General features: G+C 64.2%; 52 protein-coding genes (2 of these 52 only partly in view). 32 read left to right on the forward strand and 20 right to left on the reverse strand.

Going from position 1 to position 57671, the window contains the following annotated elements:
- The 6 genes from flgK to RX329_RS15250 all read left to right on the forward strand — a co-directional run.
- Window positions 1–835, forward strand: the 3' portion of a protein-coding gene (gene flgK / locus RX329_RS15225) for a flagellar hook-associated protein FlgK (RefSeq protein WP_085348254.1). It extends 1049 nt beyond the left edge of the window; 835 of the gene's 1884 nt are visible here — the last part of the coding sequence; its start codon lies beyond the left edge, outside the window; it ends in the stop codon at window positions 833–835.
- 21 nt (window positions 836–856) lie between these two features.
- Window positions 857–3259, forward strand: a complete 2403-nt coding sequence (locus RX329_RS15230) for a flagellar hook associated protein (protein WP_085348253.1) — start codon at window positions 857–859, stop codon at window positions 3257–3259.
- Between the two features lie 71 nt (window positions 3260–3330).
- On the forward strand, window positions 3331–4113 hold the full coding sequence (locus tag RX329_RS15235) for a hypothetical protein (RefSeq protein ID WP_085348252.1): 783 nt from the start codon (window positions 3331–3333) through the stop codon (window positions 4111–4113).
- Window positions 4103–5752 (forward strand): hypothetical protein, encoded by a 1650-nt coding sequence (locus tag RX329_RS15240; RefSeq protein WP_166517474.1) that lies wholly within the window; start codon window positions 4103–4105, stop codon window positions 5750–5752. Before RX329_RS15235 ends, RX329_RS15240 begins: the two co-directional genes overlap by 11 nt.
- 1 nt (window position 5753) lies before the next feature.
- The gene (locus RX329_RS15245; protein ID WP_166517473.1) at window positions 5754–7007 is read left to right on the forward strand and encodes a RimK family alpha-L-glutamate ligase; all 1254 of its coding nucleotides are present in this window, start codon (window positions 5754–5756) and stop codon (window positions 7005–7007) included.
- A complete protein-coding gene (locus RX329_RS15250) occupies window positions 7004–8503 on the forward strand; it encodes a pyridoxal phosphate-dependent decarboxylase family protein (RefSeq protein WP_085348250.1) in 1500 nt (499 codons plus the stop codon). The genes RX329_RS15245 and RX329_RS15250 overlap by 4 nt, the downstream gene beginning before the upstream one ends.
- Before the next feature lie 87 nt (window positions 8504–8590).
- On the opposite strand, the gene flbT is transcribed toward RX329_RS15250, so the two are convergent.
- A complete protein-coding gene (flbT, locus tag RX329_RS15255; RefSeq protein ID WP_085348249.1) occupies window positions 8591–9031 on the reverse strand; it encodes a flagellar biosynthesis repressor FlbT in 441 nt (146 codons plus the stop codon).
- 319 nt (window positions 9032–9350) lie between these two features.
- Between flbT and RX329_RS15260 the strand changes: the two genes are divergently transcribed.
- From RX329_RS15260 to flaF, 5 genes are all read left to right on the forward strand, one after another.
- Complete coding sequence (locus RX329_RS15260; RefSeq protein ID WP_317246104.1) at window positions 9351–11612, forward strand: DUF1522 domain-containing protein; 2262 nt, start codon at window positions 9351–9353, stop codon at window positions 11610–11612.
- Between the two features lie 358 nt (window positions 11613–11970).
- The gene (locus tag RX329_RS15265; RefSeq protein ID WP_317246105.1) at window positions 11971–14232 is read left to right on the forward strand and encodes a DUF1522 domain-containing protein; all 2262 of its coding nucleotides are present in this window, start codon (window positions 11971–11973) and stop codon (window positions 14230–14232) included.
- A gap of 326 nt (window positions 14233–14558) precedes the next feature.
- Complete coding sequence (locus RX329_RS15270; protein WP_085349423.1) at window positions 14559–16820, forward strand: DUF1522 domain-containing protein; 2262 nt, start codon at window positions 14559–14561, stop codon at window positions 16818–16820.
- A gap of 232 nt (window positions 16821–17052) precedes the next feature.
- Entirely contained in the window at window positions 17053–19335 is a 2283-nt protein-coding gene (locus RX329_RS15275) for a DUF1522 domain-containing protein (RefSeq protein WP_085358971.1), read from the forward strand.
- 281 nt (window positions 19336–19616) lie between these two features.
- Window positions 19617–19985: a flagellar biosynthesis regulator FlaF gene (gene flaF / locus RX329_RS15280; RefSeq protein WP_007612319.1), complete on the forward strand. Its 369-nt coding sequence runs from the start codon at window positions 19617–19619 to the stop codon at window positions 19983–19985.
- Between the two features lie 141 nt (window positions 19986–20126).
- Here the strand turns inward: flaF and RX329_RS15285 are convergent, their stop codons facing one another.
- The 4 genes from RX329_RS15285 to RX329_RS15300 all read right to left on the reverse strand — a co-directional run bounded on the left by RX329_RS15285 (window position 20127) and on the right by RX329_RS15300 (window position 22644).
- Window positions 20127–20486, reverse strand: coding sequence for a hypothetical protein (locus tag RX329_RS15285; RefSeq protein WP_085349421.1), 360 nt, complete (start codon window positions 20484–20486; stop codon window positions 20127–20129).
- 159 nt (window positions 20487–20645) lie between these two features.
- Window positions 20646–21143 carry a hypothetical protein gene (locus RX329_RS15290; RefSeq protein WP_085358967.1) on the reverse strand — a complete coding sequence of 166 codons (498 nt, stop codon included), beginning with the start codon at window positions 21141–21143 and terminating at the stop codon, window positions 20646–20648.
- An 11-nt stretch (window positions 21144–21154) separates the two neighbouring features.
- A complete protein-coding gene (gene flgJ / locus RX329_RS15295; protein ID WP_085384327.1) occupies window positions 21155–21520 on the reverse strand; it encodes a flagellar assembly peptidoglycan hydrolase FlgJ in 366 nt (121 codons plus the stop codon).
- Window positions 21520–22644, reverse strand: a complete 1125-nt coding sequence (locus RX329_RS15300; protein ID WP_026233176.1) for a flagellar basal body P-ring protein FlgI — start codon at window positions 22642–22644, stop codon at window positions 21520–21522. The genes flgJ and RX329_RS15300 overlap by 1 nt, the downstream gene beginning before the upstream one ends.
- A gap of 270 nt (window positions 22645–22914) precedes the next feature.
- Between RX329_RS15300 and RX329_RS15305 the strand changes: the two genes are divergently transcribed.
- Window positions 22915–23328, forward strand: a complete 414-nt coding sequence (locus RX329_RS15305) for a flagellar assembly protein FliX (RefSeq protein WP_085349418.1) — start codon at window positions 22915–22917, stop codon at window positions 23326–23328.
- A gap of 4 nt (window positions 23329–23332) precedes the next feature.
- Here RX329_RS15305 and RX329_RS15310 read toward each other — a convergent pair whose 3' ends face one another.
- Window positions 23333–23704 (reverse strand): winged helix-turn-helix transcriptional regulator, encoded by a 372-nt coding sequence (locus tag RX329_RS15310; RefSeq protein ID WP_026233175.1) that lies wholly within the window; start codon window positions 23702–23704, stop codon window positions 23333–23335.
- 149 nt (window positions 23705–23853) lie between these two features.
- Here RX329_RS15310 and RX329_RS15315 point away from each other — a divergent pair, with 149 nt between their 5' ends.
- From RX329_RS15315 to RX329_RS15325, 3 genes are all read left to right on the forward strand, one after another.
- Window positions 23854–24465 (forward strand): NAD(P)-dependent oxidoreductase, encoded by a 612-nt coding sequence (locus RX329_RS15315; protein WP_085349417.1) that lies wholly within the window; start codon window positions 23854–23856, stop codon window positions 24463–24465.
- Window positions 24466–24680: 215 nt separating this feature from the next.
- A complete protein-coding gene (gene dksA / locus RX329_RS15320) occupies window positions 24681–25046 on the forward strand; it encodes an RNA polymerase-binding protein DksA (protein ID WP_008554760.1) in 366 nt (121 codons plus the stop codon).
- A 519-nt stretch (window positions 25047–25565) separates the two neighbouring features.
- Window positions 25566–26345 carry a 2-keto-4-pentenoate hydratase gene (locus tag RX329_RS15325; protein ID WP_085349416.1) on the forward strand — a complete coding sequence of 260 codons (780 nt, stop codon included), beginning with the start codon at window positions 25566–25568 and terminating at the stop codon, window positions 26343–26345.
- A gap of 292 nt (window positions 26346–26637) precedes the next feature.
- Here the strand turns inward: RX329_RS15325 and flgH are convergent, their stop codons facing one another.
- Genes flgH through flgF form a run of 4 tightly spaced genes read right to left on the reverse strand, consistent with a single transcriptional unit; the run spans window position 26638 to window position 30125 of the window.
- Window positions 26638–27405, reverse strand: a complete 768-nt coding sequence (gene flgH / locus RX329_RS15330) for a flagellar basal body L-ring protein FlgH (protein ID WP_018456424.1) — start codon at window positions 27403–27405, stop codon at window positions 26638–26640.
- A gap of 3 nt (window positions 27406–27408) precedes the next feature.
- Entirely contained in the window at window positions 27409–28548 is a 1140-nt protein-coding gene (flgA, locus tag RX329_RS15335) for a flagellar basal body P-ring formation chaperone FlgA (RefSeq protein ID WP_317246106.1), read from the reverse strand.
- A 10-nt stretch (window positions 28549–28558) separates the two neighbouring features.
- Window positions 28559–29347, reverse strand: coding sequence for a flagellar basal-body rod protein FlgG (gene flgG / locus RX329_RS15340; protein ID WP_007602131.1), 789 nt, complete (start codon window positions 29345–29347; stop codon window positions 28559–28561).
- A 16-nt stretch (window positions 29348–29363) separates the two neighbouring features.
- Window positions 29364–30125, reverse strand: a complete 762-nt coding sequence (gene flgF, locus RX329_RS15345; RefSeq protein ID WP_317246107.1) for a flagellar basal-body rod protein FlgF — start codon at window positions 30123–30125, stop codon at window positions 29364–29366.
- Window positions 30126–30504: 379 nt separating this feature from the next.
- Between flgF and fliL the strand changes: the two genes are divergently transcribed.
- The 5 genes from fliL to RX329_RS15370 all read left to right on the forward strand — a co-directional run bounded on the left by fliL (window position 30505) and on the right by RX329_RS15370 (window position 37287).
- Window positions 30505–31005: a flagellar basal body-associated protein FliL gene (fliL, locus tag RX329_RS15350; protein WP_018456421.1), complete on the forward strand. Its 501-nt coding sequence runs from the start codon at window positions 30505–30507 to the stop codon at window positions 31003–31005.
- Window positions 31006–31024: 19 nt separating this feature from the next.
- Window positions 31025–32227, forward strand: coding sequence for a flagellar motor switch protein FliM (gene fliM, locus RX329_RS15355; RefSeq protein WP_018456420.1), 1203 nt, complete (start codon window positions 31025–31027; stop codon window positions 32225–32227).
- The gene (locus tag RX329_RS15360) at window positions 32224–32670 is read left to right on the forward strand and encodes a DUF6468 domain-containing protein (protein ID WP_026233172.1); all 447 of its coding nucleotides are present in this window, start codon (window positions 32224–32226) and stop codon (window positions 32668–32670) included. The genes fliM and RX329_RS15360 overlap by 4 nt, the downstream gene beginning before the upstream one ends.
- A gap of 9 nt (window positions 32671–32679) precedes the next feature.
- Complete coding sequence (locus tag RX329_RS15365) at window positions 32680–33438, forward strand: MotE family protein (RefSeq protein WP_085349413.1); 759 nt, start codon at window positions 32680–32682, stop codon at window positions 33436–33438.
- Window positions 33439–33540: 102 nt separating this feature from the next.
- Window positions 33541–37287 (forward strand): tetratricopeptide repeat protein, encoded by a 3747-nt coding sequence (locus tag RX329_RS15370; RefSeq protein WP_166517481.1) that lies wholly within the window; start codon window positions 33541–33543, stop codon window positions 37285–37287.
- Between the two features lie 276 nt (window positions 37288–37563).
- Here the strand turns inward: RX329_RS15370 and RX329_RS15375 are convergent, their stop codons facing one another.
- The 3 genes from RX329_RS15375 to RX329_RS15385 form a co-directional block, all read right to left on the reverse strand.
- Entirely contained in the window at window positions 37564–38769 is a 1206-nt protein-coding gene (locus tag RX329_RS15375; RefSeq protein WP_085349411.1) for a multidrug effflux MFS transporter, read from the reverse strand.
- A 197-nt stretch (window positions 38770–38966) separates the two neighbouring features.
- The gene (gene fliP, locus RX329_RS15380; protein ID WP_035994574.1) at window positions 38967–39728 is read right to left on the reverse strand and encodes a flagellar type III secretion system pore protein FliP; all 762 of its coding nucleotides are present in this window, start codon (window positions 39726–39728) and stop codon (window positions 38967–38969) included.
- Window positions 39725–40696: a flagellar biosynthetic protein FliO gene (locus RX329_RS15385; RefSeq protein ID WP_085349410.1), complete on the reverse strand. Its 972-nt coding sequence runs from the start codon at window positions 40694–40696 to the stop codon at window positions 39725–39727. The genes fliP and RX329_RS15385 overlap by 4 nt, the downstream gene beginning before the upstream one ends.
- A gap of 348 nt (window positions 40697–41044) precedes the next feature.
- On the opposite strand from RX329_RS15385, the gene flgB reads away from it, so the two are divergent.
- From flgB to atzF, 9 genes are all read left to right on the forward strand, one after another.
- On the forward strand, window positions 41045–41449 hold the full coding sequence (flgB, locus tag RX329_RS15390) for a flagellar basal body rod protein FlgB (RefSeq protein WP_085349409.1): 405 nt from the start codon (window positions 41045–41047) through the stop codon (window positions 41447–41449).
- A 15-nt stretch (window positions 41450–41464) separates the two neighbouring features.
- Window positions 41465–41890 (forward strand): flagellar basal body rod protein FlgC, encoded by a 426-nt coding sequence (gene flgC, locus RX329_RS15395; RefSeq protein ID WP_007602149.1) that lies wholly within the window; start codon window positions 41465–41467, stop codon window positions 41888–41890.
- Window positions 41891–41906: 16 nt separating this feature from the next.
- Window positions 41907–42215, forward strand: a complete 309-nt coding sequence (gene fliE, locus RX329_RS15400) for a flagellar hook-basal body complex protein FliE (protein WP_007612285.1) — start codon at window positions 41907–41909, stop codon at window positions 42213–42215.
- A gap of 63 nt (window positions 42216–42278) precedes the next feature.
- Window positions 42279–42542 carry a flagellar biosynthesis protein FliQ gene (gene fliQ / locus RX329_RS15405; RefSeq protein WP_007612284.1) on the forward strand — a complete coding sequence of 88 codons (264 nt, stop codon included), beginning with the start codon at window positions 42279–42281 and terminating at the stop codon, window positions 42540–42542.
- Between the two features lie 17 nt (window positions 42543–42559).
- Window positions 42560–43330 (forward strand): flagellar biosynthetic protein FliR, encoded by a 771-nt coding sequence (fliR, locus tag RX329_RS15410; protein WP_007612283.1) that lies wholly within the window; start codon window positions 42560–42562, stop codon window positions 43328–43330.
- Window positions 43331–43341: 11 nt separating this feature from the next.
- The gene (gene flhB / locus RX329_RS15415) at window positions 43342–44421 is read left to right on the forward strand and encodes a flagellar biosynthesis protein FlhB (protein WP_085349408.1); all 1080 of its coding nucleotides are present in this window, start codon (window positions 43342–43344) and stop codon (window positions 44419–44421) included.
- Window positions 44422–44576: 155 nt separating this feature from the next.
- Window positions 44577–47159 (forward strand): cell cycle histidine kinase CckA, encoded by a 2583-nt coding sequence (gene cckA / locus RX329_RS15420; RefSeq protein WP_085349407.1) that lies wholly within the window; start codon window positions 44577–44579, stop codon window positions 47157–47159.
- Window positions 47160–47450: 291 nt separating this feature from the next.
- Window positions 47451–48443: a Tim44 domain-containing protein gene (locus RX329_RS15425; protein WP_085349406.1), complete on the forward strand. Its 993-nt coding sequence runs from the start codon at window positions 47451–47453 to the stop codon at window positions 48441–48443.
- Window positions 48444–48610: 167 nt separating this feature from the next.
- Complete coding sequence (gene atzF / locus RX329_RS15430) at window positions 48611–49996, forward strand: allophanate hydrolase (RefSeq protein WP_085349433.1); 1386 nt, start codon at window positions 48611–48613, stop codon at window positions 49994–49996.
- Between the two features lie 10 nt (window positions 49997–50006).
- Here atzF and RX329_RS15435 read toward each other — a convergent pair whose 3' ends face one another.
- From RX329_RS15435 to RX329_RS15450, 4 genes are all read right to left on the reverse strand, one after another.
- Window positions 50007–50732, reverse strand: coding sequence for a Crp/Fnr family transcriptional regulator (locus RX329_RS15435; RefSeq protein WP_085349405.1), 726 nt, complete (start codon window positions 50730–50732; stop codon window positions 50007–50009).
- Window positions 50733–50819: 87 nt separating this feature from the next.
- Window positions 50820–51659: an ABC transporter ATP-binding protein gene (locus tag RX329_RS15440; RefSeq protein ID WP_162496421.1), complete on the reverse strand. Its 840-nt coding sequence runs from the start codon at window positions 51657–51659 to the stop codon at window positions 50820–50822.
- A 20-nt stretch (window positions 51660–51679) separates the two neighbouring features.
- On the reverse strand, window positions 51680–52501 hold the full coding sequence (locus RX329_RS15445; RefSeq protein WP_244559812.1) for an ABC transporter permease: 822 nt from the start codon (window positions 52499–52501) through the stop codon (window positions 51680–51682).
- Window positions 52502–52515: 14 nt separating this feature from the next.
- Complete coding sequence (locus RX329_RS15450) at window positions 52516–53433, reverse strand: NrtA/SsuA/CpmA family ABC transporter substrate-binding protein (RefSeq protein ID WP_317246108.1); 918 nt, start codon at window positions 53431–53433, stop codon at window positions 52516–52518.
- 461 nt (window positions 53434–53894) lie between these two features.
- On the opposite strand from RX329_RS15450, the gene RX329_RS15455 reads away from it, so the two are divergent.
- Together RX329_RS15455 and RX329_RS15460 are read left to right on the forward strand one after the other, a co-directional pair.
- Window positions 53895–54572, forward strand: coding sequence for a lectin (locus RX329_RS15455; protein WP_085349432.1), 678 nt, complete (start codon window positions 53895–53897; stop codon window positions 54570–54572).
- A gap of 185 nt (window positions 54573–54757) precedes the next feature.
- A complete protein-coding gene (locus RX329_RS15460; RefSeq protein ID WP_085349401.1) occupies window positions 54758–55465 on the forward strand; it encodes a glutathione S-transferase in 708 nt (235 codons plus the stop codon).
- Window positions 55466–55543: 78 nt separating this feature from the next.
- Here the strand turns inward: RX329_RS15460 and RX329_RS15465 are convergent, their stop codons facing one another.
- From RX329_RS15465 to RX329_RS15475, 3 genes are all read right to left on the reverse strand, one after another.
- Window positions 55544–56218, reverse strand: a complete 675-nt coding sequence (locus RX329_RS15465; RefSeq protein WP_026233169.1) for a methyltransferase family protein — start codon at window positions 56216–56218, stop codon at window positions 55544–55546.
- A 114-nt stretch (window positions 56219–56332) separates the two neighbouring features.
- The gene (locus tag RX329_RS15470; RefSeq protein WP_166517615.1) at window positions 56333–56506 is read right to left on the reverse strand and encodes a hypothetical protein; all 174 of its coding nucleotides are present in this window, start codon (window positions 56504–56506) and stop codon (window positions 56333–56335) included.
- Window positions 56507–56788: 282 nt separating this feature from the next.
- Window positions 56789–57262: a hypothetical protein gene (locus RX329_RS15475; RefSeq protein ID WP_026233168.1), complete on the reverse strand. Its 474-nt coding sequence runs from the start codon at window positions 57260–57262 to the stop codon at window positions 56789–56791.
- Window positions 57263–57509: 247 nt separating this feature from the next.
- Here RX329_RS15475 and RX329_RS15480 point away from each other — a divergent pair, with 247 nt between their 5' ends.
- Window positions 57510–57671: the 5' end (the start) of a fumarate hydratase gene (locus tag RX329_RS15480; RefSeq protein ID WP_085349400.1), read on the forward strand. The gene runs 1494 nt beyond the window's last position; the window shows 162 of its 1656 coding nt (coding positions 1–162); it begins with the start codon at window positions 57510–57512; the stop codon falls past the right edge of the window.

The following is a 57671-nucleotide window of genomic DNA, read 5'->3' on the forward strand; positions in this document are numbered from 1 at the left end:
CTTCACCTACACCGACACGACCACCAATACCAAGCGGCAGGTCACGCTGGTCAACGTGACCGATCCGGCGGCGCTGCCGCTCCAGAACCCCACCAACGCCAATCCGATGCAGATCGGGGTGAACTTCTCCGGCGGCATGGGCGCGATCGCCTCGGCGCTCAACACCGCGCTTAACGGCTCGCATCTGTCGTTCGCCGCCGCCCCGTCGCCGGCAACGGCGACCACATTGCGGGTTACCGACGACAACAGCGGCCTCGCCAAGGTCAATTCGGCCTCGATCACCAAGACGATCTCGTCGCTGACCTCGGGCAATCCGCAACTGCCGCTGTTCACCGATGGCGGGCAGGCGCTCTACACCGGTGCGATCACGGCATCGGGCTCGCAGATGACCGGCCTTGCCGGACGCATCGCCGTGAACACGCAGCTCACCACCGACTCGACCAGGCTGTCGGTCTACAACACCTCGCCGGTGACGCCCACCGGCGACACCACGCGCTCGGACTATCTCTATTCGCAGCTCACCTCGGCGGTGTTCTCCTATTCGCCGCAATCCGGTCTGGGCTCGGCGAGCCAGCCCTTCACCGGCAGCGTCTCGAACTACCTCCAGCAGTTCCTGAGCGTTCAGGGCAATGCCGCGACCCAGGCGACCCAGCTCCAGCAGGGCCAGAGCGTCGTGGTCTCGACTCTGCAGGCCAAGTTCAACTCGACCGCCAGCGTCAACCTGGACTCGGAGATGTCGAACCTGATCCAGCTCCAGAATGCCTATGCCGCCAACGCCCATGTCATGTCGGTGGTGCAGAGCATGATGAATACGTTGCTCCAGGCTCAAGTGTAACAAGTAACAGGGCTCTGAAACATGTCGATCAGCAGCATCAACTACTCCTCGTCGGTTCTCGGCTCGCAGATCCGCAACATCAACCAGCAGCTCACCGACCTGTCGACGCAGCTCTCGACCGGCAAGCTGTCGCAGAACTATTCCGGGATGGGCACCAACGAGGGCTTTGCGATCGCCGGGCGCGCGCAGCTCTCCAACATTGCCGCCTATACCGACACGATGACCAACGTCAACGTCAGCATCAACCTCGCCAATACCGCGTTGCAGTCGCTGACCACGATCCGCAACACGGTGCAGACGGGCTCGGCCAACACCGCGCAGGATCTCAACGTCAACGGCCAGACGGTTGCGCAGAACACTGCGGCTGCGCAATTCGGCTCGATGGTCGGCGTTCTCAACACGCAGTCTGGCAACCGCTATCTGTTCTCCGGAACCGCCTTCAACACGCCGTCGGTCGCGAATGCCGGCGACATCATCAACGGCACCACGACGCAGGCGGGCTTCAAGACCGTCATGGCGGAGCGTCAGGCCGCCGACCTCGGCGCCAACGGCATGGGCCGGCTGGTGCTGACGACGCCACAGCCGACGCCGAGCTCGGTGAAGGTGTCCGAGGACTTCGCGGCATCGCCATTCGGCCTGAAGATCGCCGCGGTCTCCTCGACGCTGACCGGCGCGACGGTCACCGGCCCGAGCGGCTCGCCGGTGTCGTTCTCGGTCGACCTCAACGGCGTCAATCCGAAAAATGGCGACAAGCTCAGCGTGCAGTTCACGCTGCCCGATGGCTCGACCGAGCAGATCGACCTGACGGCGTCCACCGCGACGCCGACACCTGTCGGCAGCTTTGCGATCGACCCCGGTAATCCCAATGTCGTTCCGGTCGTTCCTCCGGACCCGAACATCACGGCGACGAACCTCAACACTGCGCTGAATACCGCGATCAAGAAGCTCGCCGGCACCTCGCTGGTGGCGGCGTCCGCTATCACGGCCGGTGACAATTTCTTCAATACGGCGGGATCCGCCACCGCGAATGTGGCGGCCACCGGCAATCTGCGCTCCTATACCTCCACGACCGGGACAGGCTCGGTCGCGTTGCAGGACAGCGCATTGGCGATTGCGTCTACGACCACGTCGCTCGATTCGTCGGCGACACCCCATCTCAACGGGACCATTCTCAACGCGCTCGCCAACGCTCCGACCGGTACCACACTGACCATCACCGGCGCGAGCGGCGCCCACACGATTACCTTCGACCCTACCGTCACTACCGTCACCACAACGGCCAGCGGCAATACCACTATCGGACTGGCTTCGGGCAGCGCCGCGAAGGTGTCTGATATCTTGAATGCGATCGCGACGGCCGCCGGCATCCCCGCCGCCAACGTAACTCTGAGCGCCGGCGGCAATATCCAGATCGCGACCGGCACCGGCACGGACGTGGCGGTCACCGGCGGCGCGGCGGCCACGGCCCTCGGTCTCAGCAGCGTGACGCGCGGCAGCGTGGCGTCGACGCCTCAGATCACCGGTTCAACTGTGCTGAGCGGCATTGCGACTACGGGCGGCCCGGAAGTCCTCTCAGCGGCGTTCCAGGCGGGGTCGGCGGGTCCGCCTGCCGTTAATCCCGATACGATCACGGTGAACGGTCAGACGCTGACTTTTGTCGCCTCGGGCGCCAGCGGCCCAAACCAGATCAACATCACCGACAACATCACAACTCTGCTTGGCAAAATCGATCAGATCACCGGCACCACGAAGCCGTCGACGATCCATGGCGGCGTGATCACGATCAACACGGACGATCCCGGGAGCCTCAATATCACGAGCTCGAACAGCACGGCGTTCGCGGCGCTCGGCTTCACGACCTCCCCGGTCACGGCGGCAAAGGCTCCGCTGCGCGTCGGCTCGTCGCCCCTCGGCTCGGCGACGACGCTGGTGAACGGCTCGGCCACCACCGTGCAATGGTACCTGGGCAATGACGGCCCCGGCTCGCCGCGCTCCACCGCGATGGCCCGGGTCGACGATTCCGTCACGGTGCAGTATGGCGCGCAGGCGAACGAGGACGCGATCCGCAAGGAGCTGCAGGCGGTCGCCGTGTTCGGGACGTTCTCGACCTCACCGACCGGGCAGTATTCGGGCGGGCAGGTCGCCGCGCTGAGTCTGCGGGTGACACAGGCCCTGACGAAGCAGCCAGGCGAGCAGCGCATCGAGGACATCCAGACCGACATCGCGATGGCCCAGAACACCATGAAGGACGCAGGCACGCGTCAGACCCAGGCCAAGGCGCAGCTCCAGACCATCATCGACCAGGCGGAATCAGCCTCGCCGGACCAGGTCGCGAGCGAGATCCTGTCGCTCCAGAATGCGCTCCAGGCGTCCTACCAGGTGACCTCGAACCTCGCGCAGCTCTCGCTCGTCAAGTTCCTGTAAGCGGGCGTTAAGGCGCCGTTAACCATGCCTCTTTACCTCTTGGTGAGGATTGCAGCGGGGCGGAGCTGACGATGTCGGAGAAGATGAAACTGGTGGTGGCCACGCCATGTTTCGGCGGGCAGGTGACGAGCATCTATGCGAGCTCGATCTTCGCGCTCCAGCGCGCCGTGCACGGCATGGCCAATCTCGAGCTCAAGGTGCTGCTGCGCGACGGCGATGCGCTGATCACGCGCGCGCGGGCCAATCTGGCCGCGATGTTCCTGGACGATCCCGAAGCGACGCACTTCCTCTTCATCGATGCCGACATCGGATTCAAGCCGGAGCAGGTGTTCCGGCTGATCGAGTGCGGCGCGGACGTCGTCGCCGGCTGTTATCCAATCAAGCGGATCAACTGGGACAAGGCCGCGCGGGCGATCCAGTCCGGCCGCGCCGACGTGCCGGCCGCATCGCTCGACTACGTGCTCGAGATCGAGGACCCCGACCGCATCGTGGTAGTGAACGGCTTCACCCGCGTGCGCTACGCCGGCACCGGCTTCCTGATGATCCGGCGCTCTGTGCTGGAGGCGATGTGCCGCCATCCGGACTACGCGGCCCTGCAATTCTTCCACGAGCATTCGCACGATACGCTGGCGGCGAGCCACAACCGGTTTGCCTTGTTCGAATGCATGATCGATGCGGCGACCGGCACCTATCTGTCCGAGGACTTCGCCTTCTGCAAGCGCTGGACTGATATCGGCGGTGAGATCTGGGCCGACATCGAGAGCTCGCTCGATCACGTCGGACCGTCGGTGTTCCACGGCGACATCACCTCGCAATTCGCACCGGCGCCCGCGGCGGCGGCCGATGCGGCGTGAGCCTTTCGGGATGAGCGCCGGCGCATCCCGTCTGTCAGCCAGCGAGCGCGCGTCCGACGGCGGCTCGCGCTATCGCCTGCGCGATCTCTTCACACCACTGGATACGCTGCTCGCCTCCGGCGGAGATCCGCGGCTGGCGCTCGATCCGAACGACCGTGTCAACGCCTACGGCTGCGCGGCTTCGCCGGAGCCGGAGCTCTGGAATTTCGCCTCCGCGACCGCATCGACGATCTCGCAGATGGCCTACGACCGCGCCGCGCTGGCGCGCGAAGAGCTGATGCACAAGTGCCTGTTCGACGAGGTCGAAATCGCCTTCGACGCCCGCTGCGAGGACATGCGCGAGGAGCTGCGCGGCCACCTTGCGCTCTCGTCGCGCATCGGCGTCGTGTTCTCGCCGTCCGGCACGGACTCCCAGCTTCACGCCCTGTTCGTGGCCCGCGCGGTGCTCGGCGCGGCGCCGGTGACGATCGTGGTCGGCGCCGACCAGACCGGAAGCGGGACGCCGCATACCGCACGCGGCCACCATTTCAGCACGATGACGGCAGGCGGCATGGCCGTGCGCAAGGACGGCGCGGTGACGGGGCTGGCCGGCGACAGCATCGCGGTGCCGCTGATCGACATGGCGGCCGGCATTGCGATGCGCACCGATGCCGATGCCGCGGTGCTGCATGCGGTCGAGACCAGCCTCGCGCAAGGCCGGCGCGTTTTGTTGCAGATCATGGATTCGTCAAAACTCGGTTGGCGTGCCCCAAGCGAGGCGTGTCTCGACGAGATCGCGCGGCGCTGGCCGCGCAAGGTTCAAATTGTCGTCGATGCCTGTCAGGCGCGGCTCGGTCGCCGGCGGCTGCGCGCCTATCTCGACCGTGGTTACATGGTGCTGATCACCGGCTCGAAATTTTTCGGCGGACCGGCCTTCAGCGGTGCGCTGCTGCTGCCGAAAGGCCTGTCGCGGTCGATCGACCGGATGGGCGGGATCGCGCCTGGCATCTTCGATTATGCCGGCCGCTGCGACTGGCCGGTGGCGTGGACGATGCTGCGCTCGCGGTTCGAGCGCCGGCCGAATTTCGGTCAATGGCTGCGCTGGGAGGCCGCGCTGGCCGAGATCGGCAGCTACTACGCCGTGCCCGGGGCTTTCCGCGCCAGGATGCTGGCCGAGCTTGCAGCCGGCACCGACAGCATGATCGCGTTGTCGCCGTCGCTTCGTGCCGTTCCCACCGCGATCGAGAAGTCCGGCGCGGACGACGAGGAGTTCGTGCAAGCCACGATCTTTCCGTTCACGCTGCTGCGCGGCGGCAAGCCGGTCTCGCTCGCCGAGACCAGCGCCGTGCATCGGGCGCTGGCGTGCGACATGGCCGAGGAGATCAGCGGCAGCGCGGCGGACCGGCAAGTGGCCGCCCAGCGCTGTCTCGTCGGCCAGCCGGTCCGACTGGAGCGGCAGGACGGTGCGCCGCAGGCCGTGTTGCGCCTCTGCGTCGGCGCACGATTGGTGACCGAGGCATGGTCGCCGAATACAATGCAGGCGCAACGCAATGTGCAGCACGTTCTCGATCGCATCGCCCATGTGCTGGTGAAGATCGAGCTGCTGCTTGACCGTGGCGCGGTTGCGGCCGTGCCGGCAAAGTCCGCGTTCGAGGTGTGAGATGCAACATCCAGTTTCCGCGCCGGGCGGCGTGACCGCGCCGACCCATGCCGACCGCATCGGCTTTGCGCAGTTGACGCGCCGCGCCTTCGAGGGCGGCGACCTGCATCCGTTGCGCGAGCGGCTGCTGGCGCGGATCGAGGAGGGAACGGCGGAGGCCGGCGAAGGCCTCGATCTCTCGCTGATTGCCCAGCTTCTCGGCGAGAAGGAGGCCGGGCTGGTGATCCAGACCGAGGTGCTCTCCTTCCACCAATTGTTTCGTACGCCTTGCGCGGCTCCAAAACCCCGCCTGCGCGTGCTCGCGCTCGCCGCCGATATCGACATGGGCGGCAACACGCCGATCGACTTCCTGCTTGAAGATTCCGACATCGAGCTGTTGACGCTCTACGTTGTCAAGGGCATCGGCCTGCCGGAGACTCTGCCCGAGCACGACGTCGCCATCGTGATCGCATCCGATTCCGAGGAGTGCCGGGAGGCGCTCGCGCTGATCGAGAAGGCCGCGCCGCACTGGCCGAAGCCGCTGCTCAATCGTCCGGATCTCATTGGCAATCTCGATCGCGACAAGCTGTATCGTCTGCTGACGGGCGTGCCCGGCCTCGACATTCCCGTGACCGCCCCCACGACGCGTGCGCAATTGTCGGAGCTTTCGCGAGGCAGGATCGTTTGCGAGGAGATCACGGGCGAACTGCGCTTTCCAATGATCGTGCGGCCGCGCGGTACGCATGCCGGCGTCGGTCTCGCCAAACTCGACGATGCTGGAGCGCTCGCGGCCTATCTCGCCGAGCGACAAGAGCAGGACTTCTTCGTCGCACGTTTCGTCGATTATGCGAGTCCGGACGGGCTCTACCGCAAATATCGTCTCGCGATGGTCGACGGCAAAGCCTATGCGTGCCACATGGCAATCGCCGATCGCTGGGACATCTGGTATCTCAACGCCTTCATGGCGTTCAGCGAGGAGAAGCGGGCCGAGGAAGCCGTCTTCATGCTCGACTTCGACCATGCTTTCGCCGCGCGCCACAAAATCGCGCTCGACGAGATGAGCAGGCGCGTCGGCCTCGATTACTTCATCGTCGATTGCGCCGAGAACCAGAACCGCGAGCTGCTGGTCTTCGAAGCCGACAATACCGCCGTTGTGCACAACATGGATCCGCCGGCCGTATTTCCGTACAAGCCGCCGCAGATGCGCAAGATCTTTGTGGCATTCACGGCGATGCTGTCGCGGCATGCAAGAGCGGGTGAGGAGAGTGCAGCATGAACGAGATCATCCGCAACACGCAAAGCTCCGTCACGCACACTTCGCTCGATCCGCAGGACTGGAGCGAGTTTCGCGCGCTCGCTCATCGCATGCTTGACGAGACGATCGACGGCATCGCCAACGTTCGCGCGCGTCCGGTGTGGCAGCCGATCCCCGACGGCGTTCGTGCGGCGTTCAACGCCGATGTGCCGCGCGAGGCGAACGACCTCGCCGACGTCTATCGCGACTTCTCCGAACATGTCGCGCCCTATGCGACCGGCAACGTCCATCCCGGTTTCATGGGCTGGGTGCATGGCGGCGGTACCGCGGTCGGCATGGTCGCGGAAATGCTCGCGGCGGGCCTCAACGCCAATCTCGGCGGCCGCGACCACATGCCGATCGAGGTGGAGCGCCAGGTCGTCGACTGGATGCGACGCCTGTTCGCCTTCCCGGAAAGCGCGAGCGGCATCTTCGTCACCGGCACGTCGATGGCCAATCTGATGGCGGTGCTGGTGGCGCGCACCAGCGCGCTCGGCACGCTGGCGCGGCAGTACGGCATCGGCAATGACGGTGCGCTGCTCACGGCTTACACATCGCGGGCCGCCCATGGCTGCGTCTCGCGGGCGATGGACATCGCTGGGCTCGGCAGCGATGCGCTGCGCAAGATCGGCGTCGATACCGATCATCGCATGGACGTTGCCGCGCTACGTGCGCAGATCGCGATCGATCGTGAGGTCGGTTTCAGGCCGTTCCTGGTCGTCGCATCCGCCGGTACCGTCGATATCGGCGCGGTCGACGATCTCAAGGCGATCGCGGAGTTGTGTCGCGAGGAAGGAATCTGGTTTCACGTCGACGGCGCCTTCGGTGCGCTCGCGATTCTGTCGCCCGAGCTTGCGCCGCTGCTCGGCGGCATCGAGCTTGCGGACTCCATTGCGCTCGACTTCCACAAATGGGGACAGGTGCCTTATGACGCCGGCTTCCTGCTGGTGCGCGACGGCGAGCAGCATCGACAGGCCTTTACGCAGCCCGCGGCCTATCTGCGTCGCGAGGCGAGGGGGCTTGCGGCCGGCGCAATCTGGCCCTGCGATCTCGGCCCCGATCTGTCGCGCGGCTTCCGTGCGTTGAAGACGTGGTTCACGTTGAAGACGTTCGGCACAAATCGGCTCGGTGCGGTGATCGCGCGCAGCTGTGCGCTGGCGAAATATCTGGAGACGCGCGTTCTCGCCGAGCCGCGGCTGGAATTGCTGGCGCCGGTCAATCTCAACATCGTCTGCTTTCGTTACCGCGCTGCCGACGAGGTCAACCGCGAGATCGTTGCCGACATCCAGGAGTCCGGTATCGCGGCGCCCTCAAGCACGACGCTCGACGGCAGGTTTGCGATCCGCGCCGCTATCGTCAATCACCGTACCGACGAGAGCGACATCGACGCGCTGGTCGCGGCCGTGCTGGAATTCGGCGGGCGTCGCAGCCGAGACGCTGTGATCGAGGTCGATGCGCCGCCGCTCGCGGCACACTAGCTCGATGCAGGTCTGGAACGACAACGGCCCCGGAGACGATCCGGGGCCGTTGTCGGTCGTGTTGGCTGGTCGCGCGAACGCGTAGGATCAGGCGGCGGTGCTGACGTCGTCCTGGCTCGCTTCGGCCTTGGGATGGGTGGCCTCGAACTGGCCGCGCAACTTCTCTTCATAGGCGATCAACTTGCGGGCATCCTTCAGGGCGCGATAGAGGTCGCCGTTGAGGATGTTGTTGTTGATGCCTTCGATGATCGGCCAGGAGCTCGGCACCGCGGTGACGATGTCTCGCACCAGGTTGAAATAGGTGCCGTGCTGGGTCTGAGGATCCGGCGAGATGTACATGAGCTGGACCGCCAGATAGACGAGCTTGGCGGGCGAGTCGGCGGTCTCCGGTGTGAGGATGTCGCGCTCGCGCAGGATCGGCACGTTGTCGCCGTCGATCAGAAGGCGGGCGCGCTGGTCGGTGTTGGTTATCACGCAGTTACCGACGATGATGCGTTCGTGCGGTCTGAGCTCGACCTTGAGGGCCATGCCTGTTCTCCATCAACGCTTTCGTAACCGAGCGTGTGTTGCGGCGGATCAGGGCGCAATACTCCATCAAGACTAGTTAACGAGTTGTAAATCCCGGCCGATGCCGTGCAAAAGCTCAATCATATCAAGGCTGAAATCGGCCGGCGGCGTGGCGTTGCCAGTGTGCAAATGGGCCGAATCGCGCGCCGACTCAGCAAAAGCGCCGATTTCATTTCATGTTTCGTTAGAGGACTCCGCCCCACGGTCCGCCGGTCGCTGGATCACTCGATCCATGCAGACGCGTAACAGTAAGCGTCGTTTACCAGAAAGGTAACACCCAATGTCCGGTATCGTTCTCTCCTCCTCGGTTCGTCAGAACCTCCTCTCCCTCCAGTCCACCGCTGATCTTCTCGCCACCACGCAGAACCGTCTGTCGACCGGCAAGAGCGTCAATTCGGCCCTGGACAATCCCACCAACTTCTTCACGGCACAGTCGCTCGACAACCGCGCCAGCGACATCAACAACCTGCTCGACGGCATCGCCAACGGCGTGCAGGTGCTGCAGGCTGCCAACACCGGCATCACCTCGCTGCAGAAGCTGATCGACAGCGCAAAGTCGATCGCCAACCAGGCGCTGCAGACCACTGTCGGCTATTCCTCGAAGTCCAACGTCTCCACCACGATCGCCGGCGCGACCGCGTCCGATCTGCGTGGCACGACGACCTATGCCAGCTCGACCGCGAGCAGCAACGTGCTGTACTCCGGCGCTGCCGGCGGTACGACCGCTGCGGCTTCGACCACGAAGCTCGGCGGTGTCTCGGGTGTCCTCACCGGCGCCGTGACGCAGGACAACGCCGGTACCCCCGCCAACATCTCCGGCACCACGCTGATCTACGGTGCGAGCGGCGCGCTGACCACGCAGGCCACCACCAAGTTCGCTGACGGCGACACCTTCAGCGTCAACGGCAAGACCGTCACTGTGAAGGCGGCGACCGCCCCGACGGCAGCCAGCCTGATCGGCGGCACCACCGGCGTGCTCGGCAACGTCGTCACCGATACCTCGGGCAACTCGACGGTCTACCTCAACGCCACCACGACGGTCGGCGACTTCGTCAACGCCTTCGATCTCGCCAGCGGCACGCAAACGGCGACGATCACCTCCACCGCGGGTACGGCGGCCTTCGCTCAGACTGCGGGCCAGACCGCATCGAGCATCACGGGCGGTCAGATCTCGCTGCAGAGCACGACCGGCGCCGATCTGGTGCTGACCGGCAAGGCTGACGCCCTGAAGGCGCTGGGCCTCACCGCATCGGTCGGTTCGGGCACCGCGACGGTGCAGGCGAACCGCACCACCGGCACGGGTACGCTGTCCTCGCTGCTCCAGACCAACTCGACGCTGAACGTCAACGGCCATGTCATCAGCTTCAAGGATGGCAATGCGCCCGCGGCGGCCAACGTTCCGGCCGGCTCCGGCGTTGCCGGCAACCTCGTCACCGATGGCAGCGGCAACTCGACCGTCTATCTCGGCGGCGCCACCGCGGCCGACCTCCTGAAGGCGATCGACCTTGCCACCGGCGTGCAGTCTGCGTCCAACGCCAGCGGCACCGCGACGGTGACGACGACGACCGGCCAGATCGCCTCGTCGATCAACTCGAGCGGCCAGCTCAAGATCTCGACCGGCGTTAACGCCGACCTCGCGATCACCGGCACCGGCAACGCGCTGTCGGCGTTCGGCCTGGCCGGCAACACCGGCACGGCCTCGGCCTTCACCGCGGCACGTAGCGCCGGCACGGGTGGCATCAACGGCAAGAGCTTGACCTTCAGCTCCTTCAACGGCGGCACGGCGGTCAACGTCACCTTCGGCGATGGCACCAACGGCACGGTCAAGACGCTCGATCAGCTCAACACGCAGCTCCAGGCCAACAACCTGTCTGCCACGATCGACGCCAACGGCCTGCTCACCATCTCCTCGACGAACGACTACGCGTCTTCGACGCTTGGTTCGGCGGCCGCGGGTGGTGCGATCGGCGGTACGCTGACCTCGTCGCTGACCTTCTCGACCGCTTCTAGCCCGGTCGCTGACAATGTCGCACAGACGACCCGTGCGAACCTGGTCTCGCAGTACAACAACATTCTGAACCAGATCGACACGACCTCGCAGGACTCCTCGTTCAACGGTGTGAACCTGTTGAACGGTGACCAGCTCAAGCTGGTATTCGACGAGACCGGCAAGTCGAACCTGAACATCACGGGTGTGACCTACAACTCCAAGGGTCTCGGCCTCGCCTCGTTGACCAGCGGTGTCGACTTCATCGACAACTCTGCGACCAACAAGGTGCTGTCGAACCTCAACGCCGCCTCGAGCACGCTGCGTTCGGAAGCGTCGAGCCTCGGTTCGAACCTCTCGGTGGTGCAGGTGCGTCAGGACTTCAACAAGAGCCTGATCAACGTGCTGCAGACCGGCTCGTCCAACCTGACCCTGGCCGACACCAACACCGAAGCGGCCAACAGCCAGGCGCTGTCGACCCGCCAGTCCATCGCGGTCTCCGCGCTGTCGCTGGCCAACCAGTCGCAGCAGAGCGTGCTGCAGCTGCTCCGCTAACAAGCGGACGACATCGCAACCAAGACATGGCGGCGGGGCTTCGGCCCCGCCGCTTTCTTTTTGCAACGGCATCAGAGTGCCGCTGGACGAAGTGCGGACGATGCATTCGGATGCAGCCGATTGCTTACCCTGATTATGGTTGACAAGTCGCAAACGCCGGATCGTTGCGCGAAAAAGCGTCATGCTATCATGACGATATGGACGAGCCTGAGATGGCTCCGATCGCTCATATGGTGAATCCGCGCAAGGACTGGCGCGACACGCTTCATGCTTTGTTAGCCGTCTGTGTTCACCGTCCCGGACATCGATTAATCCTAATCGAAGTTTGTTGCGTCGCGTACCAGAAGGGTAACACTCAATGTCCGGTATTGTTCTCTCCTCGTCGGTTCGTCAGAACCTTCTCTCTCTCCAGTCCACCGCTGATCTTCTCGCCACCACCCAAAGCCGCTTGTCGACCGGCAAGAGCGTCAATTCGGCCCTGGACAATCCCACCAACTTCTTCACGGCACAGTCGCTCGACAACCGCGCCAGCGACATCAACAACCTGCTCGACGGCATCGCCAACGGCGTGCAGGTGCTGCAGGCTGCCAACACCGGCATCACCTCGCTGCAGAAGCTGATCGACAGCGCAAAGTCGATCGCCAACCAGGCGCTGCAGACCACTGTCGGCTATTCCTCGAAGTCCAACGTCTCCACCACGATCGCCGGCGCGACCGCGTCCGATCTGCGTGGCACGACGACCTATGCCAGCTCGACCGCGAGCAGCAACGTGCTGTACTCCGGCGCTGCCGGCGGTACGACCGCTGCGGCTTCGACCACGAAGCTCGGCGGTGTCTCGGGTGTCCTCACCGGCGCCGTGACGCAGGACAACGCCGGTACCCCCGCCAACATCTCCGGCACCACGCTGATCTACGGTGCGAGCGGCGCGCTGACCACGCAGGCCACCACCAAGTTCGCTGACGGCGACACCTTCAGCGTCAACGGCAAGACCGTCACTGTGAAGGCGGCGACCGCCCCGACGGCAGCCAGCCTGATCGGCGGCACCACCGGCGTGCTCGGCAACGTCGTCACCGATACCTCGGGCAACTCGACGGTCTACCTCAACGCCACCACGACGGTCGGCGACTTCGTCAACGCCTTCGATCTCGCCAGCGGCACGCAAACGGCGACGATCACCTCCACCGCGGGTACGGCGGCCTTCGCTCAGACTGCGGGCCAGACCGCATCGAGCATCACGGGCGGTCAGATCTCGCTGCAGAGCACGACCGGCGCCGATCTGGTGCTGACCGGCAAGGCTGACGCCCTGAAGGCGCTGGGCCTCACCGCATCGGTCGGTTCGGGCACCGCGACGGTGCAGGCGAACCGCACCACCGGCACGGGTACGCTGTCCTCGCTGCTCCAGACCAACTCGACGCTGAACGTCAACGGCCATGTCATCAGCTTCAAGGATGGCAATGCGCCCGCGGCGGCCAACGTTCCGGCCGGCTCCGGCGTTGCCGGCAACCTCGTCACCGATGGCAGCGGCAACTCGACCGTCTATCTCGGCGGCGCCACCGCGGCCGACCTCCTGAAGGCGATCGACCTTGCCACCGGCGTGCAGTCTGCGTCCAACGCCAGCGGCACCGCGACGGTGACGACGACGACCGGCCAGATCGCCTCGTCGATCAACTCGAGCGGCCAGCTCAAGATCTCGACCGGCGTTAACGCCGACCTCGCGATCACCGGCACCGGCAACGCGCTGTCGGCGTTCGGCCTGGCCGGCAACACCGGCACGGCCTCGGCCTTCACCGCGGCACGTAGCGCCGGCACGGGTGGCATCAACGGCAAGAGCTTGACTTTCAGCTCCTTCAACGGCGGCACGGCGGTCAACGTCACCTTCGGCGATGGCACCAACGGCACGGTCAAGACGCTCGATCAGCTCAACACGCAGCTCCAGGCCAACAACCTGACTGCCACGATCGATGCCAACGGCCTGCTGACCATCAATGCAACCAACGACTACGCGTCTTCGACGCTCGGCTCGGCTTCGGCCGGTGGCGCAATCGGCGGCACGCTGACGAGCGCTCTGACTTTCTCGACGGCTTCGACCCCCGTCCAGGATACGGTTGCCCAGACCTCGCGTGCGAACCTGGTCGGCCAGTACAACAACATCCTTGCGCAGATCGACTCGACCTCGCAGGACTCCTCGTTCAACGGTGTGAACCTGCTGAACGGCGATCAGCTCAAGCTGGTGTTCGACGAGACCGCCAAGTCGAGCTTGAGCATTACGGGTGTGACCTACAACTCCAAGGGTCTGGGTCTCGCCGCGTTGACACAAGGGACGGACTTCATCGACAACGCTGCGACCAACAAGGTGCTGACAAACTTGAACACTGCGTCGAGCACGCTGCGTTCGGAGGCATCGGCACTTGGTTCGAACCTGACCATCGTGCAGGTTCGTCAGGACTTCAACAAGAACCTGATCAACGTGCTGCAGACCGGCTCGTCCAACCTGACCCTGGCCGACACCAACACTGAAGCGGCCAACAGCCAGGCGCTGTCGACCCGCCAGTCCATCGCGGTCTCCGCGCTGTCGCTGGCCAACCAGTCGCAGCAGAGCGTGCTGCAGCTGCTCCGCTAAGAAGCGGACGACATCGCAAGCAAGACATGGCGGCGGGGCTTCGGCCCCGCCGCTTTTTTTCGTGCGTCAGCCGACATTTCGCAGCCACGCAGTGCTCTGAAAAAGTAACCAGTGGTTATGGTTAATGGAGAGTAAGCGCGGATAAATGCCAATGATTTCAGCCTAATTGCCGGCCGCGACTACGCCTTCCGCGCGCTTATGGTGAACCCGCGCTTAATGCGGGCGCGTGTTGTTTCACCCTTTGTTAGCCATGTCGCGGCACGCTGTCCCCGTCACTCGATCCGAAGCGATCGAACGAAGACGCGTAAACCAGAAGGGTAAGAGTTATGTCCGGTATCGTTCTATCCACGTCGGTTCGTCAGAACCTGCTGTCTCTCCAGTCCACCGCCGACCTCCTCGCCACCACGCAGAACCGTCTGTCGACCGGCAGGAGCGTCAATTCGGCCCTGGACAATCCCACCAACTTCTTCACCGCGCAGTCACTCGACAATCGCGCCAGCGACATCAACAATCTGCTCGACGGCATCGCCAATGGCGTGCAGGTACTGCAGGCCGCCAACACCGGGCTGACCTCGCTGCAGAAGCTGATCGACAGCGCAAAGTCGATCGCCAACCAGGCGCTGCAGACCACTGTCGGCTATTCCTCGAAGTCCAGCGTCTCCACCACGATCGCCGGCGCGACTGCTGCTGACCTTCGCGGCACGACTACCTATGCCAGCTCGACCGCGAGCAGCAACGTGCTGTACTCCGGCGCTGCCGGCGGTGCGACCGCTGCGGCTTCGACCACGAAGCTCGGCGGTGTCTCGGGTGTCCTCACCGGCGCCGTGACGCAGGACAACGCCGGTACCCCCGCCAACATCTCCGGCACCACGCTGATCTACGGTGCGAGTGGCGCGCTGACCACGCAGGCCACCACCAAGTTCGCTGACGGCGACACCTTCAGCGTCAACGGTAAGACCGTCACCGTGAAGTCCGCGGCGACCCCAGGTGCAGCCACTCTGATCGGTGGCACCAGCGGTGTCTTCGGCAACGTCGTCACCGACGGCTCCGGCAACTCGACCGTCTACCTCAATGCCAACACCACGGTTGGCGACTTCGTCAACGCCTTCGATCTCGCCAGCGGCACGCAAACGGCGACGATCACCTCCACCGCGGGCACGGCGGCCTTCGCTCAGACTGCGGGCCAGACCGCATCGAGCATCACGGGCGGTCAGATCTCGCTGCAGAGCACGACCGGCGCCGATCTGGTGCTGACCGGCAAGGCTGACGCCCTGAAGGCGCTGGGCCTCACCGCATCGGCGGGTTCGGGCACCGCGACGGTGCAGGCGAACCGCACCACCGGCACCGGTACGCTGTCCTCGCTGCTCCAGACCAGCTCGACGCTGAACGTCGACGGTCATGTCATCAGCTTCAAGGATGGCAATGCGCCGGTTCCGGCCAACGTTCCGGCCGGCTCCGGCGTTGCCGGCAACCTCGTCACCGATGGAAGCGGCAACTCGACCGTCTATCTCGGCGGCGCCACCGTTGCCGACCTCCTGAAGGCGATCGACCTTGCCACCGGCGTGCAGTCTGCATCGAATGCCAGCGGCACCGCGACCGTGACGACGACGACGGGCCAGATCGCCTCGTCGATCAACTTGAGCGGGCAGCTCAAACTCTCGACCGGCGTCAACGCCGACCTCGCGATCACCGGCACTGGGAACGCGCTCGCCGCGTTCGGTCTCGCCGGCAACACCGGCAATGCGTCGGCCTTCACGGCGGCCCGCACGTCCGGCACGGGTGGCATCAACGGCAAGAGCTTGACCTTCAGCTCCTTCAACGGCGGCACGGCGGTCAACGTCACCTTCGGCGACGGCACCAACGGCACGGTCAAGACACTCGATCAGCTCAACTCGCAGCTCCAGGCCAACAATCTGTCCGCGACGATCGATGCCAATGGTCTGCTCACGATTTCTGCCTCGAACGACTATGCGTCCTCGACTCTTGGGTCGACGGTCGCAGGTGGTGCGATCGGCGGTACGCTGACCTCGTCGCTGACCTTCACGACCGCCTCCACTCCGGTGCAGGATGTCGTGGCCCAGTCGACCCGAGCAAACCTGGTCTCGCAGTACAACAACATCCTGAACCAGATCGACACGACCTCGGTCGACTCCTCGTTCAACGGTGTCAACCTGCTGAACGGCGACCAGCTCAAGCTGGTGTTCGACGAGACCGGCAAGTCGAGCCTGAACATCACGGGTGTGACCTACAACTCCAAGGGTCTCGGCCTCGCCTCGCTGAGCGTCGGTGTCGACTTCATCGACAACGCCGCAACCAACAGGGTGCTGTCCAACCTTAACTCGGCGTCCAGCACGCTGCGGTCGGAAGCCTCGGCGCTTGGTTCGAACCTCTCGGTCGTGCAGATCCGTCAGGACTTCAACAAGAACCTGATCAACGTGCTGCAGACCGGCTCGTCCAACCTGACCCTGGCCGACACCAACACTGAAGCGGCCAACAGCCAGGCGCTGTCGACCCGCCAGTCCATCGCGGTCTCGGCGCTGTCGCTGGCCAACACCTCGCAGCAAAGCGTGCTCCAGCTGCTCCGCTAATAAGTATCTGTAATTACAACAATAACTACGAGCGGCGGGGCTTCGGCCCCGCCGCTTTCTTTTTGGCGCAGGAACCGCGTGAGACCGGGGGAGGGGGCGCTAACCCCGCATTAACCGTATCCCTTAAACCGGCGTTAACCATACTTTAAAGGACAGGCTCTAATACTGGACAAAAGCCCGCTTCCAGACCCGCGTGGCCGATTCGTATCCGGTTCAAGAGGAAGACCTGCCAATGTCCAACATCGTTCTCTCGGCGTCCGTTCGCCAGAACCTGTTGTCGCTGCAGTCGACGGCCGACTTGCTGGCCACGACGCAGGAGCGGCTGTCGACCGGCAAGAAGGTCAACACCGCGCTCGACAATCCCACCAACTTCTTCACGGCGCAGGGACTGGATAACCGGGCGAGCGACATCAGCAACCTGCTCGATGGCATCAACAACGGTGTCCAGGTGCTCCAGGCCGCCAACACCGGCATCACCTCGCTGCAGAAGCTGATCGACTCTGCGAAGTCAATCGCCAACCAGGCGCTGCAGACCACGGTCGGCTACTCAACCAAATCGAACGTCTCCACCACGATTCCCGGTGCGACGCCCGCCGATCTCCGCGGCACGACCTCCTATGCCAGCGCGACCGCCAACAGCAACGTGCTTTATACCGGCGCACCTGGCGGCGTGACGCCGGTAACGTCAGGCGCCTCGCTCGGTGCGTCGCTCGGATCGACCGCCGGCACACTGACCGGCGCGGTTGCCAAGGCAGCCGACAACGCCACGAACCTCGCCGGCACCAACACGCTGATCGGGGCGACCGCCGCGACCACGTTCGGATCGTCGCCGGCAGACGGCGACTCGATCACCGTGAACGGTAAGACGGTCACGTTCCGCACCGGTGCTGCACCTTCGGCGCAGCCGACCGGCTGGGGCCTCGACCCGAGCGGCCATATCGCCACGGACGGCACTGGCAATTCGATCATCTACATGGGAACGACTGGCGCTCCCACAGCTACGGTCAATGACCTCCTCAGCGCGGTGGACCTTGCCAGCGGGGTCAAGACAGCGACGATCAGCGCAGGCGCCGCCACGATCGCGACGAGCGGCGCGACAGTCGGTACGGCCCAGACGCCGTCGTCCATTACCGCGGGCGCGGTTACGCTGAAGAGCTCGACCGGTTCCGATTTGAGCGTGACTGGCAAGGCCGACTTCCTGAAGGCGCTCGGACTGACCTCGGCGACCGGCGCAGGCAATGCCAGCGTGAGCGCCAACCGCCAGACGACTGCGGGTTCGCTCGGCAGTCTCGTCAAGGATGGCTCGACGCTGAACATCGACGGCCACACCATTACCTTCAAGAACGCCGAGACGCCGCAATCGGCCACGAGCGTGACCTCCGGCGGCGTTAGCGGCAACATCGTCACCGACGGCAACGGCAACTCGACCATCTATCTCCAGAGCGCGACGCTGACTGACCTGCTCAATTCGATCGACCTTGCTACCGGCGTGAAGACCGCCAGCATCTTCCTGGGTGCCGCGACGCTCTCGACCACCGCAGGCCAGATCCCGTCCTCGGTGAATACCAGCGGCCAGCTGGCGCTCTCGACCGGCATCAACGCCGACCTCTCGATCACCGGCACCGGCAATGCGCTCGCCGCATTCGGCCTCAGCGGCAACACCGGAACGGCGACCGCCTTCAGCGCGGCGCGCACCTCCGGCGTTGGCGGCGTCAGCGGCAAGACGCTCACCTTCAGCTCGTTCAACGGCGGCACGCCGGTGAACGTCACCTTCGGTGACGGCACCAACGGCACGGTCAAGACGCTCGACCAGCTCAACGTGCAGCTTCAGGCCAACCATCTGACGGCGACGATCGACGCCAATGGCGTGCTGACCGTCACCACCGTCAACGAATACGCCTCTTCGACACTCGGTTCGACGGCCGCGGGCGGCGCGGTCGGCGGTACGCTCACCGGTGTGCTCGCCTTCACCACCGCACAGCCCCCGATCCAGGATCCCGTCGCACAGACGGCGCGCTCCGGTCTGGTCAGCCAGTTCAACAACATCCTGGCGCAGATCGACACGACCTCGCAGGACTCCTCCTTCAACGGCGTCAACCTGCTCAACGGCGACACGCTGAAGCTGGTCTTCAACGAGACCGGCAGCTCGACGCTCGGCATCAATGGCGTGGTGTTCAACGCCGCGGGGCTCGGCCTCAGCAATCTCGTCCCCGGCACGGACTTCATCGACAACGGCGCAACCAACAAGGTGCTGACGAGCCTGAACGCGGCCTCGAGCACGCTGCGCTCGGAAGGTTCCGCGCTCGGCTCCAACCTCTCGATCGTGCAGGTGCGCCAGGACTTCTCGAAGAACCTGATCAACGTGCTGCAGACCGGCTCATCCAACCTGACGCTCGCCGACACCAACGAGGAAGCGGCGAACAGCCAGGCGCTGTCGACCCGCCAGTCGATCGCGGTGTCCGCGCTGTCGCTGGCCAACCAGTCGCAACAGAGCGTGCTGCAGCTGCTCCGCTAATCTCGGAGCGCAAGATACTGAATCGGAATATCGCGGCGGGGCTCATGCTCCGCCGTTTTTATTGAGATCGGTAAGGCAGGATCGCGATTGATGCGCATCATGGAAGCGTGTTTACAGCATGCATCCGCGCATCTAGCTTCACGACGAAGGACTCCGGGCCCGTAATTATCCGGAGCCCTTCCAAGCACTCACGTAAGCAAATCTTAAGCGGTGCTGCCTAGGGTCGGGAAAGAAATCCTTAAGCGCGTTCAACGGGCTGGGTAACCTCCAGGGTGTGATTGATGTCGAATTCCGCTGCCTCGGCCTACGCGCGTGTTGCAACGACCACCGCATCTCCTCGCGACATCGAAGCGCAGACCCTGCTCAAGGCCGCGAACAAGCTTCAGGATGCGATCAACAGCGCCGAGCCGTTCAGCGAGCAGACCACGCAGGCTCTGATGTTCAATCGCAAGCTCTGGACGATTTTCCTGAGCGAGGCCATGCGCGAGAACAATCCGCAGCCGATCGACGTCCGGCAGAAGATCGCCAACATCAGCGTGTTCGTGCTGAGCCAGACCGCCGCACTGCAGATGAGCCCGCAGTTCGATCATTTCCGTCCGCTGATCGAGATCAACCGCAATATCGCCGCTGGTCTGTCCGGCCGTCCGTGATCGAGCACGGCTCGTTTCTTCGGCAACACCAAATTCATGCTGACGTATACCGGCAAGACGCAGATCAGGAACGTCGTCACCGGTCCCGCGACCGGTTCGAGCGATCTCGATGTTGCCGTTGCGACGCTCGACGCCTGATTGTCAGGCGTTGCGGTCCGTGCTGGCCGGACGCGAGGGCTCGGATTTCAAATCCTGCGCATGGAAATAGGCCCGCCGGCGCAGCATTGCTTCGTCGGGGAACTGGTTGACCACCGCGTCGGTCCTGTCGTTGACGACCTGGAAGACGAACGACGCCGCCGCCTGGTCGAACACGACCTGGCGTGAGACGTTCTCGTTGCTTCGCAAATCATTGCGTGCAGGCGCGCTCGCCTCGCCAGCGGCCACTGTCTGGCTCACGGGCAGATCGGTTTGTACGGCCTCGTTCGCCGCCGCATTCGACGTCGCTACGATCTGCACGGCAACCGGTATCCCCACCGGCCTGATGCTGAAATCTGTACTCATGGCAGCCTCCTGGTTGCCTCACGTGAGTCAAATCCCAACCCCTCTCAATACGCAACCATGGAACACCGGGATTGAACATCCGGTAAGGAAACGTGCCTAACCGCGCGACGATGTTGCCGCGCGGTTTTTCATAAAATTGTCGCTTGTTGTTGCGCGCGCTCAGAGCGAGCGGCTGACCGCGAGCGGCGTGATGTGGCGCGGGCCCGGCGTGGCGCGTCGTCCCGCGGCCGTATAGGTGTTCGGCACGTTGCGCTTCTGGATCTCGGCGTTGACGCCGCGCACGACGCTCTCCGACACGGCGTGAGCGGTTGCGAGCACGGTGAGGTTGACCTGGAGCATCGCGCGGAATGCATCGTGGTGCCGATGCAGCGTCGAGAGCAGCTCGGGCGCGGATTTGGCGAGCTGGGCTTGGTTCGCCTTCAACCGGGTGACGGCGCCGACATAGTTTCGCGACAGCTCCTGCTTCTTGCTCTCGAGGGTCATCGCCTCGCGGACTTGGCCGGCGCGCACGAGCTCGGTCTCGCGCTCGATCAGACCGAGCAGGGCGCTCATCGCATCCATCAACTGCTCGGCGATCTTGCGCGACTCGGCGCTGCCGGGTGCGGTGTTCGGGCGCTGCGCTTGCACGGGCTGACGCGAGGCGTTGAAATGGTTCATCTCGTTTGACCTTATGCCGTGCGGATCGTTTTTGCCTGCTGCATGATCAGGGTGCGATAGACGTCGCTTGCGATGCCGACGCCGCCGGCGTTGGCGAAGTTCTTGGAATATTGCTCGGTCAGCATCGAGCGCCACACGCCGGTACCAGGCGTGTCGCCGAACGGGCCTTCGCCCTTCAGGCCCGAGGTCATCTGCGAGAACATGCTGTTGAGGAACATCGCCTCGAAGTCGGTGGCGATCTTCTGCGCCTTGGCCTGCTGCTTCGGCGAGACCTTTTGCAGTGCCGCGGCGAGATCGAAGTCCGGCCGGCCATTGCGGCTCTCCACCGAGAAGGCGGAGCTGGCGAGCCGTGCGGTGTTGACCATGCCGGTCTGCATCACATCACCTCGATGTCGGCTTCGATCGCACCGGCGGCCTTGATCGCCTGCAGGATGCTGATGAGATCGCGCGGGCCGATGCCGAGACCGTTAAGGCCGTCGACGAGCTGCTGAAGCGAGACGCCGTCCTTGACGACGGCGAACTTCTTGCCGTCCTCGGTGACGCTGACGCTGCTGCGTGGTGCGACCACGGTCCGCCCCCGCGACAGCGGGTTGGGCTGGCTGACCTGCGGGCTCTCGGAGATCGTGACGGTGAGGTTGCCCTGTGCGACCGCAACGGTGGCGACGCGGACGTCGCGACCCATCACGATGATGCCGCTGCGTTCGTCGATGATGATCTTGGCGGCGAGATCCGGATCGACCTGGAGCTGCTCGATCTCGGTGAGAAAGGCGACGACGTTACCCTTGAACTCCGGCGGGATCGCAAGCTGCACGGTCGATGGGTCGATCGGCTCGGCGGTCTTGACGCCGAGATAGTCGTTGATCGCGGCGGCGATCCGCTTGGCCGTGGTGAAGTCGGCATTGCGTAGCGCAAGCCGGACGTTCGGCAGGCGATTGAGCGCAAATTCGATCTCGCGCTCGATGATGGCACCGTTGACAATGCGTCCGACGGTCGGCACGCCACGCACGATTTTCGCCGCCTCGCCTTCGGCCTGGAAGCCTGAGATCGCGAGCGAGCCCTGTGCGACCGAATAGACGTTGCCGTCGGCGCCGAGGAGCGGGGTGACGAGCAGGGTGCCGCCCTGGAGATTCTTGGCGTCGCCGAGCGCGGAGACGGTGACGTCCATGCGCGTGCCCTGGGTGGCGAAGGCCGGCAGATTGCCTGTCACCATCACGGCGGCGACGTTGCCGGTGCGGATGGTGGCGCCGCGGATGTTGACGCCCATGCGCTCGAGCATCGCTTGCAGCGACTGCTTGGTGAAGGGGATGTTGTTCAGGGTGTCGCCGGTGCCGTTGAGACCGACGACGAGCCCGTAGCCGATGAGCTGGTTCTGCCGCACGCCTTCGATGTTGGCGAGATCCTTGATGCGCGATGTCGCGCTTGCAGAATTGACCGAGAGCGCCAGCGCTGACAGCGCGGCGCAGGCCACCCCCACAAGTCTCACCCAACGAACGCTTGGCATCCTCTGCTCCCCGAGGCTCCTCAAATCAAAGGACCGTCACGACACTCCCATGACGAGCTGGTCCGACGCTGTCCTTGCGAGCACTGTGCCAACTCGGGGCAGCGGGGGTAGGTCGCTGAATAGGTTGAATAAATCTGTTTCGAGCGACCTCAGCCTGCGTTGTCCCTGAGGAGCGAAACTGCCGCCTGTCGGCAGATTTTGCCGAGCTGTTTACGGGCCGTTAACCATAAAACGGCGAATGTGGCGCATCGATCACCCGGATTGCTTCCGATGCGCATCTACGGACCGAACGGCACCACGCTTGGAACGCCGGCCAGCCAGGCCAGGCGGACGAGCTCAGGCACCTTCGTGCTACCCGACACCTCGTCGGCGCCGGAGACGCGAGGCGCCGCCGCACCGAAGGCGGCCGCCAACATCGACGGGCTGCTCGCGCTGCAAGGCATTGAGGAGGATCCCGTCGAGCGTCGCAAGCGCTCGGTCGTGCGCGGAAAGACCGCGCTCGACGTGCTCGACGATCTCAAGATGGGGCTCCTCTCCGGCAAGCTCGACGCCTCGACCGTGATGCGGCTGCGTGACGCTGCGGCGAACCTGAAATCGTCCTCCGGCGATTCCGGCCTGGATTCGGTGCTGTCCGAGATCGAGCTGCGCGTCGAGGTCGAGCTCGCCAAGGCCGGGCAGGCGTAGCGGCTTACGCCGCTTCATCCTTCAACTGCGCGTCATAGCGGCGCTGGGCGGCGAGCACGTCTTTCAGATTCTGTTCGGCCCAATCGCGCAGCGGATCGACGGCGGCGGCGAGCGTCACGCCGAGCTGCGTGATCGAATATTCCACGGTCACCGGCACGGTTGCGATGGCGTGACGCTTGATCAATCCGTCGCGCTCGAGCGACTTGAGAACCTGGCTCAGCATCTTCTGCGAAATGCCTTCGATCGTGCGGCGCAATTGATTGAAGCGCATCGGATCCTCGCGCAGCAGCAGCAGGATCAGCACCGCCCATTTGTCACCGACGCGGTCGAGGATCTGTCGCGTGGGGCAGTTCGCTGCATAGACGTCTGGCTTCATCGTCGGGTCCTCACGATCCATTCCGCTGATTTGCCGGCCGCCGCCGGTTACTCCCGTGTAATCAGGTAAGCACAAAGTGCTCTCTTAACACCAGCGCTCTTTGCGATATTTAGTCACCGTTGGTTACTACAGAAGCAAAGGAGCCTTGCATGAAAATCGCAGTTGCCGGCGCCTCGGGCCGGGCCGGGTCGGAGATCACCAAGGAACTGTCCCGCCGCGGCCACGCGGTTACGGCCATCGCCCGCAACCCGGAGAAGATCGCGGTCCTGCCGAACGCCACGCCGACCAAGGGGGATGTGCTCGACCAGCCAGCCCTTGCCAAGCTGTGGGCCGGGCACGACGTCGCCGTGAGTTCCGTGCACTTCCTGGCCAGCGACGCGCTCAAGCTGATCGGCGCGGCCAAGGACTCCAAGGTCGGCCGTTACCTCGTCGTCGGCGGGGCCGGCAGTCTGGAGGTCGCTCCGGGCGTCAAGCTGGTGACAACTCCCGGTTTTCCGGCTCAGTACAAGGCTGAGGCGGAGGCGGGTTCAGCCTTTCTCGACCTGCTGCGGCAGGAAAAGGAGCTGAACTGGACCTTCATCTCGCCGTCGGCCCTGTTTATCGAGGGAGAGCGCACCGGCAAATTCCGGCTTGGGACGGATCAGCTTCTCGCAGATGCGAACGGAAAGAGCCGGATCACCTTCGCGGATTACGCCATCGCGCTCGCCGACGAGATCGAGCGGCCGGCCCATGAGAGGCAGCGTTTCACGGTCGGCTACTAGGCCGTCGGCCGCTCCCGGGCCCTCCAGGATAAAGCTTCCTGTGCAAGGGCTTGGGGGCGCCGGTCGGGCGATCAGGGAAACATTGTCTGTCACAGGAGGCCGCTATATAACGCCCCGCTCAGCGGACCCCGTTCCGTGTACGAGTCGTTGCTTAGACAGATAGGCCGCCCTTGGAAAAGTTGAAAAACTACCGACCGACCGAAAAAGAGCCTTTCATGAACGACAGGCAGAAGGAGTACTTCCGCCTGAAGCTCCTCGCCTGGAAGGATGAGATCCTCAAAGAGTCCAAGCTCACCCTGCAAGCCCTGCAGGAGGAGAATGTGAACCACCCCGATCTCGCCGATCGGGCATCGTCCGAAACCGACCGCGCCATCGAGCTCCGTGCCCGCGACCGCCAGCGCAAGTTGATCGCCAAGATCGACGCCGCGCTCCAGCGTATCGAGGACAACACCTACGGCTATTGCGAGGACACCGGCGAGCCGATCTCGTTAAAGCGGCTCGAGGCCCGTCCCATCGCGACGCTTTCGGTGGAGGCGCAGGAGCGCCACGAGAAACGCGAGAAGGTCTATCGCGACGAATAGAGTGCGAGCCGCAGCGATGCGGCTCTTTGTTTTTTGAACGCAAGGTGCGCCTTTTCGCGCCGTGATCAGCATTTTGCCTGTCGCTTGCAACCGCGCGTTTAGGCGCGCGGGCGCAATCGCGAAAAGTGAATCGCGATCAATGGGCTAGACTCAACTCCTCCGAACTCACGTGAGTTCGGATGAGAAACAGCCTTCACTTCAGGTGCGAGAGGTTTTGCGAGTCGCATCAAGGACATCGACTCGAATGCTGAGGCGCTGATCCAGCAGCTTCATACATTGCTGCAATCAGGCCTGTTGCGACGCTACAAGGCGTGCATCCCCATAAAGCCCGGACCAGCTCAATATTTCCTTAAACGCCGGCGCCGCCCGTGAGGCTTGCCATGATGTGGACGATCAGCGTCCGCATCTCATCCAGCCTGGGCTGGCATGACCTGCTGCCGCGCGCGCCCTGCGCTTGTCACGCCCCGGCGGGGATGCTGAAGTGCCGCCCTCGATTGTGGTGTGTAGGAGCCGGCGCCGATGGACAGAATTCTCGCAGCCGCAAAGGCGATCGCGCTGGCCCGCCGCAACCATGCGCCGCTCGCGGCGCTCGAAGTTCCTCCGGCCGATGAAGCCGAGGGCTATCAGGTCCAGCGGGCGCTGCACGATCTGCTGCTGCCGCATGCCGGCCCGCTGGTCGGTTACAAGATCGGCTGCACCAGCCAGGTGATGCAGGATTACATCGGGATTCCACACCCATGCGGCGGCGGCGTGTTCCAGAAAGGCGTGCACGACAGCGGCGTGCAGCTCGCGGCTGCCGACTATGTCCGCGTCGGCGTCGAATGCGAGATCGCGGTGCGGCTGAAGCGCAATCTCGCGGCCGGCGAGGCGCCGTTCACGGCCGAATGGGTCGGCGAAGCCGTCGAGGCCTATCATCCCGCGATCGAGATCGTCGACGACCGCTATGTGAAGTGGGAAACGATGGGCGCGCCGACGTTGATCGCCGACGATTTCTTCGCCGCCGGCTGCGTGTTGGGCGAGATCGTGCCGCGCTCGTCGGTGCCGGACCTGAAGGCCATCAAAGGCCGCGCTATCGTCAACGGCGAAGAGGTCAGCCACGGCACCGGCGCCGACGTGCTCGGCCATCCCCACAACGCACTCGCCTGGCTCGCCAACCATCTGGCCGCCGAGGGCAAGGGCCTTCACGCGGGAGAGCTCGTGCTGACGGGGAGCCTGGTCAAGACGCTGTGGCTGAAGGCCGGCGACAAGGTGCGGATGGAGCTGGACGGGCTGGGAACGGTGGAGGCGGAGTTTACGTAGGCGCCGCGGGCACTGCGTCGTCATTCCCCGCGAAGGCGGGGAATCCAGTACGCCGCGGCTTCTCGGTTCATCGCTGACGTCTCGAAATACTGGATCGCCCGCCTTCGCGGGTGATGACAGTCGAGGGGGCGGAGAGGGGATAGCGGCGTCGCTACAATCGCGCGTCGCTGAGCGCTGTATGCAGCCATCGCCAAAATACATGCGGCCCTCGCCAGGGGAGCTAGCGAGGGCCGCGTCGTACATCGTCGTCCGCGCCTAGGTTCGCGAACACGATGTGGGAGCTCGGGAGAAGCTAGAAGGGCAGCAGCACGTCCATGACTTGCTGGCCGTAGCGCGGTTGCTGCACGTCCATGATCTGGCCGCGGCCGCCGTAGGCGATGCGGGCCTGCGCGATCTTGGTGGAATCGATTGTGTTGTCGCTCTGGATGTCTTCGGGACGGACGATGCCGGCGACGATGAGCTCGCGGATTTCGTAGTTGACGCGGATCTCCTGCTTGCCTTCGACCACGAGGTTGCCGTTGGGCAGGACCTGGGTGACGACCGCCGCGACGTTGGTCTGCAACGCTTCCTTGCGGTCCACGCTTCCTTTGCCCTCGCTGGACGCGGTCGAGTCGGCGGTGAGGATACGGCCGGGCAACACCTTCTGCGCTTGGGCCCCCAATGTCTTGGCGCCGATGAAGTCGGTGATCCCGGAATCTTCCTTGTTGGTGCGGCTGCGCTGGGTGTCGTTTTCGATATTGGCCTTGTCGGTGATGTTCACGGCCACCGTCAGGATGTCGCCGACCTGATGGGCACGCTGGTCCTTGAAGAAGGCCCGGCTGCCGCTGCGCCACAGCGAGTTCGGATTGTAGGAGGCGACCTCGGGCTTCGGCATCGGCATCTGCACCGGCTTGTAACCGGGCTGCGTCGTCGGATTGTCGATCGCCGACAACTTCGGCTGCTCGCCGATCTGCGACAGACGGTCGATCGAGGAGCAGCCGCTCGCCAGCGCGCACGTCGCCAGCAGCAGGGCAGAGATCGCGATGCGACGGGGACGAAAAGCCGAACTGAACGTGGACATGACTTACTCTGACTTGGCTGGAGCTTGCGAGACGCGAACTTGCGGGATCTGGGCTTGTGCGATCTGGGCCGGGGATGCCGGGGTCTGGACTAGGTTCCGGACGAGGGCTGCGGTATCGACGGGGGCGGGCGCCTCGTCGCGCTTGAGCGAGGAGGTCTGCTCGACCGCGGCCGGCATCGGCGCGGCCTGGCTGGCGCCCTGGACCGTCACCTGGCCGCGGCCGGTGACGACGCCGCTGAGCGTGCGCTTGGTCTGCAGGTTGAGCACGCTGATGGTATCGCCCTCGGCGCCGCTCTCGATCGCCTTGCCGCGCGTGGTGAGATAGATTCCGGGAACTTGGTAGATGACGGTGACGTTCTGGTCGCGCTGCACGAAGTCGGGCTTGACGATGTCGGCGACGCGGATCGGCGTCCCCGCCCGCATCGGCCGGCGCAACTGCATGCCGAGCGTGCGATCGCGCGAGGCGGCCTCACCGGTGATCTCGGCCTTCGGCCGCCGCTCCATGGCGACATCGGACGCCTTCAGGAGATCGACGCGGTCGATGTCGCGCGTCAGCACGGCCACTTCCACCGTTTCGGTCGCGGTGCCGGTGAAACGCAGCTTGGTCGGTGCCGGATTATTGTCGTTGTTGATCTCGAAGGCGATGTCGAAACGGCCGCTGCGGGCGTCGTAGCGGGTTGCCACCGGCTGCAGCACGCCGGTGTTGGAGGCATCCAGCCGCATGTCGGCAATGCCGCGGTCGAACGTGACGGTGATGTTGGCGGCATCGCCAAGTCCAAAGCGGCGCTCGAGCGCCGAGGCGACCGCGGTCTCGAGGTCCTTGTTCACGAGCGTGCGGGCGAGACGGGTGACCTGGACCTCCTTGATGTCGCCGGTCATCACGCCGATCACCTGCTTTGCGCGCAACACCGCCAGCACGTGGGCGACCGGCAGCGCCCCGGTGGTGCCGGGATCGGGCGAGCGGTAGACCGGGATCAGCGCGGCCGAGCCGGCATTGTCGATGAGATCGCCGACCCGCACCACGTCCGAGGTCACGGTGATGCTCGCGCGCAGCGTCGGCGTCGCGATGAAGTCGTCGGCGGCCCGTGCGGGCAGCGCCAGCACGAGGAGAGCGGAGATCGTGGCGAGGGTGGTGCGGATCATCGTCATCACCTCAGCGGAACAACGCCGTGGTCGACTGCATCATCTGGTCGGCGGCGCTGATCACCTTGGCGTTCATCTCGTAGGCGCGCTGGGCGGCGATCAGGTCGCTCATCTCCGAGACGACGTCGACATTGGCCTGCTCGAGGCTGCTCTGGGTGATGTTGCCGAAGCCCTCGGAGCTCGCGGTACCGTCCTGCGGCGGGCCGGAGGAGGGCGTCTCGGTGAACTGATTGTTGCCGACCGGCTGGAGGCCCGCCTTGTTGATGAATCGGGTCAGGCCGATCTGGCCCTGGACGGCCGAGGTCGACGAACCTGGCAGCGTCACCGAGACCTGGCCCTGCACGTTGATGGTGAGGCCCGAGGCGTTGTTCGGGATCGTAATCGTCGGTTGCACCGGGTTGCCCTGCGCCGTGACGATGCGCCCCTGATTGTCCATCTGGAAGGTGCCGTCGCGGGTGTACTGGTAGCTGCCGTCGGGCATCAGGATCTTGAAGAAACCTTCGCCCGTGATGGCCATGTCGAGGTCGTTGCCGGTCTGCGACAGCGTGCCCTGGGTCATGCTGCGCGGCGTGCCGACGGTCTTGACGCCGCCGCCGATGTCAACGCCGACCGGCAGGATGGTGCCCTGGTCGGACGACTGGGCGCCGACCCGGCGGACGTGTTCGTAGATCAGGTCCTGGAACGCCGCGGTCTGCTTCTTGAAGCCGGTGGTGCGCAGGTTGGCGATGTTGTTGGAGATCACCTGAACGTTGAGTTCCTGTGCCGCCATTCCGGTTGCTGCGGTGTGAAGCGCCTGCATGTCAGTTCTCCCTCAATCAGGCCGGAACGTCGGCGAGCTTCTCGATCGCCGACTTGTGCATGTCACTCTGCTGCTGGAGCAGGTTGGCGATGGCGGTGTAGCTGCGCATGACTTCGACCATGCGGCTCATCTCACCGACCGAGTTCACATTCGACTTCTCGACATAGCCCTGCTGCACGGTCGACTTGGTGTCGGCCTGCGGGACCGCGGAGCCGATGTCATAAAGGTTGGCGCCAAGCTTGGTCAGCTTGGCCGGATCGTCGAACGAGGCCATGCGGATCTTGCCGCGGATCGAATCGTTTTTGGCCGTGCCCTCGAGCACCGTGACGGTGCCGTCCGGCGCGACGTTGATGTCGTGGTCGGTCGGCTGGAAGGTGATCGGGCCGCTGGTGCCCAGCACGAGGTTGCCGTCGGAGGTGACGAGCTGGCCGGTGCTGTTGAGCGAGAATTTTCCGTCGCGGGTGTAGCGCTCGGCGCCATTGGCCTGAACCGCGAAATAGGCGTTGCCGCTGATCGCCATGTCGAGCGGATTCTTGGTCGGCTCCATCGGCCCCTGGCCGACGTCGCGGAAGGTGCCGCGGTCCTGCACATAGGAGACCCGGCGGTCGGCGCCGACGAAATTGTCCTCACGCGCGTTCGAGTTGAGGTACTCCTCGAACAGCGAATGATCGGCCTTGAAGCCGTTGGTGTTGGCGTTGGCGACGTTGTTGGCGATGACATCCATCTGCCGTTCCAACGTCATCTGTCGTGACAAGCCGATCAGAAGCGCGTTCTGCATCGGAAATCTCCCCTGAGTGAGATCTGCCAGCTCGCTCTCCCAAGCGCATTGGCCGATCCCGTGAACGAGACCTCGGGTTCTCCCAAACCCTGGGTCTCGGTCCTTTCTCAGCGAAACTCGTGCCAAGCTGGAAAATTGTGTAATTTCAGGATCTTGATTGTTTTTCGAGGGCGCGGAGAGGCGGCAGAAAGGGTCTGTTAGCCATGTTTACCCGGCAGATTTTTCCTAGCGAAGGCCCAATCGAAAGGTTCCGTTAACCATTATTACCGTAGCGTTTGCGCGTAAGAGGAGCACTGCGCTGGGGCATTTGTATCGCGTCACTGTCTGCCAGGAGCTTCGCTCTTTCGACCCCTTTGAGAGATGAGCGAGCGCGGCGATCATGGCAGAGAATGAAGCGGAAGGCGGCGCAGCCGCCGACGGCGCGGAAGCCGCTCCGCCCAAGAACAAGTTCAAGCTGATGATCATGGTGGTGGGCCTGCTCGCCGTTCTCGGCGGCGGCGCCGCGACCTGGTTCTTCTTTTTCCGTCACGGCGACGACGAGCATCACGCCGAGGCGGCGCCTCCGCCGAAGCCGCCGTCTTTCGTCGAGGTTCCCGACATCATGGTCAACCTCGCCGGCGCGCCGGGCGAGCGCGTGCAATATCTGAAGCTCAAGATCGTGCTGGAGCTGAAGGAAGAGAAGCAGGTCGAGGCGATCAAGCCGACGATGCCGCGCATCACCGACATCTTCCAGACCTATGCGCGCGAGCTCCGCTCGTCCGACCTCAACGGTTCCGCCGGCATCTTCCGCCTCAAGGAAGAGCTGACCAAGCGCGTCAACGCCGCGGTTGCTCCGGTCCAGGTCAGCGCGGTGCTGTTCAAGGAAGTTGTGATCCAGTGAGCATGACGGGCTAGGGATCATGGCAGGCACCGACCAACCAGACCAGGATGCAATTGCCGCCCAATGGGAGGCCTCGCTCGATTCCGAGGATCCCGCTGAGGCCGCGAAGGCTGCTGCGGAAAACGAACTATCCGAGACCATGGCCCTGCAATGGGCGGCCATGGTCGAGGATGGCAGCCGCGATCTCGGCGCCGGCAAGAATTCCGGCGAACGCGTGCTGTCGCAGGAGGAGATCGATAACCTCCTCGGCTTCGCGGTCGGCGACGTCACGCTCGACGATCATTCCGGCATTCGCGCCATCATCGATTCGGCGATGGTCTCCTACGAGCGTCTGCCGATGCTCGAAATCGTCTTCGACCGCCTGGTGCGGTTGCTGACGACGTCCTTACGCAATTTCACCTCCGACAACGTCGAAGTCTCGCTCGACCGCATCACCTCGGTGCGCTTCGGCGACTACATGAACTCGATCCCGCTGCCCGCCGTCCTCACCGTCTTCAAGGCCGAAGAGTGGGACAATTTCGGCATGGCCGTGGTCGACTCCAGCCTGATCTACTCGATGATCGACGTGCTGCTCGGCGGCCGTCGCGGCTCGAGCCAGCTGCGCATCGAGGGACGGCCCTACACCACGATCGAGACAGAGTTGGTCAAGCGATTGGTCGAAGTCGTCATGGCCGATGCCGAACAGGCGTTCCGGCCGCTGTCGCCGGTGACCTTCACCATCGACCGCCTCGAGACCAACCCACGTTTCGCCGCGATCAGCCGTCCTGCCAACGCCGCGATCCTGGTGCGCCTGCGCATCGACATGGAAGATCGCGGCGGCAACATCGAGCTCTTGCTGCCTTACGCGACCATCGAGCCGATCCGGGGCGTCCTGCTCCAGATGTTCATGGGCGAAAAGTTCGGCCGCGACCAGATCTGGGAAGGCCATTTCGCCACCGAGATCGTCCAGGCCGAGATCTCCGTCGACGCCGTGCTCTACGAAGCCGACATTCCGCTCAAGCAGCTGATGCGGTTAAAGGTCGGCGACACGCTGCCGCTGGACATGCGCGCGGATGCCAGCGTCACCGTTCGCTGCGGCGACGTCACCATCACCGAAGGACGCATGGGCCGGGTCGGCGACCGCGTCGCGATACGGGTGACGAAACCCTTGCGCAAGCCAAGTACGACACTTGCGATGTTCGAAAAGGTCGACGAGCAGAACAAGATGATGGAGGCCCCATGAACCACTCCCTGGGAATGGCGATCGAGACGCTGGTGGCTATCCTGCTGATGCTGACCATCGTCTACTGCGTCACGCTCAACAAGCGACTGACGCGGCTGAAGGCGGACGAGCATTCGCTGAAGGCGGTCATCGGCGAGCTGATCACCGCAACCGAGATCGCCGAGCGCGCGATCGGCGGGCTGAAGCTCGCCGTGCGCGACGTCAACGAGAACCTCGGCAGCCAGCTTGCGGCGGCGACCCAGATGTCCGAGCAGCTCTACAAGCAGCTCGGCGAAGCCGACAACGTGGTGCGGCGCCTGTCCAAGATCGCAATCGCTGCGCGCCCCGTGACGAACCCGGAAACGGTCGCCGCGCCCGCAGCCAAGCCTTCATCGGCGAAGGCGGTGGCGGCTGCGGCCGAAGCCTTCTCCGAGCGCCGACGATCCAACGGTCTTGCGGCATAAAGTCAGGGTATGAAGTCTTTTCGCAACATCCGCGTCATTCCGATCGTGCTGGTTGCCGTCGCTGGCCTGGCCACGCTGAAGGTCACGGGTCTTGTGATCAACGGCGGCTATGTCTTCGACTACAAGCCGAGCCAGACCAAGAAGTCGTGGGCGCAGGAGAATCTGAACTTCCCGGCCAGCCGCGAGGATCCCGATATCACGGGCTCGACCCATGGCGCGCCGAAGGAGGCGCCGAAGCCGGCCGCACCCGACACCAAGTCCGAAGGCGCCGCGGTCAAGGAGGAAGCCCAGCCGCAGATCTCCGCCTCGGAACGGGCGATCCTGGAACGCCTGCAGTCGCGTCGCCAGGAGATCGAGGCCCGCCAGCGCGAGATCGACATCCGCGAGAGCCTGTTGAAATCCGCCGAGAAGCGCATCGAAAACAAGGTCGAGGAGATGAAGGCGGTAGAAACCCGTATCTCCGCGACGCAGGCCGAGCAGAAGGCCGCCGAAGCCCAGCGCATGAAGGGCCTCGTCACCATGTATGAGGGCATGAAGCCCAAGGACGCCGCGCGGGTCTTTGACCGGCTCGAGATGGGCGTGCTGATCGAGATCGCCTCGCAGATCGCGCCGCGAAAAATGTCGGACATCATGGGATTGATGTCCCCGGAGGCCGCCGAGCGGCTGACGGTCGAGATGGCCCGCAGGGCCAATGGCGGCGGCGATCAGTCCGCCTCGGCCGGCGAGCTGCCCAAGATCGACGGCAGGCCGACGCAAAAGCCGAATTGAGGGCTCATACTTAAGAAGTCCTTAATTGCCAAAATCTACAGTCTGGGGCAGGGGCCGGCAGCAATGCCGGCGTGGACCGTCGAACCGGAAGTAATGCCGCCAATGGCGCGAGACGCTGCCGCTGGATTTGTGTCGCGAGCCCGCGCCCTGGCGCGGAGGCTGTCGCGTCATGTCCGCGCGGCGCCGCTGCTGGCAGCCAGCCTGCTGATCGGCTTCACGGCGCCTGTCCGGGCGGCCGACGCGATCAGGGGCGAGGCGACTTTCTCGGCCAGCGGCGGCTTTGCCCGTCTCGTGATCAAGCTCGGGGAGGACGTCCCCTCCGAGGTTACGACGGCCGGCTCCATTCTCGTCATCCGTTTCGACCGGGCGGTCGACGTTCCCGTCGATCGCGTCCCGGAAGGCGCGCCCGACTACGTCAACTCCGCCCGCCGCGATCCCGATGGCGGCGCCATCCGCCTGTCGCTGGCGCGGCGCGTCACCGTCAACACCATGAATGCCGGCGAACGTACCTTCATCGACCTCTTGCCGGAGGGTTGGAAGGGGCCGCCGCCGAGCTTGCCGATGGACGTGGTCAAGGAACTCGCCGAGCGCGCGCGCGTCGCCGAACGCGCGCTGCGCGCCCAGCGCGCCGCGGCGGAGAGTAAGAAACGGCCGCAGATCCGCGTGCGCGCGTCGGTGCAGCCGACCTTCGTCCGCTTCGTGTTCGAGATGCCGGATGGCGTCGGCGTATCCTCCGTGCTCAATGAACAGAAGCTCACGCTCGCCTTCAACGCCAACCTGAATTTCGATCTGGCGGACGCGGTCGTCGCAGCGCCGCCGAACGTCGCCTCGATCAAGCAGAAGGCCGACATCGACCAGACCAGTGTCGAGATCGCGCTGATCGGCGATTCCGACGTGCATTCGTTCCGCGACGAGAAGAACTACGTCGTCGACATCTCCTTCCAGCCGGACAAGGGCAAGATGGCCACGTCGGCGGAAGCTGCGATCGCGCAGGCCAAGCCCGCCGCTCATGGACCGGCGCCTGCGCCTGAAAAGCCGGCGGCCGAGAAGCCGAAGGACGCGCATCGTGAGATCGCGCCGCCGACGTCCGAGACGATCGCGCGCGAAGCCAGGATCGATGCCAAGCCCGAGGTGAAGCCGGAAGCGCCCGCCGCCATGCCGCCCGCTGAAGCGCCGAAATCGGTGCCGGCTCCTGCATCCGAAGCCGCGCCCGCTGCGCAAGCGCCCAAGGAAGCGCCCAAGGAAGTTTCGAAGTCTGTCGCGCCAGTTGCAGACGCTGCGGTCGCGCCCGCCAAGCCGGTCATGGCCGAAGCGCCTCAAGAGGTCGTGAAGGATGCTGCCAAAGAGCCGGTCAAGGAGCCCGTCAAGGCCGCGCCAGCAGAGGCGCCCGCTGCGCCGCAGCCGACTGGTGCCAGCGTCGATGTCCGCCGCGACAGCGACGGCCTGCGGGTAACTTTCCCGCTTCAGGTCGCAACCCCTGCGGCGGCGTTCCGCCGCGGCGACACCGTTTGGCTGGTGTTCGATACGGCAAAGCCGATCGACGTCGAGGCGATCCGCACCAAGGGCGGCGCGATGATCGGCGAGGTCGGCCGCGTCCCGCTCGAGAAGGGACAGGCGGTGCGCATCCGTCTCACCCGGCCGCTGGTCTATTCGCTGTCGAGCGAGGAGGTCGGCAAGCAGACCAACTGGCTCTTGACCCTCGCCGACAAGATCCAGGCGACGCCGCTGCCGCTGATGATCTCGCGCAACATCACCGACCCGGCGCTCGCCAACATCGCGATCCCCTTCGCCAATCCGGGGCTCCTGCACAAGCTCACCGATCCCGATGCCGGCGACACGCTCTATGTCATCACCGCGCAGCGGCCGGTGCGCGGCTTCATCAAGCGGCAGGACCTCGTCGATCTCGCGCTGCTGGAATCCGCGCATGGCATCGCGATCCGGCCGAATTCCGACGAGGTCGGCGTCGAGGTCGGGGCTGACAAGGTCATCCTCGGCAAAAAGGGCGGGCTGACGCTGTCCCCGGTCGACATCTCGGCCGAGCGCGCGCCGACCGCAGTGCGGCCGGTCTTCAGCCCCGAAGGTTGGCGCAAGGGCCAGTCGGAAAATTTCATAGCGCGCCAGAACGAGCTGATCACGGCGATCGCCAACCTCGAACCGGCGATGCGTTCCCTGCCGCGGCTCGACCTCGCGCAATTCTACATGTCGCGCGCGATGTATCACGAGGCGAAGGCCGTCACCGAATTGATGCTCGCCGATCCTCTCAACAAGGAGGAGAGCGGTGCGCTGATCATGCATGCGATCGCGAGCATCCTGATCGGTCGGCCGGCGCAGGGCCTGAAGGACCTCGCCAACCCCGTGATCGGCAACAGCCACGATTCCCAGCTCTGGAAAGCGCTCGCCTATGCGCGCCAAGGCAAATGGGCGGACGCGCGCGAGAAGTTCAAGAACGTCGAATTCGCCATCGCCTCGCTACCGCTCGACATCCAGCGCATCGTGACGATGGAGGCGATGCGCGCTTCGCTCGAGGTGAAGGACTATGCGGGCGCCTCCAAGCGCCGCAGCGAGCTCGAGGTGGTCGGCGTCTCGCCCGAGGCCGCGCCCGGCTTTGCCGTGCTGCGCGGCCGGCTTGCCGAGGCGCTCGGCCACGACAAGGACGCGCTCGACGACTACAAGTTCGCCGGCGGCTCGTCCGATCGGCCGGCTGCGGCCGAGGCCAAGCAGCTCGAGGTCGCGCTGCGGCAGAAGCGCGACGAGATCGGCAAGGAAGACGCGTTGCGCGAGCTCGAAACGCTCTCGATGACCTGGCGCGGCGACTCGATTGAGGTCAAGACGCTGCAGATGCTGTCGCAGATGTTTGCAGAGAACGGACGCTACCGGGACGCGCTCACCGCGGCGCGCACCGCGACAAAGCTGCAGCCGAACGCGGAAGCCTCGCGCCAGGCGCAAGACCTCGCCTCCGACCTGTTTACGCAGCTCTTCCTGGGACCCAAGGGCGACGAGCTGCCGCCGATCGAATCGCTCGGGATGTTCTACGAGTTCCGTGAGCTGACGCCGATCGGCCGGCGCGGCGACGAACTGATCCGACGCCTCGCCGACCGTCTCGCCTCGATCGATCTGCTCGACCAGGCCGCCGAGCTCCTGCAATACCAGGTCGACCATCGCCTCGAAGGCGCGGCGCGTGCGCAAGTCGCCGCGCGCCTCTCCATGATCTATCTCGCCAATCGCAGACCCGACATGGCGATCACGGCGTTGCGCGCGAGCCGGATCAGCGACCTCTCAGGCGAGCTCAGGCAGCAACGCCTGCTGCTGGAGGCGCGTGCACAGAGCGACGTCGGCCGCCACGATCTTGCGCTCGATATCGTCTCCAACGTTACAGGCCGCGAGGTGCTGCGCCTACGCTCGGATATCTTCTGGGCGGCGCGGCGCTGGCGTGAATCCGCCGAGCAGATCGAGCTCTATTACGGCGAGCGCTTCCGTGACTTCAAGCCGCTCAACGCGGTGGAGAAAAGCGACATCATCCGCGCCGCCGTCGGTTATGCGCTCGCCGACGACTCGATCGGCATGTCGCGCTTCCGCGAGAAATATGCGCCGCTGATGAGCGAGAGCGCCGATCGGCTCGCCTTCGACATCGCGAGCAAACCGACCGGCGCTTCCAGCGCCGAATTTGCCGATATCGCCAAGCTGGCTGCCAGCGTCGACACGCTCGACGGCTTCCTGCGCGAGATGAAGCAGCGCTTTCCCGACGCCACCGCCCGCGCGCCGGCCTCTCCACAGGCCAAGGACGAGTCCGACCACACCGGCTCGCTGCCCACGATCCCCGTCGTGCGCCAGATCAAGATGCCGCGATAGGATCGCCGCTCCTTCTTGGCCTCGCGACAGGGACCCGTGAGCCAGCTCTCAAGTGACGGGCAGGGCCGAAGACTATCGCCCGCGTACTCATCAACCCGATCAGTCCGCGAGGACGTAGGCCTTGTCCATTCAGTCTTTGAGACCGGACATGGCCCGTTTGCCTTTGCTAGTCGGCTGAGGGCTCCAGGTCCCTTGTGAGAAACATATGCCCCGTGAACCGATCGTAGGGCGTGGAAACAGGGAAGCAGCTAAGGCCAGCAAGCGACGTTAACGGGCTTAATTGAGCTTTCCCCGCACCTGATAAATTGCCGAGGCCAAGCTCGAGGCAAGCACTAGCACAAGACCAAGCCCGATCATGGGGTTGCTTGCGATCACCGCCGCAAGCGATACGCCTAGCGCCGCGGCCAACATCTGCCAGAAACCTAACAGGGCCGAGGCAGCACCGGCGCGATCGCCGAATGGCGAAAGAGCTTGCGCGCTGCAGAGCGGATTGACCATGCCCATGCCCAGCAGGAATACACATGCGCCGACAAGAAATGGCAAAAAGCGCCCGTCGAAAAGCGCGAATAGCAACACCATGCCGCCGCCGACACAGGCCAGCGCGAGACCGATGCAAATCGATCGGTCGAGACCAAGGTGCGGAACAATTCTGGTAGCGATAATGCCAGCACTAAAGACGATCATGACAGTGCCTGCGAAGAACAGGCCGAGTTGCATGGGTGTGAAGTCGAGGCCTTCTATCAAGACACGCGGCAACGCCGAAAACATTGCAAACAGCGCACCTAAGATGAGGCTAACAGTTGCGGCAGGAACCAGGAAACGGCGGTCAGTCGATAGCAACCAGTAATTCTTGGAGATCGTCGAGAAATCGAACTCGGCTCGTGGCGCGTGGTGCGTTTCTCCGAAAGCCGCAAGAAATGCTAAAGCGGCGACGACGGCGAAGATTCCGACGAACACAAAGGCTGAACGCCAGCCAAAAAAATGATCCAGCGCGCCACCGACCAGGGGCGAGAATCCGGGCGCCGCTGCCATCGCAACCATAACAAAGGTGAGCACGCGCGCTAGCTTTTCGCCCTGGAAAAGATCTCTTGCGATAGCTCGCGAAAGGACAGACGTGGCACATGCGCCACCGGCCTGCACAACGCGACCAATCAATAGTGCCGCCAAATCATTGGCTAACGCGCACCATATGCTACCTGCGAAAAATACAGCAAACCCGATCATCACGGGTATGCGCCGGCCGAAACGATCCGACAATGGACCGACAACGAGTTGTCCGACCGCGAACATGGCGAGGAATATGGTGATAGTTGACGTTACCTGAGCGCTGGTGACGCCTACCGCGACGGCGATACTCGGTAGCGAAGGCAACAGAATGTTGGTGGCCAACGTGCCACTCGCAGACAACGCAGCAAGAACGGCGACCTGAAGACCAAGCGGCACGACCCGAGCGAGCAGATGGTTTTCGACGTTGCTGGTCATAAGCCGCTTCGGATCTAGGGATGATGACCATCATATCAATGACCCAATGAATGCGCAACCTGAGCATATTCCGATATGTCACGAGCCGCCGAACGCGCTGACGATGGCAGGCTTCCGCCTTACGCTGGTAAGCTCAAGTGCACGCCTACAAGCATCGGGCTAGAGAGAATAGGGTCGCTGACCGCTGCCCAGGACCGCTACCCCCCGTAACTCTGCACCAGACTGCCTGCCACCAGCGACCAGCCGTCGACCAGCACGAAGAAGATCAACTTGAACGGCAGCGAGATCGTTGCCGGCGGCAGCATCATCATCCCCATCGACATCAGCACGGACGCGACGACGAGGTCGATGATCAGGAAGGGGAGGAACAGCAGAAAGCCGATCTCGAAGGCACGCTTCAGCTCCGAGATCATGAAGGCGGGGACGAGGATGCGTAAGCCGAGCTCGTCGGGGGTTGCCGGCGGCGGCTCGCCGGAGAGGTCCAGGAACAGCTTGAGGTCCTTCTCGCGCACGTTCTTCTGCATGAAGCCGCGCAGGGGGACGGAGGCGCGCTGAAGCGCGTCCTCGACGCCGAGCTGATTTGCGACGAGCGGACGGATGCCTTCGTCGTAGGATTTTTGCAGGACGGGTCCCATCACGAAGAAGGTGAGGAACATCGCCAGGGCGATGATCACCGAGTTCGGCGGGGCGGTCGCTGTGCCCATCGCGGTGCGCAGCAGCGACAGCACGACCACGATGCGCGTGAACGACGTCATCATGATCAGGATCGACGGTGCGATCGACAGCACCGTCAGCAGCGCGATCAGCTGGATCGCGCGCTCGGTGACGCCGCCACCGCCAGCGCCTCCGCCGCCGAGATTGATGCTGATGTCCTGCGCATGTGCCGGCATCGCGAGCGAAGCCGCGCCGATCAGGACAGAAAGAAGAAAAACTCTACGCGGGAGGGCCGGCAGCCTCACGAAGACGGCTTCGGACGGCCGAGCAACGAGGCCATCTCGTCTTCGAGATTTTCAAAGCTGGTCTTTTCCGGAGCCGGCTTTGCGGCAGGTGCCGGTGGCGCCGGCGGCTCGCTGCGGGCCACACGCGGAGGAGCGGCCGGGGGCTCCGGGGCGACCGGTGGGGCAAGCGTCTCGCCGGCGGGGCGGCGCAGCGCAGCTTCGAGCCGCTGCGCCATCTCGGCGAGATTCTGCTCGGCGCTCGATGGCCCCCCAGGAGCGGACGCCGGCGGCGGAACGGGCGGAGCCTGCGGCACAGGCGGAGGAGGCGCGGCTACGCGCTCGGAGCGCACCGGAGGCGCCTTTACCGGCTCGCTCTGGCGGGGCGGGCGCGGCATCAGAGGGGGTTCGTTGCGCGCAACGCGCGGCGGAATAGGTTCGGGACGCGGCTCGCGCTCGGGGCGCGGCGCGAGCGGCTCGGAGGTGAAGCCGGCCAGTGGCGGCTCGTTGCGGCGTTCGGCCAGCCCGGGAGCGGGCCGGCGCACTTCGTCGGCGAAGGAGGGACGCGCGGGCCGCGGTGGCGGCTCGGGCATTTGCGGCTCGGGATGATCGAGCAGCTCGGGCCGCGGTGCTTCGTCGGCCCAGCTGCTGGTATCATGCATCGGCGCAAGACGCGGCGGCTCGGCGGCATTGGAACGCTGCGGGAGCTGGTCGCGGCTGGGTGCTGCGCGCACGATGTTGGGTTCGACGACGATGTCGGTGGGGCCACCGATCATCAGAAGATGCTCGACATTGTCACGCCGGACCAGCACCAGACGGCGGCGGCCGTCGACCGCGGCGGCATCGATCACGGCGAGCCGGGGCATCCGGCCGCGCTGGGTGTTTGCGCCAAGCCGGCTGGTGGCGAATCGGCGAACCAGCCATGCAGCGACGCCGATCAACGCCAGAACGACGATGAACGCGACGATGAAGGTGATAGGGCTGCCTTGCATACTTGTCCCCGACAAATGGCGCTTGTCTCGGGCCAGTGGTCAGATGCGCCAACCACCGGCTTACGTTGCCCCAAACTGCGATTTCTTAACGTCCCACGGCAAGTTTTGCCGTCCCCAACTCTTAATAACCCATGAATCGCTCGATCCAAAACGACTTCTTGACCTGTGAATGCGCCGCCAAGCGGTTGGGTTAATGCCGCTTTTGGAGGCGTAGAATCACGGGGCACGCGCAGTGGTGTCCCGCCGGGGGACAGCTGCCTGCGACCTCCTTAACCGGCTGTTAACCATACAGGCGGCAAATTCTGCCTAGCTTCGGACCTGGTCCGAGAGGCGGAAGGAGCCGCAACGATGTCCATCAACGATCTTCCGGTGCTATCGGCGCTTCGCACCAAGATGCAATGGCACCAGGAGCGCCAGCGCGTCCTGTCCGAGAACGTCTCCAATTCCGACACGCCCAAATTCCGTCCGCGCGACCTGGTCGAGCCGAAGCTGGACAGGAGCGGCGCCGTCACGGGTTCGATGGGTCCCTTGGCGCTCACCCGCACCAGCGGTTCCCATATGGCGCCGTCGGGCGCGGCCTCCGGATTCGACCAGAACAAGAATGCGGGTTTTGAGACACGCCCCGCCGGCAACGCCGTCAATCTCGAAGAGGAGATGATGAAGGCCGCCAGCAACCAGATGGATTATGCGGCGGCGACCTCGCTCTATTCGAAGAGCCTGCACCTGCTCAAGACCGCGATCGGCAAGGGCTAGGGCTGGAGATAGACCATGGCGAATGACAGCAGCGACTTTGCCCGTTCAATGGCGATCGCGACCTCCGGTCTGCGGGCGCAGGCCGGGCGCATGCGGGTGATCTCGGAGAATATCGCGAATGCGGATTCGACCTCGCAGACCGCCGGCGGCGATCCTTACCGGCGCAAGGTGCCGACCTTCTCCTCCGCGCTCGACCGTACACTCGACGCGCAGGTCGTCACCCTCGGCAGGATCAAGCCCGACCAGTCCAATTTCCGCACCAAATACGAGCCGAACAATCCGGCGGCGGATGCGACCGGTAACGTCAAATATCCCAACGTGAACTCGGTGGTCGAGATGACCGACATGCGCGACGCGCAGCGGTCGTACGAGGCCAACCTCAACATCATCAGCGCGACGCGCCGGATGATCCAGCGCACCCTCGACATCCTCAAGAGCTGAACAGGACATTTGAACCATGGCAACACCGACAATTGCCGCCAACGCCTATGCAAACCTCGCTCGCGTGCTGGAGAACAGCGGTGCCGGCAAGGGCAGCGAGCCGAGCGGGCAGTCCTTCGCCTCTCTTCTGAAAGATACTGTCGGCAGCGTCCTGGAGTCCGGCCGTAAATCGGACGCACAGACGGTGGCGATGGCCGCCGGGAAGGCCAACGTGATGGACGTGGTGACGGCGGTCGCAGATACCGACGTCGCCGTGTCCACGCTGGTCTCTGTCCGCGACCGCGTGATCGCGGCCTATGAAGACATCATGAAGATGCCGATCTGATTTTTCTGGTTCGTGTGTCCTCATCAAGAGGTGGGGATGAGAGTTGAATAAAGGAACCGCGAAATGACCGGACCGGAAACCCTCGACGTCGCGCGTGATGCGATCTGGACGATCGTGATCGTGTCGTCGCCCCTGATGGTGGTCGGCCTCGTGGTCGGCGTCGTCGTGTCGCTGTTCCAAGCGCTGACGCAGATCCAGGAACAGACGCTGATCTACGTGCCGAAAATCCTGGCCATCTTTGCCACAATGCTGTTGGCCTTGCCATTCATGGCAGACGCACTGCATTCCCACATGCTGCGGATATCGTCGCGAATCATCGGCGGCTGAGGCACTATGCGCCTATCATGCGCATCGACGTCTCGCTGCTGCCGGCGCTTGCCGCCTCCTTCATGCTCGCCTTTGCCCGGGTCGGCGCGATGGTGATGCTGTTGCCGGGCCTGGGCGAGACCAATATCCCGACACGGATCAAATTGTCGATCGCGCTGCTGCTCACGCTGATCATCCTGCCGCTGCATCGCAATGCCTATCAGGTCGACATGGGCTCGATCGCGCCGCTGCTGGTCCTGATGCTGCATGAGATCGTGATCGGCATCGTGCTGGGAGCGACCGCGCGGGTGACGTTGTCGGCGCTGCAGGTTGCCGGTGCCGTGATCGCGCAGCAGATGGGGCTCGGCTTCGTCACTTCGGTCGATCCGACTCAGGGACAGCAGGGCGTGCTGGTCGGCAACTTCCTGACGATACTGGGGGTGACATTGCTGTTCGCCACCGACAGCCATCATCTGGTGATCGCGGCGCTGAACGACAGCTACACGATCTTCGCGCCGGGCGAGACCGTGTCGAGCGGCGATGTCGCCGCACTGGCGACGCGCGCCTTTGCCGCCGCGTTCCGCCTGGGCTTGCAACTTTCCGGACCGTTCCTGGTGTTCGGCCTCGTCTTCAACATCGGACTCGGCGTGCTGGCGCGGCTGATGCCGCAGATGCAGGTCTATTTCGTCGGCGTGCCGCTGTCGATCTTCGCCGGCTTCCTGGTGCTTGCCGTCGTGCTCACGGCGATGATGGGCACCTTTCTCGACTACTTCATCGGTGTCATGCACCAGATGATGCCACTCAAGTGACCGGGTGATCGATGGCGGAAGACAACGATCCAGAGAGTCAAACAGAAGACCCGACGCAAAAACGTCTCGAAGAGGCGCTCGAACGCGGTGACGTCGCCAAGAGCCAGGAGATCAACACCTGGTTCATGATCGCGGGCGCCACGCTCGTCGTCTCGAGCTTCTCGGGATCGGTCGGCAGCGGGCTGTTGGCGCCGATGCGCAACCTGCTCGCCAATTCCTGGATGATCAAGACCGACGGCAGGGCTCTGCTCGCCCTGATGCAGCAGATCGAAGTCGCGGTGCTGGCGGCGGTGGGCGTGCCGCTACTGATGCTGGTGCTGGCGGCAATTGCCGGCAACGTGCTGCAGCACCGACTGGTCTGGTCGGCCGAATCCCTCAAGCCCAAGTTCAGCAAGCTGTCGCCTGCCGAAGGCCTCAAGCGCATCTTCGGCAAGCAAGCGGCGGCGAACTTCCTCAAGGGTCTCGGCAAGCTGATCGTGCTCGGCGCGGTCATGACCGTGATCCTGTGGCCGGAGCGGCATCGCATGGAGGCGATGGTCAGGCTCGATCCGGCTGCCCTGCTCGGCGCCTCCACCAGCCTGACCATTCATCTGCTCGGCGCGGTGGTCGCGGCGCTCGCGATCATCGCCATCGGCGACTATTTCTTCCAGTATCGCAGCTGGTTCCAGCGGCAGAAGATGTCGCTCCAGGAGATCAAGGAAGAGTACAAGCAGTCCGAAGGCGACCCGCACATCAAGGGCAAGCTCAGGCAACTGCGCCAGCAGCGCTCCAAGAAGCGCATGATGGCGGCGGTTCCCAAGGCCTCGGTGATCATCACCAACCCGACCCACTATTCGATCGCGTTGTCCTACGAGCGCGGCATGTCGGCGCCGATCTGCGTCGCCAAGGGCGTCGACAACCTCGCTTTCAAGATCCGGGAGATCGCGCGCGAGCACGACATCCCGATCGTCGAGAACGTGCCGCTCGCCCGCGCGCTCTACGCCACCGTCGAGATCGACGAGGAAATCCCGACCGAGCACTACCATGCGGTCGCCGAAGTCATCGGCTACGTCATGCGTCTAAAGAGCGGATTCGGTGCCACCCGGCAATAAAACCCCTGAAAAGTACTGGAAATGGCCGTAATCTGGGAATCAGCGTACCTTTCGCCCCTGCTGCCCTTGCGCCTGCGGGTCCGATTCAGGCAGGGAGGACCCTGCGCGCCCTGTAGCGCGTTGATTCTCTGCCGACAGGCTTGTGCCAGCTTGAGATGACTGCCGAGACCGACCACGACCTCACACGCGAGCCCGTTGCGGCGCACGAGCCGTCGCCGCGCTCGGGCAGCATTGCGCTGGTGCTGCTGGTGGCCGCCGGCCTCGTCGCCGTTGCCGTCGGGTTGATGACGCTCGGGCGCGCGCAGGCCCAGCCCTATATCCTCGGTATCCTCGCCGTGCTGGCGATGGTCGGCCTGTTCAACCTGTTCGCCTTCGCCGCCGGCATCATCCGCTTCGCCGATCGCAATCTCGACGATCCCGTGATGGGGCGCATCGCCGACCACGCCTTCGACGGCCTCGCCGTGACCGACCCGCGCGGCCATGTGGTCTATTCCAATGCGGCCTACCTGACGCTGACCGGCGCCGCCGGTCCGCAGGACGTGCGCCCCGTGGAGCGCGTCTTCATCGGCAACCCCGACGTCTCCGAGGCGGTGTTCCGCCTGTTGAAAGCCGCGCGCGAAGGCAAGCGGCAGCAGGAAGAGGTCCGCATCTCCGGCAATCATGGCAGCCAGGGCCGCTGGCTCCGCATGCGGGTGCGGCCCCTCGGCACCGGCAAGCGCGAGACGAGATACGCGGTGTGGTCGATCGCAGACATCACCCGCGACCGCGAGCGCCAGGAGGACGTGTTCCAGGAACTCCAGCACGCGATCGAATATCTCGATCACGCGCCCTGCGGCTTCTTCTCGGTCAATCCGGCCGGGGAGCTCGCTTACGTCAACGCGACGCTGGCGAACTGGCTCGACTACGACCTCGCCGAGATCGGCTCGGGCGGGCTGAAGCTCACCGACATCGTCTCCGGCGACGGTGCTTCGCTGCTCACCGCGATCGTGGCGGTGCCGGGCGAGGTCAAGACGGAAGTCTTCGACATCGACCTGCGCATGCGTACCGGCAAGACCATGCCGGTTCGGCTCTATCACAAGCTCGCCTTCGGCGCCGACGGTGCGCCGGGCCCGTCGCGCACGCTGGTGATCAGCCGTGCCCGCGACGAGCGCAGCGATCCCGACCGCGCCGCCGAAGTGCGCTTCATGCGCTTTTTCGACCATACCCCGATGGCGATCGCCACCGTCGACCGCGGCGGCAACGTCGTGCGCGCCAATGCGCGCTACGCCAAGCTCGGGCAGGCACTGGGGCTCGACAGCGCCAGCAAGTCGATCTTCCGCGCGGTCAATTCGCGCGACCGGCACCTTTTGATCGCGGCCATCAACCAGGCTGCGGAGGGCCAGGCCGACGTCGCGCCGGTCGAAGTGGCGCTCGAAGGAACCAGAGAGCGCTGGGGCCAGTTCTTCGTCACGCCGGTGGATGCGGCCGAGAACGACGCCGAAGTCGCCATTGTGCACATGCTCGAGACCACCGAGCGGCGCGCGCTGGAGAACCAGATCAACCAGTCGCAGAAGATGGAGACCGTCGGCCAGCTCGCGGGCGGCATCGCCCACGACTTCAACAACGTGCTCTCCGCCATCATGATGGCGAACGACTTCCTGCTGAACGCGCACAAGCCGACCGACCCGTCGTTCCAGGACATCATGCAGATCAAGCAGAACGCGACGCGGGCCGCCACGCTGGTGCGACAGTTGCTGGCGTTCTCGCGCCGGCAGACGCTGCGGCCGCAGGTGCTCGACCTCGGCGATGCGCTCTCCGATCTCGCCATGCTGCTGCGCCGGCTGATCGGCGAGAAGGTCAAGCACGAGACCATCCACGGCCGAGATCTCTGGCCGGTCAAGGTCGACGTCTCCCAGTTCGAGCAGGTCATCGTCAACCTCGCGGTCAACGCGCGCGACGCCATGCCCGACGGCGGCAAGCTGATCATCCGCACCGCAAACGTCACCACCGAGGAAGCGGCCAGGCTGGCCTACAAGGGCATGCCAGCCGCCGACTATGTGCGGATCGAGGTCGCCGACACCGGTACCGGCATTCCCGCCGACATCCGCGACAAGATCTTCGAGCCGTTCTTCTCGACCAAGGAGGTCGGCAAGGGCACCGGCCTCGGGCTCTCCACCGTCTATGGCATCGTCAAGCAGACCGGCGGTTTCATTTACGTGGACTCCGAGCCCGGGCAGGGCACCTCGTTCCACATCTTCCTGCCGCGCCATCATGCCGAGCCGGAGGTGCAGGTCGAGCAGCCGGCGCCGGTCGTTGGCGCCAGCAATGGTGCCGCGAAGGAGGCCGGGTCCGTGGCGGACGCCAAGCCCCGCACCGATCTCACCGGACAGGGCACCATCCTCCTGGTCGAGGACGAGGAGGGTCTGCGCGCGCTCAACGCACGCGGGCTGCGCTCGCGCGGCTACACCGTGGTCGAGGCCGAGAACGGCGTCGAGGCGCTGGAGGTGCTGGAAGAGCAGAGCGGCGGAATCGATCTCGTCGTGTCCGACGTCGTCATGCCGGAGATGGACGGCCCGACATTGCTCAAGGCGATGCGCGAGAAGAACCCCGACATCAAGTTCATCTTCGTTTCCGGCTACGCCGAGGACGCGTTCGAGAAGAGCCTGCCCGAAGGCCAGCAGTTCGACTTCCTGCCCAAGCCGTTCACACTTAGCCAGCTCGTGGCGGCCGTGAAGGAGACGATGGCGAAGGCGGGGTGAGGGCGCGGGCTCCACATTCTCCGTCATTGCGAGGAGCGAAGCGACGAAGCAATCCAGTTGCCTCCGCGGAAACAGCCTGGATTGCTTCGCTTCGCTCGCAATGACGGAAAAAAGCTGAACTGCTGTCGCCAAACCGACCGGTAGCCGGCGACCGCGGCTCCTTTGCACACCCGGCCAAGCCGCCGCCAAATATGGGCTTTTGCCACATCCCCGCGACTGAGGGCCGCAGCCATAAGTTCCGATAGTGGCTTCCTTTTTACGGAAGGCTGCCCATCTTAGGGGCACATCCCCATGCCGGGGATCTGGGAAACCAACATGAATTTCTCGCAACGCTCCCGCAGTCTCTTCAAGACGATTGCCGTCGTGCTGGCGCTTGCGCTGCCGACTGCGCTGGCGATCTCGTCCGCCGACGCGCGCGTCGGTGGCGGTATGTCGTCGGGTTCGCGCGGTTCGCGCACCTATTCGGCCCCGCCATCGACCACGACCGCGCCGGGCTCGACCTCGCAGTTCAATCGGACCTACACCCAGCCGGGCGCAGGCATGAATTCGGCTGCCGCCGCACCCGCGCGTGGCGGTCTGTTCGGCCGGGCCGGCGGCTTCATGGGCGGCCTTGCGGCCGGGTTCCTCGGCGCGGGCCTGCTCGGCATGCTGTTCGGCGGTGGCCTGTTCGGCGGCCTCGGTGGCCTGTCGTCGATCATCGGCCTGATCATCCAGATCGTCCTCGTGGTGCTCGTGGTTCGGCTGGCGATGTCCTGGTGGCAGCGCCGCCACACCCCGCAGGCGGCCTATGCCAATGCTGACGCCGGTGCCGGTCCGGGACCGCAGGCGAACAATCGTAGTGGTCTTGGCGGTGGCTTCGGCTTCGGCGCCAACAACGCACCGCTCGAGATCAAGCCGGACGACTATGAAGCGTTCGAGCGCCTGCTCAGCGACGTCCAGTCGGCCTGGTCCAACGAGGACGTGGCCAAGCTGCACACGCTCGCGACGCCGGAAATGGTCTCCTATTTCGAGCAGGACCTCGGCCAGAACCGCGCGCGCAATGTCGTCAACAAGGTCAGCGGTGTGAAGCTGTTGCAGGGCGACCTCGCGGAATCCTGGCGCGAAGGCGAGACCGATTACGCGACGGTGGCGCTGCGCTTCGCGCTCACCGACAAGACGCTCGACCGCAATACCGGCGCGATTGTCGCCGGCAGCGAGCAGCCGGGCGAGGCCACCGAAGTCTGGACCTTTGCCCGACGTCCGGGCGGCACCTGGGAATTGTCAGCGATCCAGCAGACCAACTGATCGCCCGTATAGCGACAAACGAGGGCGTCGTGCTTCGGCACGGCGCCCTTTTTGTTTGAGCGGCGCGTTTCCGGTCAGGCGGCCATTTGGGGGAAGCACTTAATTGCTTGTTGGCCGCGCAGAGCTGCCGCAATTTCGCGCCTGCCGGTTGGATGAGGAGATATTCCGTGAGCCAGTGTGTCGCGCGCCTCAGGACAAACTACGAAGGCATTGCCAGGAGTTCGTCCCTGCTGCTGGAGGCGATCGGAACGGCGTATGACCGGATCGAGGCCGAGCGCGACCGCAATTGCTGGATCTATCTTCGCCCGCGGCAGGAGGCACTCGAAGAATGCCATAAGCTGGTGGCGCGCGCGCGGACGGGCGAAAATCTTCCGCTGCTCGGCATTCCATTTGGTGTGAAGGACAACATCGACGTCGCGGGAATGCCGACCACTGCCGCATGTCCGGCGTTCAGCTATACGCCCTGGCATTCCGCGCATAGCGTCGAACGCCTCACCGCAGCCGGCGCAATTTGCCTCGGAAAGACCAATCTCGATCAGTTCGCCACAGGCCTGTCCGGCGTGCGCTCGCCCCATGGCCCCTGCGCGTCGGTTGCCGATGCGCGCTATGTTGCGGGCGGTTCCAGTTCCGGCTCCGCGGTCGCCGTGGCGGCGGGGCACGTCGCCTTTGCGCTCGGCACCGATACCGGCGGCTCGGGGCGCATACCTGCCGGGTTCAACAACATCGTCGGAATCAAGCCGACCGTTGGGCTGGTGTCATCACGTGGCCTGGTGCCGAATTGTCCGACGATCGATTGCGTGTCGGTATTCTGCAATACCGTCAGCGACGGCGAAGCAATCCTCGACATCATCGAAGGGTTTGATTTCGAAGATCCCTACAGCCGCCTGCCCAGAACCTTTTTCCCCGCCAACGGTGCGGCGGCATCATTCCGGTTCGGCCGCGTTGCGCCAGCAGATCTCGAATGCTTCGGCATGTCGGAATGCGGCGAACTCTACGAGAGTGCCTGCGAACGTCTTGCTCATATCGGAGGAACGGCGATCGAGGTGGACTTCGCCCCATTCCGCCAGGCCGGGGAGTTGATGTTCAGCGGTCCCTGGGTCGCGGAGCGGCACTCGGCCATCGCTTCGCTCATCGACGTCGAATCCGGCGCCTTGCTTGATGTCACGAGGACCGTGCTGGGCTCAGCCGCCGGGTATTCGGCGATCGACACGTTTGGCGCCATTCACCGGCTGCACCGGCTTCGCCGCGACGCCGAAGCAATCTTTGCCGGCATCGATGCCCTGGTGGTTCCGACTGCACCGCGGCCGTTCACACTGGAGGAGATGCATCGTGATCCGATCACCCTCAACAATCGTCTGGGCTACTACTCGTACTTTGCCAATCTACTCGATCTCTGCGGCGTCGCCGTTCCGAATACGAAATTGCCGAACGGCATGCCCATGGGCGTGACCCTGCTGGCGCCGGCCTGGCACGATCGCGCGCTGATCGGACTCGCACGGCGGTTCGAGGCCGGCGCAGACGGATCGGCATTCGAATTGAAGTCTGGCGGCTAACGGGCGGACATTATCCCATCGCCTGCCCAAGTGTAGAAACATCCAGGATCGCAATCACGGATCTTTCGTATCTGATCACGCCTTCATCCTGGAGCCGCGCGAGTTGCACGGTCACCCATTGGCGGGTGGATCCGATCAGATTGGCAAGGTCGCCGTGCGTAAACGGCATGCCGACGACGATCTCGCCGTCGCGTTTCACGCCGTAGACATGCGACAGGAAGATCAGCAGGCTATGCAGCCGCTCGGTGACCGAGCGCGTCCCAAGCATCTGGGCCATTGCCGAATAGCATCGCGCCTTGAATGCGAGGGCATCCAGCAAGGCGACGGCGATTGCCGGCGATTCGAGCGCAAGCCGCCGCAATGCCAGTCCGGGCATGAACGTCAACCGGCTGCGCTCGGCCGCAACCGATGTCCACATATGCGGGCCTGTCCCGAAGATGTCGGGCCCGCCGACGAAGTTGCCTGGAAACCAATAGGCGAGCGTGACTTCGCGCCCCGACGGTGCGGCATAGTAGCTGCGTATGCGCCCCTCGCTGATCAGGTAGATCCCGGCCTGTGCGTCGCCCTGGGACCACACCAGTTGGCCGGCTTCCAGGATCTTTTCGCGTCCGATCGCACGCAAGCGATTGCAATCAGCCCGGTTGAGACCATCCAATAAGCCGGGCAGCGGTCTGACGAGATCGTCCGACTCCGCGAGCATCACACCTGCCGCTATCGCGCTGTTCGCCCTGTGCATGGCCGGCTCCGCATGTGAGACCTGGCATCGGCTATTCAAGAACCATGCCAGCTCCCTGCGTTCGCCTCAGACGCGGACTCCGCGTCATCAGTCCGCGTCCGACTGATTGAATGCCCGCAACCCTTCTGCGCGGATGACGTCGAGACAATCTTTCTTGAGCGAAAGATATGCTGGCTCGACCATGACAGAACTCGACCGCGGGCGCGGCAGCTTGACCGCGACTTCGCGCAGGATGCGGCCAGGTCCCGCGCTCATGATGAGAACGCGGTCGGCCAGCACGATGGCTTCATCGATGTCATGCGTCACGAACACGATCGTCGCCTTGATCCGGTCGCGCAGCGCCAGCAGATTGTCTTGCATCACGGCGCGGGTCTGCGCGTCGAGCGCCCCGAAGGGCTCGTCCATCAGCAGCACACGGGGCTGATTGGCCAGCGCTCGCGCGATCGCCACGCGCTGTTGCATGCCGCCGGACAGCGTCATCGGATAAGCGTCGGCGAAACGCTTGAGGCCGACCATCGCGATCAGATCGTCGGCGATGGCATACGCTTCCGTCGTGGACTTTCCGAGCATCCTGGGACCGTGGGCGATGTTGCTGCGGACGGACTTCCAGGGGAAGAGATGCGGCTGCTGGAACACCATGCCGACATCGGGACGCGGACTGTAGACGGGCGCACCCTCGACCAGGATCTCGCCTTCGAACGGCACTTCCAGCCCGGCGATCGTATTGAGCACCGTCGACTTGCCGCAGCCGGAGGGACCGGCGATGCAAACGAACTCGCCAGGCGCCACGTCAAACGAAACGCGATCGACCGCGATGATCTGCCCGCGCTTGGTGTCGAAAACGATGCTCAGGTTCGAGACTTGAATGGCCGGTTGTTTTCGCGCCGATTCGACGGAGGCAGGCGAACTTGCCAGTGCCAGTTTCATGCCCGATCGAGATCCCGACATCAGCGCCACCAGACGATACGTTCGGCAAGAGCCGCAAACAGCCGGTCGGCGATGAACGACATCAACCCGAGCGCTGCGAGCCCGCCCATGACCTGGCCCGTTTGCAAATTCTGCTGCGCAATCTCGATCCTGTAGACAATGCCGGCGAAAGCTCCGGCCAGTTCAGCCGCGACGAGCGTGTAGAAGGAGATGCTGACGGCGGTGCGCAACCCGACGACAATGTAGGGAAGCGCGCCCAGCAGCACGATCTCCTGCAGCATCTGCCGTCGGGGCGTGCCGAGCATCAATGCCGCCCGAATCAGGCCGCGGTCGACCTTCTGCACGCCGATGTGAGTCGAAAGCCACACCGTGAAGAATACGCCCCATACGACGAGGAACAATTTTCCCGCCTCCGACAGGCCGAACCAGAGGATGACGATCGGCACGAACGCAATCGGCGGAATTGGCCGCAAGATATGGAATAGCGGGGACAGCAAGCTCGAGATAACGGGGAATTGGCCGGTGAGAATACCGAGCAGGATGCCGAGCGCGCCGCCTATGATGAATCCCGTGGTGACGCGAAAGAGGCTGGCCAACAGATCGCTAAAGAACTGTCCGCTTCGTATCCACTCAAGCACGGCCGCAGCAACCACCGTCGGCGGTGGAAACAGCACCATGTTGACGGTCCCGGAACGGGAGACCAGTTCCCAGAACCCAATGAACAAGGGAAGCGAAAGCGCCCCGACCAGAATATTGAGGCGACGAAGCCGAACTGAATTCGGCCGAGCGCGACCGCCAGTGCGGATGGCAATATCGCGTCCTGCTGACGTGGCTTCCTGCATGGCCGCGCGGGTGCCTATTTCCACGACAGGGTGACGCGTGCGGGATCGACCTTTTTCAGTGGCTCGGTGACGACGACCTTGCTGAAGTCGGGCATCGCCGCTCCCGGAGGATGGTTGCCGCTCTCGAGGCGCCATGCGGAATGGGTCTTCAGAATCTCGATGAGCCGGTCGTCGAGACGCACCCGGTAAACATAGTCGGCCCAGATGGGGGCGAGTTCGTCCCGCTTCATTCCAACTGCGTCCGCGACTGTCGTGATTGCTTCATCCGGCTGTGCCTTCATCCAGATCTCGGCATCGATCAGTGCGGCGATGAATTTCTCGACCAGCACTGGGTTGGCGTCCAGGTACGGCTTCATGACGACGATATTGAACGTCTCGGAATAGGTGCCTTTTGTATCTACCTCAGTGACGGCTTCGCCCATTGCCTTCTTCGCGTTGGCGACGTGGGGCTCCCAGGTGTCGATCGCGTCGATGCTTCCGGCCGCGAGTGCCGGCAGCATCTCCTGCGGCCGCAGATTGACGAGGGTGACATCCTTGGGCGTCAATCCCGCCGACTTCAGCAAGGTCGCCGTGTAAACCTCGCTACCGGTGCCGGCAGTGAAGGCGATTCGCTTGCCGCGAAGATCTGCCTTGGTCTTGACGCCGGCCTTGGCCGCGACGAGCGTCTTGAGATCGGAATATTCCATCCCGGCGATGAAGGCGATGGGCTGGTTTGCCATCGTCGATGCGGTGACCGGCGCCTCCGCCGTGGTCGCGATGTCGGCACCGCCCCCGATCACGGTGTCCAGGCACTGCTTGCCGGACGTGAAGTTCGAAACCGTGATGTCCAGACCGTGCTTTTCGAAGATTCCCTTCGACTTGGCGACGATCGCAAGGCCGGAGATCGGTGCGAGATTTTGCGCCAGCCGGGCTTTGAGCAGTTCCGCGGCCAAGGCGCAGTTCGGACCCAGGGCAAGACCGACGGCAAGGCAGCAAAGGGTGGCGCGGCCGGCAATTGTCGTGATTGGGCGGATTGTGGTCCGGTGCATGAACGATCTCCCCTTGCGCCGCGCGCTACGCAGCCCCGATGTCATCGCGGATGCCGCCCTGAACGGTCCCGCCACAGTCCCCCGCGTCCTCCCCTGGACGATCACTTGAGGATCGGCCCATTTGGTATGCTCGCCCGGCACCATTGTCCCGGGAAGCAATTAATCGACATGGCAGTCGGGAAGCGGCTGGGAATCGTCGGCGATCCCGTCGACCAACTGATCGCAGACGACATGAAAAAAACAGGGCATCGTGCTCCTTGCACGGGGACTTTTTCTTTTGGGCGTCTCGCATCGCGGCATCGGAATAAGCGGGCTTGCGTCGGGTTGAAATCTGGCGGCCAACGACAACACAAATGGAGGACAGGATGATCCGCATTGAGAGAACCATGACGATTTCAGGCCTCGCGCTCGCTGCGGCCTTGCTTGCGGCGCCATCGGCGCAGGCGCAGTCGGCCAACATGACATTCTTCGTGACTTCCAACGGTCCTGGCAAAGGCGCCGATCTCGGCGGTCTGGAGGGGGCCGATGCGCAGTGCCAGAAGCTGGCCCAGGCCGGCGGCGCCGGCAGTAAGACCTGGCGCGCCTATCTCTCCACGCAGGCCGCCGACGGCAAGCCGGCCGTCAACGCGCGCGACCGCATCGGCAAGGGACCGTGGCAGAACGCCAAGGGCGTGGAAATCGCCAAGGACGTGGCCGATTTGCACAGCGCCAACAAGATCAGCAAGGAGACAGCGCTGACCGAGAAGGGCGAGATTGTAAACGGCTATGGCGACCAGCCTAACCGGCACGACATTCTCACGGGATCGCAGTCCGACGGCACCGCGTTTGCGGGTCCCGACGACCGCACCTGCAAAAACTGGACGTCGAGTACGCAAGGCGCGGCGATGCTCGGCCACTCCGACATCAACGGCCCTGCGACCAACCCGACGGTCAAATCCTGGAACACCGCACACCCCTCGCGCGGACCCGACGGCGGCTGCTCGCAGGCCGATCTGAAGAGCACCGGCGGCGACGGCCTGCTGTATTGCTTCGCGTCGAATTGAGGCTTCCGTCATTGCGAGGAGCGCAGCGACGAAGCAATCCAGAGTCCCTCCAGGGTGACAGTCTGGATTGCTTCGCTGCGCTCGCAATGACGGAGCGTGTGGTGCCGCCCTTCCGCCCCATCCTGACGGAACCTTGTCGCGCGTGATAGATTGGTCCTGTCGCTTCCACGCTCACGGACCCTTCCATGAAATACGAGCTCTATTATTGGCCCGAGATCCAGGGCCGCGGTGAATATGTGCGGCTCGCGCTCGAGGAGGCTGGCGCGGCTTACATCGACGTGGCGCGTGGCCCACGCGGTACAGCTGCGATGATGAAGATGATGGACGCACACAAGGGCACGCCGCCCTTTGCGCCGCCGTTCCTCAAAGCCGGCAAGCTCGTCATCGGCCAGACCGCGAACATCCTGCTCTATCTCGGCGCCCGCCACGCCCTCGCCCTGAAGTCGGAAGCGGGTCAACTCTGGGTGCATCAGCTCCAGCTGACGATCACCGATTTCATGGTCGAGATTCACGACACCCATCACCCGCTCGGGCCCTCGCTCTACTACGAAGATCAGAAACCGCCGGCAAAGAAGCGCACCGCCGACTTCTGGGGCGAGCGCGTGCCGAAATATCTCGGCTATTTCGAGCACCTCCTTCAGGACAATGGCGGCGCCTATGTCACCGGCCGCAAGCTGACCTATGTCGATCTCTCGCTGTTCCAGCTCGTCGCGGGACTACGCTATGCGTTTCCGAAGCGGATGAAGGCGTTCGAGACAGATATCCCGGCCCTCGTCGGCATGCACGACCGCGTGTCGGCGCGCCCGAACATCAAGGCTTATCTCGAAAGCGAGCGCCGTATTCCCTTCAACGAGCAGGGCATCTTCCGCCGCTACCGCGAATTGGATGGCTAGAGCGCCTGCGAACGCTTCCGCCGACGTCAGTCGATCGGAGGGAACACTTTTCTGCGATTTACAGAGTGATGCGCGCGCTCACCACACGCCAGGCAGCAGGCGATAGCGCACGTGCGTCACATAGTCGGCATAGCCCGGCAGGCCCTCGCGCAGCGTGCGCTCCTCGATGCGAATGCGGCCCGCAAACAAGACGAGGAATAGCGGCACCATCAGAAGTCCCCACCATGAGCCCAGAAGCAGCGGCACGCCGGCGAAGAACAGGATCATGCCGCTGTACATGGGGTGGCGCACATGGGCATAAGGCCCCGTCGAGATCACGTGCTGCGCGCGCTCGGCTTGCAGCTTCACCACGGGCGCCGCGAACGAGTTCTCGCGGAAAACCCAGAGGATGAACAGCGTCGAGAGCAGGAACAGGGCGAGGCCGAGCACCTGCAGCGCCATCGGCATGTCGGAGGACCGCGTACGCCGGTCGAGCCCCATCGCCGCCAGCCAGACCAGCATCGCGACGACGAAGACGGTCATGAACACCTTGTCGGCAGCGGGCTGGTCCTTTTGCAGGACCGGCCGCAGACGTTCGGCGAGCAGTGCGGGGTCGACCCGGTAAAGCCACCAGCCGCAAAGCGGGCCGAGCAGGGCGGAGGTCGCGAGGAACACCCAGGCCGACGGCCAATGCAGGGTGCCGGCGGACGCGAACAGCAGCGCGCCCATGGCGGCGGTGGTGATCGTGCTCTGCAACAGGAGTCTTGCGATCATGCAGGTCTCAGGGTAGTCGCGCACGATATTGGTCCCGCTATCCGGCGAAGTTGCGGCCGGACACGCGAAAAGCCCGATCGACCGGATCGGGCATTTCATCTTCGACACGGCTGATCAGGCGAGCTGATCGATCCGCGTACCCTGACCCGGCGGCAGCGGCGCAGGCGGCGGCGGCTTATAGGTCGGGTCGTTGTCCTTGGTCTTGGTCTGATCGTCCTGCTGCTTGGTCGTGTCGTAGCTCGGCACCACGATCGCGATCGGCGGCGGCGTAACGGTAGAAACGCTCATCCACAAATCCTCACATATGGAACAATTGACCCTGCGCCGCGAGACGCAAAATTTCCTTCAAGCCAATCGTTAAAATGCGAGGGATCCGGTGCGGTGGAGAGGCCGCTTTCGTGCCGCCACACGCGCTGTTTCCGCGAGAGGACAGACCTCTCCTCGTCATTGCGAGCGAAGCGAAGCAATCCAGTCTGTCTCCGCGGAGGGATTCTGGATTGCTTCGCTACGCTCGCAATAACGGTCTGTAGTGGGCGGTGTGCTGTCAGGCGCACACCGCGCGGGGACCGCCTATTCGTCCTTGCCGCGCGTGATCGCGATGGACGCATCCGTCTTGGTGCGGGCGCATTCCATGTTGAGACGCCGGTAACGCATGCTGATCTTGTCGCCGCGCAAGAGCCCCATCCGCTTCAGGCAGCGTGTCGCGCCCGTCGTCGTATCGTCCTTGGTCACGGTGAAGACGATCGCGGCCATCGACCCCACCAGCGCAAAGAACTCCGGCTTGGGCTTGCGATCGCCCTTGGCATAGAGCTCGATCGAATATTTGTCGCCACGGCAGGCCACGGACAATTCCTTGGCCGCCGGATGAGTCAGGTAGACGACGTTGGCGGCGCGGAAATTCACCTTGAGGCGATCGACCTGGTTCGCCAGCTCCTTGGCGCTGTCATCGCAGCGGTCCGCGCGGGCGGGCGAGGCGATGGTCACAAGGCCGGTGATGGCGGCGGCGACCAGGATCGCGCCGCGGACGTGCAAGTTCAATGTCATGATGAAAGGCCCCTTAGCGGGCGCATTCAACCGTCGTCGGGCGCGTAGCGCAAGGGGTGCACCCAGGGTCTTCACCGGCATCATGAGAGCTTGGTGTCCGCCGACAGCCGCCGAAAATAGGTCGCCGTGTCGCCGAATCGGGATGCCCCGACCGCACCAGAGCGCCTTCCCTTTGCAGCAAAAAAGCTTAGAACGGTTCTATGAAAGGGGCCCATGCGAGGGCTCCAAAACCCCGAGATTCCCGCCCATGAACGCTCCTACCGCCTTTCCCGATCCCGCAAAGCCCGTTCCGCCCTACAAGCACACGCCGCTGTTTCCGCTGGGCAAGGACGAGACGCCCTACAAGAAGGTCTCGTCCGAGGGCGTCAGGGTCGAGAAGGTTTTGGGGAAGGACATGCTGGTGGTGTCC

Source organism: Bradyrhizobium sp. BWC-3-1, assembly GCF_032917965.1.
Lineage (GTDB): Bacteria > Pseudomonadota > Alphaproteobacteria > Rhizobiales > Xanthobacteraceae > Bradyrhizobium > Bradyrhizobium canariense_D.

Bases quoted from the DNA above. Each gene is read 5' to 3' on its own strand.
- RX329_RS15230 (WP_085348253.1), top strand. From the start codon at position 857: ATGTCGATCAGCAGCATCAACTACTCCTCGTCGGTTCTCGGCTCGCAG.
- RX329_RS15235 (WP_085348252.1), top strand. From the start codon at position 3,331: ATGTCGGAGAAGATGAAACTGGTGGTGGCCACGCCATGTTTCGGCGGG.
- RX329_RS15240 (WP_166517474.1), top strand. From the start codon at position 4,103: ATGCGGCGTGAGCCTTTCGGGATGAGCGCCGGCGCATCCCGTCTGTCA.
- RX329_RS15245 (WP_166517473.1), top strand. From the start codon at position 5,754: ATGCAACATCCAGTTTCCGCGCCGGGCGGCGTGACCGCGCCGACCCAT.
- RX329_RS15250 (WP_085348250.1), top strand. From the start codon at position 7,004: ATGAACGAGATCATCCGCAACACGCAAAGCTCCGTCACGCACACTTCG.
- flbT (WP_085348249.1), bottom strand. From the start codon at position 9,031: ATGGCCCTCAAGGTCGAGCTCAGACCGCACGAACGCATCATCGTCGGT.
- RX329_RS15260 (WP_317246104.1), top strand. From the start codon at position 9,351: ATGTCCGGTATCGTTCTCTCCTCCTCGGTTCGTCAGAACCTCCTCTCC.
- RX329_RS15265 (WP_317246105.1), top strand. From the start codon at position 11,971: ATGTCCGGTATTGTTCTCTCCTCGTCGGTTCGTCAGAACCTTCTCTCT.
- RX329_RS15270 (WP_085349423.1), top strand. From the start codon at position 14,559: ATGTCCGGTATCGTTCTATCCACGTCGGTTCGTCAGAACCTGCTGTCT.
- RX329_RS15275 (WP_085358971.1), top strand. From the start codon at position 17,053: ATGTCCAACATCGTTCTCTCGGCGTCCGTTCGCCAGAACCTGTTGTCG.
- flaF (WP_007612319.1), top strand. From the start codon at position 19,617: ATGTCGAATTCCGCTGCCTCGGCCTACGCGCGTGTTGCAACGACCACC.
- RX329_RS15285 (WP_085349421.1), bottom strand. From the start codon at position 20,486: ATGAGTACAGATTTCAGCATCAGGCCGGTGGGGATACCGGTTGCCGTG.
- RX329_RS15290 (WP_085358967.1), bottom strand. From the start codon at position 21,143: ATGAACCATTTCAACGCCTCGCGTCAGCCCGTGCAAGCGCAGCGCCCG.
- flgJ (WP_085384327.1), bottom strand. From the start codon at position 21,520: ATGCAGACCGGCATGGTCAACACCGCACGGCTCGCCAGCTCCGCCTTC.
- RX329_RS15300 (WP_026233176.1), bottom strand. From the start codon at position 22,644: ATGCCAAGCGTTCGTTGGGTGAGACTTGTGGGGGTGGCCTGCGCCGCG.
- RX329_RS15305 (WP_085349418.1), top strand. From the start codon at position 22,915: ATGCGCATCTACGGACCGAACGGCACCACGCTTGGAACGCCGGCCAGC.
- RX329_RS15310 (WP_026233175.1), bottom strand. From the start codon at position 23,704: ATGAAGCCAGACGTCTATGCAGCGAACTGCCCCACGCGACAGATCCTC.
- RX329_RS15315 (WP_085349417.1), top strand. From the start codon at position 23,854: ATGAAAATCGCAGTTGCCGGCGCCTCGGGCCGGGCCGGGTCGGAGATC.
- dksA (WP_008554760.1), top strand. From the start codon at position 24,681: ATGAACGACAGGCAGAAGGAGTACTTCCGCCTGAAGCTCCTCGCCTGG.
- RX329_RS15325 (WP_085349416.1), top strand. From the start codon at position 25,566: ATGGACAGAATTCTCGCAGCCGCAAAGGCGATCGCGCTGGCCCGCCGC.
- flgH (WP_018456424.1), bottom strand. From the start codon at position 27,405: ATGTCCACGTTCAGTTCGGCTTTTCGTCCCCGTCGCATCGCGATCTCT.
- flgA (WP_317246106.1), bottom strand. From the start codon at position 28,548: ATGATCCGCACCACCCTCGCCACGATCTCCGCTCTCCTCGTGCTGGCG.
- flgG (WP_007602131.1), bottom strand. From the start codon at position 29,347: ATGCAGGCGCTTCACACCGCAGCAACCGGAATGGCGGCACAGGAACTC.
- flgF (WP_317246107.1), bottom strand. From the start codon at position 30,125: ATGCAGAACGCGCTTCTGATCGGCTTGTCACGACAGATGACGTTGGAA.
- fliL (WP_018456421.1), top strand. From the start codon at position 30,505: ATGGCAGAGAATGAAGCGGAAGGCGGCGCAGCCGCCGACGGCGCGGAA.
- fliM (WP_018456420.1), top strand. From the start codon at position 31,025: ATGGCAGGCACCGACCAACCAGACCAGGATGCAATTGCCGCCCAATGG.
- RX329_RS15360 (WP_026233172.1), top strand. From the start codon at position 32,224: ATGAACCACTCCCTGGGAATGGCGATCGAGACGCTGGTGGCTATCCTG.
- RX329_RS15365 (WP_085349413.1), top strand. From the start codon at position 32,680: ATGAAGTCTTTTCGCAACATCCGCGTCATTCCGATCGTGCTGGTTGCC.
- RX329_RS15370 (WP_166517481.1), top strand. From the start codon at position 33,541: ATGGCGCGAGACGCTGCCGCTGGATTTGTGTCGCGAGCCCGCGCCCTG.
- RX329_RS15375 (WP_085349411.1), bottom strand. From the start codon at position 38,769: ATGACCAGCAACGTCGAAAACCATCTGCTCGCTCGGGTCGTGCCGCTT.
- RX329_RS15385 (WP_085349410.1), bottom strand. From the start codon at position 40,696: ATGCAAGGCAGCCCTATCACCTTCATCGTCGCGTTCATCGTCGTTCTG.
- flgB (WP_085349409.1), top strand. From the start codon at position 41,045: ATGTCCATCAACGATCTTCCGGTGCTATCGGCGCTTCGCACCAAGATG.
- flgC (WP_007602149.1), top strand. From the start codon at position 41,465: ATGGCGAATGACAGCAGCGACTTTGCCCGTTCAATGGCGATCGCGACC.
- fliE (WP_007612285.1), top strand. From the start codon at position 41,907: ATGGCAACACCGACAATTGCCGCCAACGCCTATGCAAACCTCGCTCGC.
- fliQ (WP_007612284.1), top strand. From the start codon at position 42,279: ATGACCGGACCGGAAACCCTCGACGTCGCGCGTGATGCGATCTGGACG.
- fliR (WP_007612283.1), top strand. From the start codon at position 42,560: ATGCGCATCGACGTCTCGCTGCTGCCGGCGCTTGCCGCCTCCTTCATG.
- flhB (WP_085349408.1), top strand. From the start codon at position 43,342: ATGGCGGAAGACAACGATCCAGAGAGTCAAACAGAAGACCCGACGCAA.
- cckA (WP_085349407.1), top strand. From the start codon at position 44,577: ATGACTGCCGAGACCGACCACGACCTCACACGCGAGCCCGTTGCGGCG.
- RX329_RS15425 (WP_085349406.1), top strand. From the start codon at position 47,451: ATGCCGGGGATCTGGGAAACCAACATGAATTTCTCGCAACGCTCCCGC.
- RX329_RS15435 (WP_085349405.1), bottom strand. From the start codon at position 50,732: ATGCACAGGGCGAACAGCGCGATAGCGGCAGGTGTGATGCTCGCGGAG.
- RX329_RS15440 (WP_162496421.1), bottom strand. From the start codon at position 51,659: ATGAAACTGGCACTGGCAAGTTCGCCTGCCTCCGTCGAATCGGCGCGA.
- RX329_RS15445 (WP_244559812.1), bottom strand. From the start codon at position 52,501: ATGCAGGAAGCCACGTCAGCAGGACGCGATATTGCCATCCGCACTGGC.
- RX329_RS15455 (WP_085349432.1), top strand. From the start codon at position 53,895: ATGATCCGCATTGAGAGAACCATGACGATTTCAGGCCTCGCGCTCGCT.
- RX329_RS15460 (WP_085349401.1), top strand. From the start codon at position 54,758: ATGAAATACGAGCTCTATTATTGGCCCGAGATCCAGGGCCGCGGTGAA.
- RX329_RS15465 (WP_026233169.1), bottom strand. From the start codon at position 56,218: ATGATCGCAAGACTCCTGTTGCAGAGCACGATCACCACCGCCGCCATG.
- RX329_RS15470 (WP_166517615.1), bottom strand. From the start codon at position 56,506: ATGAGCGTTTCTACCGTTACGCCGCCGCCGATCGCGATCGTGGTGCCG.
- RX329_RS15475 (WP_026233168.1), bottom strand. From the start codon at position 57,262: ATGACATTGAACTTGCACGTCCGCGGCGCGATCCTGGTCGCCGCCGCC.